Annotated in this window: 49 protein-coding genes, 1 tRNA gene and 1 pseudogene (2 of these 51 running past the window's edge); 26 read left to right on the top strand and 25 right to left on the bottom strand. The window is 61.4% G+C overall.

Annotated features, from left to right (window positions below; translation table 11 throughout):
- Together mksE and mksB are read right to left on the bottom strand one after the other, a co-directional pair.
- A protein-coding gene (gene mksE, locus M2400_RS20945) for an Mks condensin complex protein MksE (protein WP_177047884.1) crosses the window boundary here: on the bottom strand, nt 1-178 show its beginning. Its footprint begins 530 nt before the window's first position; only the first 178 of its 708 coding nucleotides appear in the window; it begins with the start codon at nt 176-178; the stop codon falls past the left edge of the window.
- A complete protein-coding gene (gene mksB, locus M2400_RS20940) occupies nt 168-1,445 on the bottom strand; it encodes an Mks condensin complex protein MksB (protein WP_259197545.1) in 1,278 nt (425 codons plus the stop codon). Before mksB ends, mksE begins: the two co-directional genes overlap by 11 nt.
- 206 nt (nt 1,446-1,651) lie before the next feature.
- Between mksB and M2400_RS20935 the strand changes: the two genes are divergently transcribed.
- Together M2400_RS20935 and rimI are read left to right on the top strand one after the other, a co-directional pair.
- A complete protein-coding gene (locus M2400_RS20935; protein WP_177047894.1) occupies nt 1,652-2,389 on the top strand; it encodes an energy transducer TonB in 738 nt (245 codons plus the stop codon).
- Nucleotides 2,382-2,834: a ribosomal protein S18-alanine N-acetyltransferase gene (gene rimI / locus M2400_RS20930; RefSeq protein ID WP_003214382.1), complete on the top strand. Its 453-nt coding sequence runs from the start codon at nt 2,382-2,384 to the stop codon at nt 2,832-2,834. Before M2400_RS20935 ends, rimI begins: the two co-directional genes overlap by 8 nt.
- Before the next feature lie 170 nt (nt 2,835-3,004).
- Here rimI and M2400_RS20925 read toward each other — a convergent pair whose 3' ends face one another.
- On the bottom strand, nt 3,005-3,409 hold the full coding sequence (locus M2400_RS20925) for a serine kinase/phosphatase (RefSeq protein WP_177047880.1): 405 nt from the start codon (nt 3,407-3,409) through the stop codon (nt 3,005-3,007).
- A gap of 151 nt (nt 3,410-3,560) precedes the next feature.
- On the opposite strand from M2400_RS20925, the gene can reads away from it, so the two are divergent.
- Complete coding sequence (gene can / locus M2400_RS20920) at nt 3,561-4,205, top strand: carbonate dehydratase (RefSeq protein WP_003214385.1); 645 nt, start codon at nt 3,561-3,563, stop codon at nt 4,203-4,205.
- Here can and M2400_RS20915 read toward each other — a convergent pair.
- From M2400_RS20915 to M2400_RS20895, 5 genes are all read right to left on the bottom strand, one after another.
- Nucleotides 4,202-4,726 (bottom strand): SET domain-containing protein-lysine N-methyltransferase, encoded by a 525-nt coding sequence (locus M2400_RS20915; protein ID WP_177047878.1) that lies wholly within the window; start codon nt 4,724-4,726, stop codon nt 4,202-4,204. The two genes, can and M2400_RS20915, sit on opposite strands and share 4 nt — an antisense overlap.
- 172 nt (nt 4,727-4,898) lie before the next feature.
- Nucleotides 4,899-6,068, bottom strand: coding sequence for a hypothetical protein (locus tag M2400_RS20910; protein WP_177077077.1), 1,170 nt, complete (start codon nt 6,066-6,068; stop codon nt 4,899-4,901).
- A 122-nt stretch (nt 6,069-6,190) separates the two neighbouring features.
- On the bottom strand, nt 6,191-7,891 hold the full coding sequence (acpA, locus tag M2400_RS20905) for an acid phosphatase (protein ID WP_259197544.1): 1,701 nt from the start codon (nt 7,889-7,891) through the stop codon (nt 6,191-6,193).
- Between the two features lie 101 nt (nt 7,892-7,992).
- Nucleotides 7,993-8,313 (bottom strand): hypothetical protein, encoded by a 321-nt coding sequence (locus M2400_RS20900; protein ID WP_177120347.1) that lies wholly within the window; start codon nt 8,311-8,313, stop codon nt 7,993-7,995.
- 135 nt (nt 8,314-8,448) lie between these two features.
- Entirely contained in the window at nt 8,449-9,867 is a 1,419-nt protein-coding gene (locus M2400_RS20895; protein ID WP_177077081.1) for a short-chain fatty acid transporter, read from the bottom strand.
- 189 nt (nt 9,868-10,056) lie between these two features.
- Here M2400_RS20895 and M2400_RS20890 point away from each other — a divergent pair, with 189 nt between their 5' ends.
- From M2400_RS20890 to M2400_RS20880, 3 genes are all read left to right on the top strand, one after another.
- Entirely contained in the window at nt 10,057-11,361 is a 1,305-nt protein-coding gene (locus M2400_RS20890; protein ID WP_177047866.1) for an MFS transporter, read from the top strand.
- A gap of 70 nt (nt 11,362-11,431) precedes the next feature.
- On the top strand, nt 11,432-12,568 hold the full coding sequence (locus M2400_RS20885) for an XRE family transcriptional regulator (RefSeq protein WP_259197543.1): 1,137 nt from the start codon (nt 11,432-11,434) through the stop codon (nt 12,566-12,568).
- Nucleotides 12,565-13,062: a DUF4411 family protein gene (locus M2400_RS20880; RefSeq protein ID WP_259197542.1), complete on the top strand. Its 498-nt coding sequence runs from the start codon at nt 12,565-12,567 to the stop codon at nt 13,060-13,062. The genes M2400_RS20885 and M2400_RS20880 overlap by 4 nt, the downstream gene beginning before the upstream one ends.
- A gap of 41 nt (nt 13,063-13,103) precedes the next feature.
- Here the strand turns inward: M2400_RS20880 and M2400_RS20875 are convergent, their stop codons facing one another.
- Complete coding sequence (locus M2400_RS20875) at nt 13,104-14,474, bottom strand: gluconate:H+ symporter (RefSeq protein WP_023659163.1); 1,371 nt, start codon at nt 14,472-14,474, stop codon at nt 13,104-13,106.
- Nucleotides 14,475-14,691: 217 nt separating this feature from the next.
- Between M2400_RS20875 and M2400_RS20870 the strand changes: the two genes are divergently transcribed.
- Nucleotides 14,692-15,597: a cation diffusion facilitator family transporter gene (locus M2400_RS20870; protein WP_259197541.1), complete on the top strand. Its 906-nt coding sequence runs from the start codon at nt 14,692-14,694 to the stop codon at nt 15,595-15,597.
- 3 nt (nt 15,598-15,600) lie between these two features.
- Here the strand turns inward: M2400_RS20870 and M2400_RS20865 are convergent, their stop codons facing one another.
- Nucleotides 15,601-16,275, bottom strand: coding sequence for a heavy metal response regulator transcription factor (locus tag M2400_RS20865; protein WP_177047856.1), 675 nt, complete (start codon nt 16,273-16,275; stop codon nt 15,601-15,603).
- 161 nt (nt 16,276-16,436) lie between these two features.
- Between M2400_RS20865 and M2400_RS20860 the strand changes: the two genes are divergently transcribed.
- The 3 genes from M2400_RS20860 to M2400_RS20850 are packed head-to-tail and all read left to right on the top strand — an operon-like array spanning nt 16,437 to nt 21,992.
- Nucleotides 16,437-17,681, top strand: coding sequence for a TolC family protein (locus M2400_RS20860; RefSeq protein ID WP_259197540.1), 1,245 nt, complete (start codon nt 16,437-16,439; stop codon nt 17,679-17,681).
- An 18-nt stretch (nt 17,682-17,699) separates the two neighbouring features.
- A complete protein-coding gene (locus M2400_RS20855) occupies nt 17,700-18,812 on the top strand; it encodes an efflux RND transporter periplasmic adaptor subunit (protein WP_177120344.1) in 1,113 nt (370 codons plus the stop codon).
- A gap of 18 nt (nt 18,813-18,830) precedes the next feature.
- On the top strand, nt 18,831-21,992 hold the full coding sequence (locus M2400_RS20850) for a CusA/CzcA family heavy metal efflux RND transporter (RefSeq protein ID WP_259197539.1): 3,162 nt from the start codon (nt 18,831-18,833) through the stop codon (nt 21,990-21,992).
- A 37-nt stretch (nt 21,993-22,029) separates the two neighbouring features.
- On the opposite strand, the gene M2400_RS20845 is transcribed toward M2400_RS20850, so the two are convergent.
- From M2400_RS20845 to M2400_RS20830, 4 genes are all read right to left on the bottom strand, one after another.
- Nucleotides 22,030-23,433 (bottom strand): heavy metal sensor histidine kinase, encoded by a 1,404-nt coding sequence (locus tag M2400_RS20845; protein WP_259197538.1) that lies wholly within the window; start codon nt 23,431-23,433, stop codon nt 22,030-22,032.
- Nucleotides 23,430-24,104: a heavy metal response regulator transcription factor gene (locus M2400_RS20840; RefSeq protein ID WP_259197537.1), complete on the bottom strand. Its 675-nt coding sequence runs from the start codon at nt 24,102-24,104 to the stop codon at nt 23,430-23,432. Before M2400_RS20840 ends, M2400_RS20845 begins: the two co-directional genes overlap by 4 nt.
- A 216-nt stretch (nt 24,105-24,320) precedes the next feature.
- Nucleotides 24,321-24,506 carry a hypothetical protein gene (locus M2400_RS20835; RefSeq protein ID WP_259197536.1) on the bottom strand — a complete coding sequence of 62 codons (186 nt, stop codon included), beginning with the start codon at nt 24,504-24,506 and terminating at the stop codon, nt 24,321-24,323.
- Nucleotides 24,507-24,742: 236 nt separating this feature from the next.
- Nucleotides 24,743-26,071, bottom strand: coding sequence for an OprD family porin (locus M2400_RS20830; RefSeq protein ID WP_259197535.1), 1,329 nt, complete (start codon nt 26,069-26,071; stop codon nt 24,743-24,745).
- Nucleotides 26,072-26,308: 237 nt separating this feature from the next.
- Between M2400_RS20830 and M2400_RS20825 the strand changes: the two genes are divergently transcribed.
- The 4 genes and pseudogenes from M2400_RS20825 to M2400_RS20815 all read left to right on the top strand — a co-directional run bounded on the left by M2400_RS20825 (nt 26,309) and on the right by M2400_RS20815 (nt 28,695).
- Nucleotides 26,309-26,641 carry a DUF2790 domain-containing protein gene (locus M2400_RS20825; protein ID WP_177047842.1) on the top strand — a complete coding sequence of 111 codons (333 nt, stop codon included), beginning with the start codon at nt 26,309-26,311 and terminating at the stop codon, nt 26,639-26,641.
- Nucleotides 26,642-26,748: 107 nt separating this feature from the next.
- Nucleotides 26,749-27,525, top strand: a pseudogene (locus M2400_RS33625) (PAS domain-containing protein); the annotation flags it as partial.
- A 108-nt stretch (nt 27,526-27,633) separates the two neighbouring features.
- On the top strand, nt 27,634-28,065 hold the full coding sequence (locus M2400_RS33620) for a methyl-accepting chemotaxis protein (RefSeq protein WP_371317243.1): 432 nt from the start codon (nt 27,634-27,636) through the stop codon (nt 28,063-28,065).
- A 54-nt stretch (nt 28,066-28,119) separates the two neighbouring features.
- Nucleotides 28,120-28,695 (top strand): flavin reductase family protein, encoded by a 576-nt coding sequence (locus M2400_RS20815; RefSeq protein ID WP_177047840.1) that lies wholly within the window; start codon nt 28,120-28,122, stop codon nt 28,693-28,695.
- Between the two features lie 230 nt (nt 28,696-28,925).
- On the opposite strand, the gene M2400_RS20810 is transcribed toward M2400_RS20815, so the two are convergent.
- Complete coding sequence (locus tag M2400_RS20810; RefSeq protein WP_177042074.1) at nt 28,926-29,810, bottom strand: LysR family transcriptional regulator; 885 nt, start codon at nt 29,808-29,810, stop codon at nt 28,926-28,928.
- A 121-nt stretch (nt 29,811-29,931) separates the two neighbouring features.
- On the opposite strand from M2400_RS20810, the gene M2400_RS20805 reads away from it, so the two are divergent.
- A complete protein-coding gene (locus tag M2400_RS20805) occupies nt 29,932-31,290 on the top strand; it encodes an MFS transporter (protein ID WP_259197551.1) in 1,359 nt (452 codons plus the stop codon).
- 122 nt (nt 31,291-31,412) lie between these two features.
- Here the strand turns inward: M2400_RS20805 and M2400_RS20800 are convergent, their stop codons facing one another.
- Nucleotides 31,413-32,213 (bottom strand): AraC family transcriptional regulator, encoded by an 801-nt coding sequence (locus M2400_RS20800; protein WP_177042075.1) that lies wholly within the window; start codon nt 32,211-32,213, stop codon nt 31,413-31,415.
- A 137-nt stretch (nt 32,214-32,350) separates the two neighbouring features.
- Between M2400_RS20800 and M2400_RS20795 the strand changes: the two genes are divergently transcribed.
- Nucleotides 32,351-32,989, top strand: a complete 639-nt coding sequence (locus M2400_RS20795) for a LysE family translocator (RefSeq protein WP_177042076.1) — start codon at nt 32,351-32,353, stop codon at nt 32,987-32,989.
- 43 nt (nt 32,990-33,032) lie between these two features.
- The gene (ddlA, locus tag M2400_RS20790; protein WP_177120342.1) at nt 33,033-34,127 is read left to right on the top strand and encodes a D-alanine--D-alanine ligase; all 1,095 of its coding nucleotides are present in this window, start codon (nt 33,033-33,035) and stop codon (nt 34,125-34,127) included.
- 228 nt (nt 34,128-34,355) lie between these two features.
- Here ddlA and M2400_RS20785 read toward each other — a convergent pair whose 3' ends face one another.
- Both M2400_RS20785 and ggt read right to left on the bottom strand, forming a co-directional pair.
- On the bottom strand, nt 34,356-35,084 hold the full coding sequence (locus M2400_RS20785; RefSeq protein ID WP_259197534.1) for a polyphenol oxidase family protein: 729 nt from the start codon (nt 35,082-35,084) through the stop codon (nt 34,356-34,358).
- A 23-nt stretch (nt 35,085-35,107) separates the two neighbouring features.
- On the bottom strand, nt 35,108-36,934 hold the full coding sequence (gene ggt / locus M2400_RS20780; protein WP_259197533.1) for a gamma-glutamyltransferase: 1,827 nt from the start codon (nt 36,932-36,934) through the stop codon (nt 35,108-35,110).
- Between the two features lie 192 nt (nt 36,935-37,126).
- Between ggt and M2400_RS20775 the strand changes: the two genes are divergently transcribed.
- Complete coding sequence (locus tag M2400_RS20775; protein ID WP_259197532.1) at nt 37,127-41,497, top strand: AvrE-family type 3 secretion system effector; 4,371 nt, start codon at nt 37,127-37,129, stop codon at nt 41,495-41,497.
- A 132-nt stretch (nt 41,498-41,629) separates the two neighbouring features.
- Nucleotides 41,630-42,562 (top strand): bifunctional helix-turn-helix transcriptional regulator/GNAT family N-acetyltransferase, encoded by a 933-nt coding sequence (locus tag M2400_RS20770; protein ID WP_259197531.1) that lies wholly within the window; start codon nt 41,630-41,632, stop codon nt 42,560-42,562.
- A 42-nt stretch (nt 42,563-42,604) separates the two neighbouring features.
- Here M2400_RS20770 and M2400_RS20765 read toward each other — a convergent pair whose 3' ends face one another.
- From M2400_RS20765 to M2400_RS20755, 3 genes are all read right to left on the bottom strand, one after another.
- Nucleotides 42,605-45,013 (bottom strand): TonB-dependent siderophore receptor, encoded by a 2,409-nt coding sequence (locus M2400_RS20765; RefSeq protein ID WP_259197530.1) that lies wholly within the window; start codon nt 45,011-45,013, stop codon nt 42,605-42,607.
- 76 nt (nt 45,014-45,089) lie between these two features.
- Complete coding sequence (locus M2400_RS20760; RefSeq protein WP_259197529.1) at nt 45,090-46,034, bottom strand: FecR domain-containing protein; 945 nt, start codon at nt 46,032-46,034, stop codon at nt 45,090-45,092.
- Nucleotides 46,031-46,546 carry a sigma-70 family RNA polymerase sigma factor gene (locus M2400_RS20755; RefSeq protein WP_259197528.1) on the bottom strand — a complete coding sequence of 172 codons (516 nt, stop codon included), beginning with the start codon at nt 46,544-46,546 and terminating at the stop codon, nt 46,031-46,033. The genes M2400_RS20760 and M2400_RS20755 overlap by 4 nt, the downstream gene beginning before the upstream one ends.
- A 308-nt stretch (nt 46,547-46,854) precedes the next feature.
- On the opposite strand from M2400_RS20755, the gene M2400_RS20750 reads away from it, so the two are divergent.
- Both M2400_RS20750 and M2400_RS20745 read left to right on the top strand, forming a co-directional pair.
- Nucleotides 46,855-47,259, top strand: coding sequence for a hypothetical protein (locus tag M2400_RS20750; protein WP_259197527.1), 405 nt, complete (start codon nt 46,855-46,857; stop codon nt 47,257-47,259).
- A gap of 38 nt (nt 47,260-47,297) precedes the next feature.
- Nucleotides 47,298-47,909 carry a hypothetical protein gene (locus M2400_RS20745; protein WP_259197526.1) on the top strand — a complete coding sequence of 204 codons (612 nt, stop codon included), beginning with the start codon at nt 47,298-47,300 and terminating at the stop codon, nt 47,907-47,909.
- A 5-nt stretch (nt 47,910-47,914) separates the two neighbouring features.
- Here M2400_RS20745 and M2400_RS20740 read toward each other — a convergent pair whose 3' ends face one another.
- From M2400_RS20740 to M2400_RS20730, 3 genes are all read right to left on the bottom strand, one after another.
- Nucleotides 47,915-48,469 (bottom strand): GNAT family N-acetyltransferase, encoded by a 555-nt coding sequence (locus tag M2400_RS20740; RefSeq protein WP_259197525.1) that lies wholly within the window; start codon nt 48,467-48,469, stop codon nt 47,915-47,917.
- 84 nt (nt 48,470-48,553) lie between these two features.
- Nucleotides 48,554-48,630, bottom strand: a tRNA-Met gene (locus M2400_RS20735).
- Between the two features lie 255 nt (nt 48,631-48,885).
- Entirely contained in the window at nt 48,886-49,206 is a 321-nt protein-coding gene (locus M2400_RS20730; RefSeq protein ID WP_010177056.1) for a DUF6124 family protein, read from the bottom strand.
- A gap of 423 nt (nt 49,207-49,629) precedes the next feature.
- On the opposite strand from M2400_RS20730, the gene M2400_RS20725 reads away from it, so the two are divergent.
- Entirely contained in the window at nt 49,630-50,847 is a 1,218-nt protein-coding gene (locus M2400_RS20725; protein ID WP_169387095.1) for an MFS transporter, read from the top strand.
- Nucleotides 50,848-50,955: 108 nt separating this feature from the next.
- On the opposite strand, the gene M2400_RS20720 is transcribed toward M2400_RS20725, so the two are convergent.
- A complete protein-coding gene (locus M2400_RS20720; protein WP_177048223.1) occupies nt 50,956-51,507 on the bottom strand; it encodes an RNA polymerase sigma factor in 552 nt (183 codons plus the stop codon).
- Between the two features lie 263 nt (nt 51,508-51,770).
- On the opposite strand from M2400_RS20720, the gene sctW reads away from it, so the two are divergent.
- The 4 genes from sctW to M2400_RS20700 form a co-directional block, all read left to right on the top strand.
- Nucleotides 51,771-52,865 carry a type III secretion system gatekeeper subunit SctW gene (gene sctW / locus M2400_RS20715; RefSeq protein WP_259197524.1) on the top strand — a complete coding sequence of 365 codons (1,095 nt, stop codon included), beginning with the start codon at nt 51,771-51,773 and terminating at the stop codon, nt 52,863-52,865.
- A complete protein-coding gene (gene sctV / locus M2400_RS20710) occupies nt 52,862-54,958 on the top strand; it encodes a type III secretion system export apparatus subunit SctV (protein ID WP_259197523.1) in 2,097 nt (698 codons plus the stop codon). The genes sctW and sctV overlap by 4 nt, the downstream gene beginning before the upstream one ends.
- A gap of 84 nt (nt 54,959-55,042) precedes the next feature.
- Nucleotides 55,043-55,936: an FHA domain-containing protein gene (locus M2400_RS20705; RefSeq protein ID WP_259197550.1), complete on the top strand. Its 894-nt coding sequence runs from the start codon at nt 55,043-55,045 to the stop codon at nt 55,934-55,936.
- A protein-coding gene (locus M2400_RS20700) for a FliI/YscN family ATPase (RefSeq protein ID WP_177048219.1) crosses the window boundary here: on the top strand, nt 55,933-57,242 show its 5' portion. Its footprint extends 49 nt past the window's final position; 1,310 of the gene's 1,359 nt are visible here — the first part of the coding sequence; its start codon is at nt 55,933-55,935; the stop codon falls past the right edge of the window. The genes M2400_RS20705 and M2400_RS20700 overlap by 4 nt, the downstream gene beginning before the upstream one ends.

Below are 57,242 nucleotides of genomic sequence, written 5' to 3'. Positions count from 1 at the left end.
AACCCCGGGTGTCGCACACCAGCTCAAAACCCAGGGCCTTGAACAGCGTGCGGTACTGGTCCTGGAAGTTCGACAGTTGGGCGTACAGCTCCGGGTCGCGGCGGCTGACGTGGTAACCCTTGAACAGCTCGCGAAAGATCGGCGCCAGCTGGGACAGTTCGGATAGATCAAGATGCATGAGGGGTGCTCGCAGAATTCCCGGCCGTATCAATACTGGCTGGAAGCAGGGCGAATGAGCGCAGGCTGACCTGGTGCTCGTGAGTGTGGTAATCCCGTCGTTCCAGACGTTCGCGCTTGAAGCGTTTTTCCCGCGAGAGGCGCGAGAACCAGTACAGCAACTCGTCGGTTGCGCCGTCCGGTTCCTGCTCCAGCAGCCAGGTCATCAGGTCGGGCATCGGCAGCGCGTCTTCGCAGCGCTCGAGCATTTCCTTGACCGTGCGCGGTGCGCGAGGGGCTTCGCCCTTGTGGGATTTGTGCGCCTTGGGGAAGCGCGCCGGCTTCGGTTCGAAGTTGGCCAGGGCGTACACGTAGGCTTCGACCTGGCTGGCACTGCCGAGGAAGGTGCTTTGCGGCCGGGTAAACATCGGCATTGCGGCCTGCGGCACCGCGTCCAGGCCCTTGCGTCGGATGGCCGACAAGGCCAGCGCCGCGCCACGGGTCACGGCGTTGTGCCGGCGCGCTTCTTCACGCAGCGGCAACAGCAGCTCCCGGGCGTGACGCAAGGTCAGCTGGGCGCTGGTCTGCATTTCGAGGATGCGCGCGTGGGTGCGCAGCAGCATGTCGTCGTCCACCAGGTGGCCGAGGCGCTGCTGTTCGGTGAGCATGCGCAGCAGTACGTTTTCGACCTTGCGCACGCCTTGTTCAAAGGCGCCGTCGGCGTTCACCAGTTGAATCATCGGCTCGACGTATTCGTCCCAGGTCGCCAGTACTTCGGCGTAACGCTGGCGCAACGGAATCTGCCGGTCGCTGGTCTTGGCGCGGTCCGCCACGGCGGCGAGGGCCTGTTCGTCGTTGGCGAGTTTTTTCAGCACGTCCCGCACGCGCATGTCCAGCAGGCGCAGTTGGCGCGCCAGGTCATGGCCGTCGCGGATGTCGAAGGCGTCCTGGATATAACCCGCCAGGCGCTCAAGGTGGCGCAGGTAGGCTTCGATTTCCAGGCACAGGCCTAGCCGGTGCTCCTTGCGAAGATAAGCCAGGAAGTCGTGGATCTGTGCGTTGAGCTCGAAACGGTTCGGGCTCTTGGCGACAGGCACCAAAATATCCAGGCGAATCCACACGTCCAGCAGGCTGGTGATGTCCTGTGGCGTGCTGTCCATTTGTTGGGCAGCCAGTTGGGCGCGCAGTTCGCTGAGGCTCAGGGTGCCTTGGTCGAAGTGTTCGCACAGTGGCTCAAGCAGGGCCCAGTGTTCGGCGAGGGCGCGCAAGACGCGCTTGGGTTCGATCATCGGAATGGCCGGCTGGTTAGCGATTAAAAGCAGCGATTGTACTGCATCGGTGGTGGGATTTATCCACAGCCGGTCGTGAGGCGCTCACCGGAACGATCAACAGCGGGCGATCTTCGTCGAAGGGCGGTAGAATCCCTGTTCTTTAGTTATCCACAAGTGGCCGACCTTTGCTTATCGAGTCCCGACGTCGCGCTTACTTGACCGCCATGCAGGTGGTCAACTGGCTGCCGCGCACTGAATTACCCTTCGCCGCCCCTTCGCGGCCCGAGCTGCTGGAAGCCCTGGAACCGTTCGAGGCTTTTGAGGCTACGGGTGAGGAGGCGGCTGCGCCGGTGCCGCTGGTCAAGCCCGTGGCTGAAACTCCAGTGGTTCGGCCAAAGGTGGAAGTGCCACGGCCATCGCCGGTTGCCAAGCCGGTCGCTGCCGAGGAAGCGCCTGCCGTGGCCAAGGCCCCGGTGGTACCGCCGCCACGCTTTGCCCTGCAACTGCTGCGGGCCGGGCGTTGCCTGCTCTTGGTGGAGTTACCCACAGGCGAGCGCTTCCAGACCCGCGACCCGGCTTATCTGCTGCTCAAAGACATGCTGCGCGCCGCCGGCCTGCCCGACAGCCCGCAAATCGTCGGCGAGCCGGTGCGCTGGCCGCTGCTGGCCCGGGGCACCATGGACCAGGGCCCGGAGGCCGCGCGGGATTTTGTGCAAGGTTTTGTCTCGGCGCGCCTGGAAGACGAACCCTGCGTGTGCCTGTGGCTGGTCGGCCTGCCCGCCGTGCGGTTTGCCGGTGAAGCCAACGCCGAGGCCTGGTACCGCGAACTGCAGGTCGAAGGCCTGGGCTCCGTCTGGGCCCTGCCGGGCCTGGAACTATTAATGGAAGAGCCACAGCGTAAGGCTGATGTCTGGCAAGCCATGCGCCGGCTGATGGCGCGCTGGAAAAGTACCGATGAGTGAAGCTTTATCCTTCCGCCCAATGACCGAGGCGGACCTCGACGCTGTACTGAAGATCGAATACGCAGCGTTCAGCCACCCCTGGACCCGCGGGATTTTTCTCGATGGGCTGGGCAAGTACCAGATCTGGCTGATGTTCGAAGGTGAGCAGCAGGTGGGCCACGGGGTGGTGCAGATCATCCTCGATGAAGCGCATTTGCTGAACATCACCGTCAAACCGGAAAACCAGGGCCGTGGCCTGGGCTTGAGCTTGCTGGAGCACCTGATGTCCCGGGCCTACGAGGCCAAGGCACGGGAATGTTTCCTGGAAGTGCGCGACAGCAACACCGGCGCGTTCCGGCTCTATGAGCGCTATGGATTCAACGAGATAGGCCGCCGGCGGGATTACTACCCCGCCGTCGGTGGTCGCGAAGATGCGGTCGTGATGGCCTGCACCCTGGTGGATTGATCCCAAAAGCTTCGCGGGCAACCTCGCCCCACATTGGAATGCGACCCACTGTGGGAGCTGGCTTGCCTGCGATGGCATCCCCTCGGTCTCGCTGAGACACCGAGGCGCCTGCATCGCGGGCAAGCCCGGCTCCCACAAGGGGCATTTTTCATCGCTGGGTCTGTGTTGTGTCAGCGGTTTCCGTCCACTGGATCCCGCTCTGCCATCTCGGCTTCATCCAGGCCATTGCCGCCGCCAATCTCATCTTCATCGACGATGCTCAGGTCCCAATCGGCCTGTTCACCTTCACCTTCTTCCCGGGCATCCCTTGCGCCATCCTCGCGGATCAACGTTTCCGGGCTCATGTCATCGTCGGTCGATTCATGGTCAGCGGTGGAAGCCCCGGTCATCCCGGCCTCGCGTACCCGTTCGTCGGGCATCAAGTGCTCGCGTTCGCGGGACGGAATCTCGTCGCCGATCTCCGCCGTCGGCTCTTCCTCGTCAAAATCCAGTTCCCGCATCGAACCCATGCGGTCTTCGTTGTCATCAATCGGTTCCGGTTGGGTGGCGCCGAAAGGACGTCGTGAATCAGTCATGGCGATTCCTCATACTGTGGGGCTTATAGTGTGTGGACAGGCATGGCTCCCCAAGATTCAAGTAATCGCCCGCCGGCTATCTTTATTCCTGGCGTGACCCGGATGGGCGGTCGTCTGTCAAAGCTGCGCATCATTCCTGAGGCTTTCCCTGATGAACGAACTACAAGACCTGCTTGATAACAACGAACGCTGGGCGGATGCGATCAAACAGGAAGATCCCGAATTCTTCGCCAAGCTCGCCCGCCAGCAAACCCCGGAATACCTGTGGATCGGCTGTTCCGACGCCCGCGTACCGGCCAACGAGATCGTCGGCATGCTGCCCGGCGACCTGTTTGTACACCGCAACGTGGCCAACGTGGTGCTGCACACCGACCTCAATTGCCTGTCGGTGATCCAGTACGCCGTCGACGTGCTCAAGGTCAAACACATCCTGGTCACCGGCCACTATGGCTGTGGCGGCGTGCGCGCCTCGATGCAGGACAACCAGTTGGGCCTGATCGACGGCTGGCTGCGCACCATCCGTGACCTGTACTACGAAAACCGCGACGTGCTGGCCCAACTGCCCACGGAAGAGGAACGTGTCGACCGTTTGTGCGAGCTGAATGTGATTCAGCAAGTGGCGAATGTCGGCCATACCAGCATTGTGCAAAATGCCTGGCATCGCGGGCAGAGCCTGTCGGTTCACGGCTGCATCTACGGGATCAAGGACGGTCGCTGGAAAAGCCTGAACACCACCATCAGTGGTTTCGAGCAATTGCCGCCGCAATACCGCCTGCGCCCGTTGGGTGCGGTCTAAGGGCTTTTGCGCTTGCGCCACTGCTCCATGAACTGTTGACCCTCGGCGTTCAGCGCCTCCTTCATGCCGGTGATCCAGCCCCGGCAGTTGAGCTCGCCACATTGGCAGCGAAACTGCCGGAACAGCACATCCTCGGTGCTGGCGTAGTCCATGGTCAGCAGGGCGCCAGCGGGAACGGCCTGGACGGACCACAGTTCCAGATACGTCATGTCGAGAAACACGTTCGGGTTGCACGAGTGCGACAGCAGACCGCTGAACCATGGGTCGTACAAATGGATGCGCGACGACATCTGCACCGTGTGCAGGCGCCGCTCACTCAGGGCGTAGCCGGACACCTTGGCGATGCACATGCGGCTGTCGAAGGCGATGCGGGTCTTGATCCCCTCGCCTGAGCCGTCCCGGGTGCTTACCACTTCATAGTCACTTGTGCGGGGGTAAGCGTGCTCGGCGAGCACGCTCGCAAAAGGGTAAAGGCAGTCATTCACAACGGTTTTAGCCTTGTCCATGGCGTGAGTTTTCATGACTCTCCAGGAGTGGGCTGCATCGACTTGCCGTTGGTGTCTTGACTGCCAGTCTTGCAGCGAATGGGCGCGGCTCAAGACTCGCTGAAGTGGGATCCAATTTCTACTGTCATATCTGACAGTAGAAATTGGCTATTTTCTATGTAGGAAAATGCCTGCCTGGCGGGCGGTATCAAAGGGCGGGTTCATCAACCGACGGTGCCGGGGCTGCGCTTTTCAGTTGTCTCAGCTGAGTTTTTATCGCCGGTTGGGCGCACTTGGCGTTCGCCTGCTCGGGCGTCAGTTCGCGGATCGAGGTATAGAACAGTTCGCAGGTCTGCTCCTTGCGTGTCACCTGCCAGGTGTTCATGCAGCCCTTGAGCTGCACATTCGGATCGCTGGCCGGTTTCTGGCCCATCGAGGCTTGCCAGCAGGCGGCGCTCAAATCCTGTCCCATCACCTTCAGACCGGCCTCGTCGGCCTTTTGCTGGTCACCGTCGTACGTGTCTGGGTTGGCGGCATACCAGATGTAGCTCGGGTGATTGGCCCCCAGCACGGCGACCGGGTTACCGCCTGCCGGGCTGATCTGCGCCAGGCCCAGTACCGGCACGGTTTGCCCGTATTGCTGCTTGATCCAGGCTCGCACCGGCGCCCCGAAGGCCACCATCGGCAAGGCGCCGCCGGCGTGCTGGCTCAGCTCCTTGACCATGCGCGTCTGATAGTCGGTGAAGTAACCGTACACGCCTTCCAGGTCCTTGCCCGCGGTGGCAGGGGCGGCGATCGGGGCGATGTCGATGATGGTCTGGTATTCCGGGGTCTGGGTCGCCGGGATGCCGTTGGCGGTGAGCAAGGTCGCCCAGCGGTCGGTGGTGGCCGACTCCAGGTAATCCTGGAAATGGGTGAGCGAGTAATCCGGCGGAAAGTGCAGCAGCTCGATGCTCTTGCGATTTTCCAGGGCCATGCCCAGCGGCAGGAACAGGTACCAGTTGAACTGCCACTTGCCATCGCCATTGAGTTTGCTGGCGCCCTGGTAAGCCAGGTCGGCGGTGTCGAGCAGGGTAGTCAACGGCTGGCCATAACCGTCCGGCACGCCGCTGAAGGTGGCAAGCACCTGGTCATGGTCGGTCTTGACGCTGACTTTGCCCCGGCTGTAACCGTCACGTTGCAGGCTTTGGTTCAGGTAGTGCTCGACGGTCTGTTCCAGCGTCCAGGGACGAAAACAGATGACGTTGCAATTGTTCGGGTACGCGAATAACTGGGTGACCCGTTGCGGGGTACCCAGCGGTACGGTGACGTCAGCCTGTACAACCGCACTCAAGGTCAGTGCGGCCAGGATGAAGGACAACCTGGAGAGTTTGAACATGGATGGTTCCCTGTCAGCGAAAGCCCGTCTGCGCGGGGTGAATGCCCACCTTCACACAGTAGCGGTTGACCGGGAAAAGCGCGTTAAAAAACTACGCGCTTGTCGCTTTTGAGCAAATGCGTCTACACCGGGAAATGCAAGGCGTTGCTCAAGTCGCCCATGGGCTTCTGGCCGCGTGCGGTCATGGCATCGTCGCGCTGCTTGAGCCCGTCGAGGGTTTCCAGTTGGAACACCCGGGTGATCAGGCGCAGGATCGACGCGGTGTCGTAGACGGTATGGTCCACCGTGCCCTTGCGCGCGAACGGCGAAACCACCAGCGCCGGAATCCGCGTGCCCGGGCCCCAGCGATCGCCTTTTGGCGGTGCAACGTGGTCCCACCAGCCGCCGTTTTCATCGACGGTTACGATCACCACCATGTTCTTCCACTGCGGGCTTTCCTGCAGCACCTTCAAGGCGCGGGTGATATGCCGGTCGCCCGAAGCGACGTCAGCGTAACCGGCGTGCATGTTCAGGTTGCCCTGGGGCTTGTAGAAGGTCACCGCAGGCAGCTTGCCGGCCTGGGCATCGGCGAAAAACTTGTTGGTGCTGGCGTCATCCCCCAGGCCGCCATCGCGCAGGCGTTTATTGCGCTCAGCCGAGTTTTCCGGGCCTTGCTGCTTGAAGTAGTTGAACGGCTGGTGGTGGTACTGGAAGTTCGGAATCTTCGGGATGCCGCCCGAGTCCTTGAACTGATCCAGCGTTGCTTGCCACGCACCGGCGTACCAGGCCCAGTCGACGTTCTTTTTCGACAGTTTGTCGCCGATATGCTCGTGGGTTTGTGGCACCAGCACGTTAGGCAAGTCGGGCTTGGAGTAATCCGGGCGCTCGGGGTCGCGAATCCAGGTCGGCCAGTAAGGCGGGGCCAGGGTGTTCACGCCGAAACCGTCCGGGGTCAGTGCGCTGGGGCCAAATTGCGGTGGGCCGGTCATGGCGCTGGCCGGGGATTTGTCCAGGGGCTTGAGGCGCGGGTCGGTCGGATCGTCGCTTTGCAGCGTGGCAATCTGTGCCTTGGCCACCGATTGAGCCGCGTTCGGGTAAACCGGCGGGGTGGCGCTGATCAGGTATTGGTGGTTGAGGAACGATCCGCCAAATGCGCCCTGGAAGAAGTTATCGCAGAGTACAAACTCCTTCGCCACATCCCACAAGCGCAGGGCGTAACGGCTCTGGGCGTAATGGCCCATCAGCAGGCCGCCGGAGTCGCCCCAGGCCACGAACCCATCGTTTTTACCGCCATTGATCTGCATCTGGTTCTGATAGAACACGTGCCACAAATCCCGCGTCACCAGGCTCAGCGGCTGGTCTTCACCGTTGGGGCCTTTCAGGGCATAGGGGGCGTTGGGCAGGTTTTCCTGGTATTGCACTTCGCTGGGGTAGGTCACGCCGTCCACGGTCTGTGGGCCGATTTGCAACACGCCGCCCCAGGTTGGGGGCAGGGCGCTCAGCAGGCTGCCATCGCGGTCGCGTTGCTGGTAGTCCGCGGCGGTGAGGGCCGACAGGGGGTTCTCGATCCCGGGGAAATCGGCAAACAGGTTGTTGAAACTGCGGTTTTCGGCGTAGATCACCACCACGGTCTTAACCTGTTCGTGCAGGGCCTTGTCCAGCTCTTGCGGCGTCAGCGGGCGCTCCACCGGCTTGCCGGGTGCCTCGCTGGTATTGCCGCAGGCACTCAGGGTCGCACCCACGCCCAGCACGGCTGCGCCTCCCAGGAAGCGCCGCCGGCTGGTGTCGACTGGCGGTTTGGCTTCAATGTCCTGGGAAGGGCGGTCTTCGTGCTCGTCGCTCATTGCTGGGAGTCCCTGCTGGTTGAATGTTGCAAGATATTTCGCAGGACGGTAGCAATGCAATGTGACGGAACGAAGACAGTGCCTTGAACGCTACAGGCCGCTCATAACAAGCGCAGTGCCAATTGGCTGCCGGCGCGCAAGTACTCCACCTGGGCCGCCAGCGCATCCTTGACGATGGCCTCGCCCGTATCGGTCAGCTTGGCTTTCTTGGCATCGATGACGCAGGACTGCAGCAGTTGCATGGCCACGTCCATGGCTTTCTGGAACGCCGTCACGTTGTTGTGCAGGCCAAACTCCTTGATAACGGTGGCCATGCGGCAATCGGCATTGTCGCGCAGGCCCTGGTACTCAACGAACGACACGTTGCCGTCCTTGTAAATAGCATTGATCAACTCTTCCAGAGATTTGGATAGGGGCGTCATCGGATTTTCCTTGGGGGGTGAGGAGTCATCCGAATCAGGTTAATCAAAGGCGTTGGCGGCAGAAATCAGGGGTTGCCACCGTATTGAGTGGGACAACCCCGACGCGTCTGATCAGAAAGGTTACTGGCAGCTGCCCTATGGCATCACCGGCGGCAAATATTTAAGCGTCGTGCCCAACGCCCACAGCAAAAACAGCACCAGCGGCGTATGCACCAGCAACTGCACAAACGAGAAACCAATCAAATCCCGCGCCTTCAACCCCAGGACCCCCAGCAGTGGCAACATATAGAACGGGTTGATCAGGTTCGGCAGCGCCTCGGCGGCGTTGTAGATCTGCACCGCCCAGCCCAGGTGATATTCCAGGTCATTGGCGACCTGCATCACATACGGCGCCTCGATAATCCACTTGCCGCCACCCGACGGGATAAAGAAGCCCAGCACCGCCGAGTACACGCCCATCAACAGCGCGTAGGTGTCGTGGGACGCGATCGAGGTGAAGAAGGTCGAGATATGGTGGGCCAGGGTCGCGCCGTCACCGCCTTTGACCACCGTCATCAACGCCGCAATCGAGCCATACAACGGGAACTGGATCAGCACCCCGGTGGTGGTCGGCACCGCACGGGCCACCGCATCGAGGAAGCTGCGCGGGCGCCAGTGCAGCAACGCACCCACCATCAGGAACAGGAAGTTGTAGGTATTGAGCCCCGAGATCGCGCTGATCGCCGGCTTGGTCGAGAACTCATGGAACAGCCAGCCGGCGGCCAGCAACGCCAACAGGATGGTCAGCAACGGGCTGTGTTCCAGCCACTCGCCCGGGCGGGTCGGTGGTTGCGGTTTGGGCATGTTGAAGGCCGGGTCGATACCGCAGGCCTTGGCGTCACGGGCGGAGTTCGGCCCGGGCGCGGTGGCATAGGCGATGATCAGCGAGACCACGATCAGCGCCAGCAACAGCACGCCGGATTGCCACAGGAAGATGGTGTCGGTGAACGGGATCATCCCGGTGATCGACAGGATCGACGGCGGCAAACTCGCCGGGTTGGCTTGCAACTGCGCCGCTGACGACGACAGCCCCAGCGCCCATACCGCGCCCAGGCCCAAATAGGCCGCAGCACCGGCTGCGCGATAGTCCATGCGCAAATCCGTGCGACGGGCCAATGCGCGCACCAGCAAACCGCCGAACACCAGCGACAGGCCCCAGTTGAGTAACGAGGCGACCATCGAAATCAGCGCCACCCACGCCACGGCAGAACGGCCGTTCTTGGGGATGCGCGCCAGGCGATCGATCAATTTCACGGCAGGCGGGGAGCTGGCGACCACATAACCACCAATCACCACGAAGGCCATTTGCATGGTGAACGGGATCAGACTCCAGAAGCCATCACCAAAGGCTTTGGCGGCTTCGGTCGGCGCGGCGCCCATGCCCAGGGTCGCCACGGCGACAATGATCACCGCTAGGGCGGCAAACACCCAGGAGTCAGGGAACCAGCGCTCGGCGAAGTTGGAACAACGCAGGGCAAATCGGGCGTAGCGGCTTTCTTCGATAGCATCGGCCACGTTCAGTACCTCTATTTGTATTTATTATGGGGGGCGGCAGTTTTGCTGCATGTTCCTCTACGGCTATTCATTTGGGAATGTAGTTATCTTCATTGATCAATGAGTAAAGCAAATATATCCAGCGTGATTGCCATCACCCGGCCCAGCTCATAACCTGCAGGCCATTTTGTTTGTCTGCCGAGCTTGCACATGACTGCCACCTCTTATCCACAGGCGCAGCGTTTCTCCCGCTCCGACTACAAAACCCTGGGCCTGGCCGCCCTGGGCGGGGCCCTGGAAATCTACGACTTCATCATCTTCGTATTTTTCGCGCTGACCCTCAGCCAGCTGTTCTTCCCGCCGGAAATGCCCGAATGGCTGCGCCTGCTGCAAAGCTTCGGCATCTTCGTCACCGGCTACCTTGCGCGACCGCTGGGCGGGATCCTGATGGCGCATTTCGCCGATCACCTGGGACGCAAGCGGGTGTTCAGCCTGAGCATCCTGATGATGGCCTTGCCCTGCCTGCTGATCGGGATCATGCCCACCTACGCCCAAATCGGCTATTTCGCGCCGTTGATCCTGCTGGCGCTGCGCATCCTCCAGGGCGCGGCGGTGGGCGGGGAAGTGCCCAGCGCCTGGGTATTTGTCGCCGAGCACGCCCCGGACAACCATCGCGGTTATGCCCTGGGCTTCCTGCAGGCCGGGCTGACCTTCGGCTACCTGCTCGGCGCGCTCACCGCCACGCTGCTGGCGCAAGTCTTCACCCCGGCAGAAATCCTCGACTACGCCTGGCGTTTCCCGTTCCTGCTCGGCGGCGTATTTGGCGTGATCGGCGTCTGGCTGCGGCGCTGGCTCAGCGAAACCCCGGTGTTCCTGCAAATGCAGGCCCGCCGCCAGGCCGGCGCCGAATTGCCATTGCGCACCGTCCTGCGGGAACACCGCAGCGCGCTGCTGCCGGCGATGATCCTCACCTGCGTGCTCACCTCGGCCGTGGTGGTGCTGGTGGTGATCACCCCGACCATGATGCAGAAAACCTTCGGCATGAGCCCCAGCCACACCTTCGCCTTGAGCGCGCTGGGCATCGTGTTCCTGAACATTGGTTGCGTGCTGGCCGGCCTGCTGGTGGACCGCATTGGCGCGTGGCGCGCAGTGTTGGTCTACAGCCTGTTGCTGCCGGTGGGGATTGCCGTGCTGTATGCCAGCCTGATCGCGGGCGGCGTGTGGCTGGGCGCGGCGTATGCGATTGCCGGCTTGAGTTGCGGGGTGGTGGGCGCGGTGCCGTCGGTGATGGTCAGCCTGTTCCCGGCGCAGGTGCGGGTGTCGGGGATTTCCTTCACCTACAACATTGCGTATGCGCTGTGGGCGAGTACCACGCCGTTGATGTTGATCGCGTTGATGCCCACCAGCCCGTGGATCTGCGTGGGGTATTGCGTGGTGATGGGCGCGGTGGGCGCAGTGAGTGCGGCGCATTTTGGCAAGCAGCACTGGGTATCAGGCAGTAACAAAGCAGCCTAAGCGCCATCAATTGACGGGCATGGCAGCCACTCCTATAGTCCGTTCACCTCTAATCGGCGCGTATCTTTCGATGACTCAGACAGCCTTTATCAACCCAGCCATTTTGTCCTGGTCTCGAGAGCGGGCGGGTTTGTCTGAAGCGCAAGTTGCGAAAGGCCTTCCAGTCAAACTGGAAAGAGTCAAAGAGTGGGAAGGTGGCAAGAGTATCCCTACGTTTAACCAAGCTCAAAAGTGGGCTGCTATTGCCCATGTTCCTTTCGGCTTTCTTTTTCTTAAAGCACCGCCGGAAGAGCATCTCCCGCTTCCTGACTTACGTACCGTCGGGGGGATTTTTCCGGACAAGCCTAGCCTTAACTTGATGGACACCGTCAGAGACGTACTTCGCAAGCAGGATTGGTATTTGGAGTACCTGCAGGATCACGAGCGAGCAGCTTTGCCCTTTGTTGGTAGCTTCACAAGCGGCTCCCGGGTTAAAGACGTGGTGGCTGATATTCGTAGAGTTCTGGGTGTGACTGATGCATTCGCCCGTTTGAGTTATGACGACTATATGCGAGCGCTGGTAAGTGGTGCTGAAGAGGCGGGCATTCTGGTGATGCGCAGTGGTGTCGCTCTTGGCAATACTCACAGGAAACTCGATGTTAGTGAGTTCCGCGGATTCGCTATAAGTAATACCTTGGCCCCGGTCGTATTTATCAATAGTGCGGACGCGCCCACCGCACGGCTTTTTACCCTCATGCATGAACTTGCACACATTTGGATTGGTAGCACTGGTGTGTCGGACGGCGGTAACCAAAGTGCCCGTCAGGAGGAGGCGTTCTGTAATGCTGTGGCGGGGGAGTTTCTCGCGCCAGAAAAAGTTTTTAGGGCTTTCTGGATGCTGGAAGTTTCTTGGGAGGATAACCTTGGGCCTCTGGCCACACGCTTTCGAGTAAGCGCATTGGTGATTGCTCGTCGTGCCCGAGATCTGGGCTACATAACCAGTACTCAGTACGGGGCTTACTACAGGCGGATCCTTCAAGAATATCGCGACAAGGATGGGAGTGGCGGTGATTACTACCGGACAGCAGCCATCAGAAACAGCACTCGATTAAGCAAGGCTGTGCTGGCCGAAGCTCAGAGCGGTCGTATATTGCTGCGTGATGCCGGAAAAATTTTAGGTGTGCAACCCGCCAAGCTGAAGGCTTACGCGATGAAGTTGTCCGCATGAAACATCTATTGGATTCGAACACCCTGATTGAGGCTAAAAACCGTTACTACGGTATGGCGATTTGCCCAGGGTATTGGACGTGGATACTCCATCAGCATCAGGCATTGGAGATTGCAAGTATCTTGCCGGTTCGAGACGAACTGGCTAGAGGTAATGACGAACTGACTCAATGGGTAAAGGACAACGCTGGTATTTTTGAAGACTCCAGCGATGAGCAGACCCAAGCTGCGTTTGGGACAATTGTTGGCAAAATTGCCGAACAGGCGTCTGTCATGAAGCCAGGTGCGCTTGAAGAGTTTCTTGACGGTGCGGATCCTTGGCTGATTGCTAAAGCGATGGCGACGGACGCGATTGTGGTCACTCACGAAGTGTTCAATCCGGATATCAAGCGCAAGTACACCATCCCTAATGTATGTTCATTGTTCGGTGTCCCCTACATGAATACCTTCGAGTTGCTCGGCAAGCTTGATGCGCGGTTTGTGCTGCATCTTTGAAAACTGGAGGCCTGAGAAAATCCTCCAGTTTTTCTGATGCTTTACGTCAGGAAGTGCCACATCAGCAGCGTGCCCACCAGGCCCACCACCGAGACGATGGTCTGCAACACCGACCACACCCAGATCGTCTGCTTCAACTGCAAGCCGAAGTACTCACGCACCATCCAGAAGCCGGCGTCGTTGACATGGCAGAAGAACACCGAGCCGGCGCCAATTGCCAGGGCCACCAGTGAGCTTTGCGTCGCTGCCAACCCCGCCATCATCGGCGCCAGAATGCCCGCCGTGGTGGTAGTGGCAACAGTCGCCGAACCGGTGGCCTGACGCAGCGCCACGGCAATCAGCCAGGCCAGCAGCAGGTACGGCATGTGCGCGCCTTCGGCCACCTTGCTGATGGTCTGGCTTACACCGGCATCCAGCAACGTTTGCTTCAACCCGCCGCCCGCACCGATGGTCAGCAACAGCACCGCGATCGGCGCCAGCGCTTTACGCAAGGTATTGCCCACATCGGCCCGCGGCATGCCGCTGGCCCAGCCCAGGCAAATCACCGCGGCGATCACCGCCAGGCCGAGCGCGATCAACGGCTCACCGAGGAACTTCAAGGTCAGCGCCACCGGGCTTTCCGGTGACATGGCGACCTTGGCCAGGGTGCTACCGAGCATCAGGATCACCGGCAACAGAATGATCAGCAGCGACACACCAAAACTCGGCTGGCGCGGGGCCTTGGGCGGCGCACTGAACAGTGCGCCAATGTCGGCCGGCTCATCCACGTGCATGCGTTTGGACAGCCAGTTGCCGTACAGCGGGCCGGCCAGGATCACGGCGGGCACCGCGAGGCAGAAGCCCAGCAACATGGTCAGGCCCAGGTCAGCATGCAACGCGCCCACCGCAATCAGCGGCCCCGGATGCGGTGGCATCAGGGCGTGCAGGGTGGTCATGCCCGCCAGCGCCGGGATCGCGATTTTCAGCAGCGGCTGGTTCGAACGCTTGGCCATCACAAAGATGATCGGCACCATCATCACCAGGCCCACTTCGAAGAACAGCGGCAAGCCAATCACCATCGCCACCAGCGCCATCACCCACGGCAACGACTTGCCCTTGCCCAGGCCGAGCAGGGTGGTGGCGATACGGTCGGCGGCCCCGGATTCGGCCATTAATGCGCCGAGCATCGAGCCCAGGGCGATGATGATCCCGGCTTCACCAAGGATCGCCCCGGCGCCTTTGCTGAAGGCCTTGGCCACTTCTTCCGGCGGCAAGCCCGCGCCCACACCGGCGATAAAGGTGCCGATCAGGATCGACAAAAATGGCGGCAGCTTGGTCGCGCTGATCAACACAATGATGCTGGCAATCGCCAGCAGTACGCAGAACATGAGGCGGGTGTCGTGAACCATCCACGCGGCAGTCGATAACTCCAAAACGGGACTCCTTATCGAACAGGTTGGCTAATATGTTTCTTTTTGTTTCCTGCTCGAAAAGCATACCTGATAGAACGGTTCCAGAGCGTTCATGTTCAATTTTGGTGCGCACGGCGTAACGTCTGGCTGACGGCCTAATGACAATTTCGTAACCCATGCCGGAGGTTTTGGCCTATAGCTCTATGATCAAGCGGACTACTACCCACGAGGACATTTCATGAGCGCAGGACACAGCCACGCCCAAGTACGCGCCGGCCACGAACGCAAGTTATGGATGGCCCTGGGGCTGACCTCAAGTTTCATGATTGCCGAGGTGATCGGCGCCTTTATCACCGGTAGCCTGGCGCTGTTGTCCGACGCCGCGCACATGATGACCGACGCCCTGGCCCTGGCAATTTCCCTGGTGGCGATCCAGGTGGCCAAGCGCGCCGCCGACCGCAAGCGCACCTTCGGCTATGCGCGTTTCGAGATACTGGCAGCGGCGTTTAATGCGCTGCTGCTGTTCGCCGTGGCGTTCTACATCCTTTATGAGGCCTATCAACGCCTGCAGGCGCCCGCCGAAATCCAGTCCACGGGCATGCTGGTGATCGCTGTGCTGGGGCTGATCGTCAACCTGATTTCCATGCGCCTGTTAAGCGCGGCCAGCGGCGAAAGCCTCAACGTGAAGGGCGCTTACCTGGAAGTCTGGAGCGACATGCTCGGGTCCATCGGCGTGATCATCGCCGCGCTGGTGATCATGTACACCGGTTGGGGCTGGGTGGATTCGGTGGTCGCGGCGGCGATTGGCTTCTGGGTGTTGCCACGTACCTGGACCCTGCTCAAGGAAAGCATGAACGTGCTGCTGCAAGGCGTGCCCGACGGCATCGATATCGACAAGGTGGAGCAGGCGATTCGCGGCGTTCCCGGGGTGACGGAGGTGCACGACCTGCATATCTGGGCGCTCACCAGCGGCAAGAACGTGCTGAGTACGCATCTGGTGGCGGATTCGGCCCAAGGCAGCGAGCAACAGATCCTCAGCCAGGTGACGGAATTACTGCATGAACAATTCGATATTTCCCACGCCACGATCCAGGTGGAGGGCGCCGGCTTTCATCACGACGAGCATGACGAGGTGCACGCCTGACCCTTACTCGCGGTCTTCCAGCACATAACCCACGCCGCGCAAGGTATGGATCAACTTGCGCTCGAACGGGTCATCGATCTTCGCCCGCAGGCGGCGGATCGACACTTCCACCACATTGGTGTCGCAATCAAAGTTCATGTCCCACACGAACGAGATGATTTGCGTACGGGACAGCACCACGCCGCTCTGGCGCATCAGCAAATGCAGCAACGCGAACTCCTTGGTGGTCAGGTCGATGCGCTGTAAACCGCGAAATGCCCGGTGGCGGCCCTGATCCAATTCCAGATCGGCCACCCGCAACACATCCGGCACTGGTGACTGCGTGCTGCGGCGCATCAAGGTGCGCACCCGCGCCAGCAATTCCGGGAATTCAAACGGCTTGACCAGGTAATCATCGGCGCCCAGGTCCAGGCCCTTGATCCGGTCGGCGAGGCGGCCCTGGGCGGTCAGCATCATGATCCGCGTGCTGCTGTTCTCACGGATGCGCTGCAGCACATCCCAGCCATCCATCAGCGGCAGATTTACATCCAGCATCACCAGGTCGTAAGCGTGCTGGCGGGACAAATGCAGACCGTCGGCACCGGTGGCGGCACAGTCGACGATATAGCCACTTTCACTCAATCCCTGATGTAAGTAATCGGCGGTTTTAGGTTCGTCTTCGATAACCAGAATACGCATGTCGAGGATCCCGCTGGGCAGTGGAAAAGTTGGCCGCAGCTTAAAGCAAAAGCCCGGCGCAGAGCCGTTGCTAACGGATTTGTAATGTTCTGGCCACTCCTCTGATAAGTACCGAAAGTTACATTGCCCACCTGTTAATTCATGGGCATGGAACTCTTGTTATGCCAACTTTCATACGCAAATTACTGTGGGTGGCAGGCGCCTTGTCGACTGTCTTTTTATTGGCCACCGCGACGGTTCAAGAGGCGTCGGCGCAAACCCTGACCCTCGAATCGGCCCTGCAAACCGCCTTCGCCAACAACCCCGACATGGCCGCTGCGCAATGGGAAATCGACATCGCCCAAGGCGGTCGCCAGCAGGCCGGATTGATCCCCAATCCGGTGGCCTCCTGGGATGCCGAAGACACCCGCCGCAACTCACGCACCACCACCGTCAAACTGACTCAGACTCTGGAACTGGGCGGCAAGCGCGGCGCACGAATTGATGTCGCCACCCGCGCTCAAGAGGCGGCCGCGCTGACCCTGGAGCAACGCCGCAACGTCCTGCGGGCGGAGGTCATCGACGGCTACTACGGCGCACTTCGGGCCCAGGAACGCCTCGACCTGGCCCAACGCTCGCTGGCGCTGGCCGATCGAGGGCTGGTGGTGGCCAACGGTCGCGTCACCGCTGGCAAATCGTCCCCGGTGGAAGCCACCCGGGCCCAGGTGCAGCTCTCGGAAATCCGCCTGGAATTCAACCGCGCGCAGATGGGCCTGACCGACGCCTATCGCCGCCTCGCCGCCAGCACCGGCGCCGCCAGCACCGACTTCCAGGCGGTAGCCACCCAGGCTCAGGCGGCACCGACATTACCGTCGCCCGCGCGGTTGCTGGCCCGCCTGGAACAAACCGCCGAACTGCGCCTGGCCGAACTGCAAATCGTCCAGGGCGAGGCGGCCCTGGGCCTGGAAAAAGCCCAGCGCATTCCCGACCTCGACGTGTCCATCGGCAGCCAATACGACGCCAGCGTGCGCGAGCGGGTCAACGTGGTGGGGGTGTCGATGCCGATCCCGCTGTTCAACCGCAACCAGGGCAATGTGCTCGCCGCCAGTCGCCGCGCCGACCAGGCCCGCGACCTGCGCAACGCCGCCGAACTGCGCCTGCGCACCGAAACCCGCCAGGCCCTGGACCTCTGGCAAACCGCCAATACCGAAGTGCGTTCGTTCAACCAACAGATCCTGCCCGCCGCCCAAAGCGCGGTGGACAGCGCCACCCGTGGCTTCGAGATGGGCAAGTTCAACTTCCTCGACGTGCTCGACGCCCAGCGCACCTTGATTGCGGCCCGTACCCAATACCTCGCGGCCACCGCCCAGGCCACTGAAGCCTGGGTGCGCATCGAACGGATTTACGGCGACCTCGCCCGGTTTTGATTTATTCAGGAGCGTTCCATGAACAACAAACACAGGATGGCGCTGGCCGTTGCGCTGATGCTGGCGTGGCCGACCCTCAGCGGTGCGGCCGAGGCGGAAGAAGAAGGCAAACTCGAACTGACCGACCAGCAAATCCAGGCCGCCGGCATTCAGCTCGCCCCGGCCCAATCCCGGCAGATCAGCACCGTGCTGTCGCTGCCGGGCGAGGTGCGTTTTGACGAAGACCGCACTTCTCACATCGTGCCGCGTGCCGCCGGTGTGGTGGAGTCGGTGAAGGTCAACCTCGGGCAATCGGTGAAGAAAGGCGAGCTGCTGGCGGTGATCGCCAGCCAGCAGATTTCCGATCAGCGCAGCGAGCTGGCGGCCAGCCAGCGCCGGGTCGAACTGGCCCGCACCACCTTCCAGCGCGAGCGCCAGTTGTGGCAGGACAAGATCTCCGCCGAACAGGATTACCTGCTGGCGCGCCAGGCACTGCAAGAGTCCGAAATCGCCCTGAACAATGCCCGGCAAAAGATGAATGCCCTGAGCGGCAGCGCCGTGCTGGTCGGCGGCAATCGCTACGAACTGCGTGCGCCGTTCGACGGCGTGGTGGTGGAAAAACACCTGGGTGTCGGCGAGGTGGTGAGCGAGACCAGCAACGCCTTCACCCTGTCGGACCTGTCCCAGGTGTGGGTCACCTTTGGCGTGTTTCCCAAGGACTTGAACAAGGTCCAGGTCGGCAAGCCGGTGAAGGTCACCTCCTCGGAAATGGGCACCGAAGTGCTGGGCACCGTGGCCTATGTCGGCAACTTGCTGGGGGAGCAGACCCGTACCGCCACCGTGCGCGTCACGGTGCAGAACCCTGACGACTCGTGGCGCCCAGGCTTGTTCGTCGCCGTGCAGGTCGCTACCGATACGTATCAGGCCAAGGTCACGGTCCCGCAGGAAGCGATCCAGACCGTCGAGGACAAACCCTCGGTGTTTGTGCGCACCCCCGACGGCTTCATGACTCGCCATCTTGAATTGGGCGTCAGCGAAAACGGTTTTGTCGAAGTGCGCCAGGGCCTCGACGCCGGGGCGCAGGTGGCCACGGTCGGCAGCTTCATCCTCAAGTCCGAATTGGGCAAGGCCTCGGCCGAGCACGCCCATTGATCCTGCGAGTGATTTCCCATGTTTGAGCGCCTTATCCAATTTGCCATCGAGCAGCGCATCATCGTGCTGCTGGCGGTGCTGTTGATGGCCGGTGTCGGCATCGCCAGCTATCAGAAATTGCCCATCGACGCCGTGCCCGACATCACCAACGTCCAGGTGCAGATCAACTCGGCGGCGGCGGGGTTCTCGCCGCTGGAAACCGAGCAACGCATCACCTTTCCCATCGAAACCGCCATGGCCGGGCTGCCGGGGTTGCAGCAGACCCGCTCGCTGTCGCGCTCGGGCTTGTCCCAGGTCACGGTGATTTTCAAGGACGGCACCGACCTGTTCTTCGCCCGCCAACTGGTCAACGAGCGCTTGCAGGTGGCCCGCGAGCAATTGCCCGACGGAATTGAAAGCATGATGGGGCCGATTTCCACCGGGCTCGGGGAAATTTTCCTGTGGACCGTGGAGGCGAAAGACGGCGCGCGCAAGGAAGACGGCTCAGCGTATACGCCGACCGATCTGCGGGTGATCCAGGACTGGATCATCAAGCCGCAACTGCGCAACGTGCCCGGCGTGGCCGAGATCAATACCATCGGCGGCTTTGCCAAGGAATACCAGATCGCCCCGGACCCCAAGCGCCTGGCGGCCTATAACCTGACCTTGAGCGACCTGGTCACTGCGCTGGAGCGCAACAACGCCAACGTCGGCGCAGGCTACATCGAACGCAGCGGCGAGCAATTGCTGATCCGTGCGCCGGGGCAAGTCGGGTCCATCGACGATATCGCCAACATCGTGATCACCACCTCCGACGGCACGCCGATTCGGGTGAGCAACGTCGCCCAGGTCGATATCGGCCGTGAGTTGCGTACCGGCGCCGCCACCGAAAATGGCCGTGAAGTGGTGCTGGGCACGGTGTTCATGCTGATCGGTGAAAACAGCCGCACCGTGTCCCAGGCTGTGGCGAAAAAACTCGAAGAGATCAACCGTTCACTGCCTGAAGGCGTGGTGGCGGTCACCGTCTACGACCGCACCAACCTGGTGGAAAAAGCCATCAGCACCGTGAAGAAAAACCTCTTCGAAGGGGCGCTGCTGGTGGTGGCGGTGTTGTTCCTGTTCCTGGGCAATATCCGCGCCGCGCTGATCACCGCGATGGTGATTCCCCTGGCCATGTTATTCACCTTTACCGGGATGTTTACCAACAAGGTCAGCGCCAACCTGATGAGCCTCGGCGCCCTGGATTTCGGGATTATCGTCGATGGCGCGGTGGTGATTGTCGAGAACGCCATTCGCCGCCTGGCCCACGCCCAGCAGCGCCACGGGCGATTGCTGACCCGCAGCGAGCGCCTGCATGAAGTGTTCGCGGCAGCCAAGGAAGCTCGGCGTGCGCTGATCTTCGGGCAGTTGATCATCATGGTGGTGTACCTGCCGATTTTTGCGCTCACGGGCGTGGCCGGGAAAATGTTCCATCCGATGGCGTTCACCGTGGTGATCGCGCTGCTGGGGGCGATGATTCTGTCTGTCACCTTTGTGCCGGCGGCGATTGCGCTGTTCGTGACCGGCAAGGTCAAGGAAGAAGAAAACCTGGTGATGCGCACCGCACGGCGTGTCTACGCGCCGGTGCTGGATGGGGTGATGGCGCGCCGGCCGCTGGTGTTCGGCCTGGCGGTGCTGGCCATCGTCGCATCGGGCCTGGTGGCCAGCCGCATGGGCAGCGAATTTATCCCCAGCCTCAGCGAAGGCGACTTCGCCCAACAAGCGTTGCGCGTGCCGGGCACCAGCCTGACGCAATCGGTGCACATGCAGCAGCAACTGGAAAAAACCTTGATGGCCGAGGTGCCGGAAATCGAACGGGTATTTGCCCGCACCGGCACCGCGGAAATCGCCTCCGACCCGATGCCGCCGAACATCTCCGACAGCTACGTGATGCTCAAGCCCAAGGACCAGTGGCCCGACCCGAAGAAGTCCCGCGAGGCAATCATCGCCGACATCCAGCGCGCCAGTGCGATTGTGCCGGGCAGCGTGTATGAACTGTCGCAACCGATCCAGTTGCGCTTCAACGAACTGATTTCCGGGGTGCGCAGCGACGTCGCGGTGAAGGTGTTTGGTGACGACATGGCGGTGCTCAACAAGACCGCCGGGGAAATCGCCGAGACCTTGCAAGCCCTCAAGGGCGCCTCGGAAGTGAAAGTGGAACAGACCTCCGGCTTGCCGGTGCTGACCATCAATATCGACCGCGACAAGGCCGCGCGATTTGGCCTGAACGTGGGCGATGTGCAAGACACGATTGCCGTCGCCGTGGGTGGGCGCCAGGCCGGGACGATGTACGAAGGCGACCGGCGTTTTGACATGGTCGTGCGTTTGTCCGACGCGCTGCGCACCGATATCGAAGGCCTGTCGAGGCTGCTGATTCCGATTCCGGCGCTGGCGAATAACGCGGCGGGGCAGTTGGGGTTTATCGCGCTGTCGGAAGTCGCCAGCCTGGACCTGGTGCTTGGCCCCAACCAGATCAGTCGCGAAAACGGCAAGCGTTTGGTGATCGTCAGCGCCAACGTGCGCGGGCGGGATATCGGCTCGTTTGTCGAAGAGGCCGGCGTGGCCATCGATACCCAGGTGAAAATCCCCGCGGGTTACTGGACCACCTGGGGCGGCCAGTTCGAACAGTTGAAGGAAGCGTCCGAGCGTTTGCGCATCGTGGTGCCGGTGGCGTTGCTGCTGGTGTTCGGGCTGCTGTTCATGATGTTCAACAACCTCAAGGACGGGCTGCTGGTGTTCACCGGGATTCCCTTCGCGTTGACCGGCGGGATCATGGCGCTGTGGCTGCGGGATATTCCGCTGTCGATCTCGGCGGGCGTGGGCTTTATTGCGCTGTCCGGGGTGGCGGTGCTGAACGGGCTGGTGATGATTGCCTTCATTCGCAACCTGCGGGAAGAAGGGCGCTCATTGTCGGTGGCGATCAACGAAGGCGCCCTGACGCGCTTGCGCCCGGTGTTGATGACGGCGCTGGTGGCGTCCCTGGGGTTTATCCCCATGGCCCTGGCCACCGGCACCGGTGCCGAAGTGCAGCGCCCGCTGGCGACGGTGGTGATTGGCGGGATTATTTCGTCGACGCTGCTGACCCTGCTGGTATTGCCGGCGCTGTATCACTGGGCACATCGACGTGAGGAACAGGAAGACCGCCTGATGCCTGACCAATAACCTGTGGAGAGGGAGCAAGCTCCCTCGCCACACTGGTTTATTGGCAGATAGCGTTGGTGTGAAGAGGAAACACCAGTCGAAACTCAGTGAAATTCTCGGGCTCGCTGCTGACTTCAGCCCGCCCCTGATGCAGGGTCATGATCGACCGCACAATCGCCAGCCCCAGCCCGGTGCCACCTTCGGAGCGGGCGCGGCTGCTGTCGACGCGGTAGAAACGTTCAAACAGGTTCGGCAGGTGCTGCGCTTCAATCCCCGGGCCCGGGTTGCCCACCGACAGCAGCACCTGCTGCCCGTGGGTCTCCACCTGCAACGACACCGTGGAAGCGTGCGGGGTATGCCGGATGGCATTGGACAGCAAATTGGAAATCGCCCGCTGGATCATCAGGCGGTCGCCATGCACCGAGGCATCGCCGCTGAGGCTCAGGGTCAGTTGCTTGTCTTCGGCACTCAAGGCGAACAGCTCCATCACCCGGCGCGCTTCATCGGCCAGGGACACCGGCGCAAACGACACCCGCGCCGCCGGGTGGCTGACCTGCGCCAGAAACAGCATGTCGGAGACGATCCGCGCCAGGCGTTCCATCTCTTCGGTGCTGGATTCCAGCACCGCCTTGTACTCCTGCGGCGGTCGCTCCCGGGATAGCGTTACCTGCGCCTTGCCCATCAAATTGGTCAGTGGCGCGCGCAGTTCATGGGCCAGGTCATCGGAAAACTGCGACAGCTGCTGCACCCCGCCGTCCAGGCGCTGCAGCATGAAGTTGATGCCTTGGGCCAACTCGCTCAGTTCCTTGGGCAAGTTATCCACAGCCAGCCGGTGAGTCAGGTCCTGGGTGGTGACCTTGGCGGCGACGCGGCTGAACTGCTGCAGTGGCGCGAGCCCGCGTTGCACCACCCACCACGCACCGATGCCGATCAGCAGCAACAGCAGCGGCAGGGCGATCACCGTGGAGCGCAGGTAAGCACTGAGCAGCGCCTGATCGTCCATGCGGTCCAGCGACAGCAACACCCGCACACGTTCGCCGCTGGCCAGGCGCATCAGGCTGGAGGCGCTGAGCACTTGATTGCCGTTGCTGTCGTTCCAGTTCAGGTAACCGAGGTTCTGGCGTGGGGCAAAGTCGGTCAGCAGCGGTTCCTGGGGCTTGGCGCCGATGCTGAGCAGCACTGCTTCATCGGGCGCGGTGCCGACGATGGTCAGGTAGAAATTGTCATGCCCCATCACCAGGTCCATCAACGAATGGGGGCGGGCGCGGATGTCGCCGGTGCTCAGGCCCTGGGCCAGGCTGTGCTGGATCTGCTCCATCTTGCTTTCCAGGCCCTTGCGCGCCAGTTTCTCAAGCTCGTGGGTCAGCGCCAGGTACGCCAGAGTCGCGAGCAACACCACCAGGCCGGCGCCCATCAGGCTCACCGTCAGCCCGAGGCGCATCGACAGGCTGCTGGATCTCATTGGCGGGCCTCCAGCACATAACCCACGCCGCGAATGGTATGGATCAGCTTGACGTCACTCTGGTCATCCACCTTGGCCCGCAAGCGGCTGATGGAAACTTCCACCACGTTGGTGTCGCAGTCGAAATTCATGTCCCACACCAGGGAAATAATCTGCGTGCGGGTCAGCACCTCGCCGCACTGGCGCATCAACACATGCAGCAGGGCGAATTCCTTGGTGGTCAGGTCGATGCGCCGGGTGCCGCGATAGGCGCGGTGGCGGCGCGGGTCCAGTTCCAGGTCCGACACACGGAATACTTCCGGCACCGGTATGTGTTCGCTGCGCCGCAACAGGGTGCGCACCCGGGCCAGCAGTTCGGGAAACTCGAAGGGCTTGACCAGGTAATCATCGGCGCCCATGTCCAGGCCCTTGATCCTGTCGGCCAGCCGGCCACGGGCAGTGAGCATCATGACCCGCTGGTTGCTGTCGCGGCGCAGTTGCTCCAGCACGTCCCAGCCGTCCCTGGCCGGCAGGTTGACGTCGAGAATCACCAGTTCATAAGCGTGTTGCCCGGCCAGGTGCAGGCCGTCCACGCCACTGGCGGCGCAGTCGACCACGTAACCGCTTTCGGTCAGGCCCTGCTGCAGGTAGGCGGCGGTTTTTTGCTCGTCCTCAACTACAAGGATACGCATGGGGGTTTACCTTTTAATGAGAAGAGAGAGGGGGTATTTGAATGCTCGGCAGCCTGAAGGCTGAAGTAGCTTCAGGGTCAATCAACCAGTTTGTGACTGGTTGTTGCGGTAAACCGGCGGACAAAAAAAACGCCCCATCCGGGGCGTTAAAAATTCATCTCTTTCCAAAGGAGCTACACAAAAGCTTCAGAGATGAATGTGCTCGGTGTGCGCCGTTCAGATGGGTTGCTTCTCTGCGTCGGCGAGGGGTGTCTGGGCCACGGCTTGTTCGCCATGGACCTGCTGCTGTTGCTGGCGAAACTCGGCCAGGAACTGCCGGGAACGGTCGGCGCCGTCATCAGCGAGGGCGAAAGTGGAAGTAGCGCCGAGGAAACTGATCAATAACAGGTGACGTGGTTTCATGACTGTTCTCCAAGTAAGGCGGGTGCCGTTAGTTGGGTCCAGTATATGAAGTTCAACTTAACGAGAAGGTGAGGCACATATTACAGTTCTGACAGGCTTCAAATTGTGAACAGATGTTATTCAATTGTAGGAGCGAGCTTGCTCGCGAAGAACCAGAGGGCGCCGCGTCAAGCCAGATGCCCCGCGTTATCGTTAGCGACCTTCGCGAGCAAGCTCGCTCCTACAAAGAGCATCGTTTAGAGAATCGCCAGCGGGTATTCGACAATCAGCCGGACTTCTTCCAGGTCCGACTCAAACGCACTGGAGCGAACCGTCGCCTGGCGCAACCGCAGCGACAGGTCTTTCAGGTTGCCGCCCTGCACCACGTACTTGGCTTCGATATCCCGCTCCCAGCGGCGTTGATCGGTCAGCGGGTTGCCGGCCGCGTCCCGGCGCATGTACACCGCATTGGCGTTGCTGTAGTCGGCGCCGGAGCCCTTGCCGTAACGGGTCATGAACGAGAGGCCGGGGATGCCGAACGCCTGCATGTCGAGGTTGTAGGTGAGCATCCACGAGCGTTCCTTGGGCGAGTTGAAGTCGCTGTACTGGATCGAGTTGTTGAGGAAGATCGAGTCCGACATGCGCAGGTAGTCAAAGTCGTCATCCCCGTTGTTGCGCTGGTGCGACAGGGCCAGGCTGTGGCCGCCCATCTTGACCCCGAGCCTGGCGCTCCAGATGTTGTTATCGAACTCGCCCAGGCGTTTCTTGCCTTCGTCCACGGCCTTGTAATAGTTGAAGTCGCCAAACAGCGACACGTCATCGTTCAGCGGGTAACTGGCGGCGCTGCCGAAGTAGTACTGGTCCCAGGCGTCCTTCAGGCGGCTGGTGTACAGGCTGACGCTGAGGTGTTTGTTCACTTGGTAGTCGCCGCCGGCGTAGCCGATCCAGGGCGAATCCACCTTGCCCGCGTAAAAGGTCGCAAAGCCTTTGTCCATGCCGCTTTGGGTGGGCTGGCTCATGCCGTTCAGGTGCCCGGCCTGCAGGCTCAGGCCCTCGATACTGGTGTTTTGCGCAGTGACGCCGCGAAAGCTTTCCGGCAATACCCGCGCGTCGCCGTAGGCCACCACCGGGGTCAGCGGGAACACGTCACCGGCCTTGATCACGGTATCCAGCAGGCGCATTTTTACCGCGCCACCGAGCTTGCTGTAGCCGTCCTCGGGTTGGTTGTTGCTGTCTACCGGCAGCACGCCGAACGAACCCTTGCCGCCGCTGCGGCCGGTGCCGGAGTCGAGTTTCAGGCCATACATCGCAAAGGCATCCAGGCCGAAACCCACCGAGCCCTGGGTGAACCCGGATTCGAACTTGCCGATAAACCCCTGGGCCCAGGCTTCGGAGTAGCCATTGCCGGTGGGGCTTGACTGGCCCTTGCGATCGTCACGGTTGAAGTAGAAGTTACGCGCCAGCACGTTCAAGGTGCTGCCTTCGATAAACCCCTCGGGTTTATCGTCCTCGGCCATGCTCGCCAGCGGCGCAAGGCCGGCCAGGGCGGCGATGATTGAAAGGGGAAATGTGCGATGTGTACTCATGTAACGCTCCTCGGTATTGGCAGCTATTAGCTTCTTTTGATATGGGCGTTATTGTGGGTGTGGCCCAGGTTGATAGTTGCAAATAGCAGATAACGGCGAGGTGGTGGGCAAGTTACAATTTTGAAAGTTTTGTGGGATATAACAAATAAGTAATCCTTCGGTGAACCTTCCGACAGACTTGGTTAGTTACCCTTGGCCTGAACTTTCTACTTAATGAAGTCAGACGAGGATATCCTCATGAACAGCCTGAAAATTGCTTTAGCCACCGTTGCCCTTACCTTGTCGGTGGGCGTTATGGCCGAGAGCGGTGGCGACCGCACCTTCGCCCAGATGATGGAACGCAACGAGCAAGCCATGGCCGCCTATGCCGCTAAAAAAGGCAAGCCGGCGCCCGAGGTGCTGGTGTATCGCTATGGCATGCAGCTGGACATTGCCAAGGTGGTCAACGTCACGCCGCCGATCCGTTCGTGCAACGCCGTGCCGTCGCGCATGACCTACGAAGACTCCACCGGCAAGCTCAATACCCTTCAGTATCAGGTCATGGGTATCTGCCGTAACAACGGCAGTTGAGGCGCTGCAAAAATATAGTTGGGCGGCGCGCTAAAGCGCGCTTAAGAAAACACGGGCAGCGCCGATGCAGGTCAGATCCCTGTCCTTATTTGCCCTCGGTGCCGTCCATGTTCAACACCCGCCTCAAGCAGGAGCTGTCCGCTCTTCGCGAAGAATTGTCCAGCCTGCAACAGGTCAAGGAGAGCCTGGAAAGCGAAATGATGGCCCTGACCCTGGACCCGGATGGGCGCATCGAGTCCGTCAACGCCATCTTTCTGCAGGAGATGGCCTACCAGGCCAGCCAGTTGCAAGGCCGCTTGATCGAAGAACTGGTACCGGCGCACGTCAGGCAGGACGCCTTTCAACTGCGCTTCAAAAACGCCCTGGTGCGTGGCGAGCACTTCGCCGGTACCGTGCGCCTGAACCGTGGCAACGGCGATGAAGCGTGGCTGCGCTCCATCGTGCAGCCGGTGCGCAGTTCGGACGGACGCATCAAGCATTTTTCGGTGTACTCCAGCGACCTGACACGCACCATCGAGGCGTCTCGTGAACACGAAAACCTGATCACTGCGCTGGTGCGCTCCACCGCCGTGATCGAGTTTGACCTCAACGGGAATGTGCTGACGGCCAACGACCGTTTCCTCAATGGCATGGGCTACAGCCTGGCGCAGATCCAGGGCAAACATCACCGGATATTCTGTGAGTCGCAGGACGCCAACAGCGTCGAGTACCAACAGTTCTGGAAGCGCCTGAACGCCGGCGAATTCGTCGCCGGCCGCTTCAAGCGTATCGACAGTCATGGCCGCACAGTGTGGCTGGAGGCTTCCTACAACCCGGTACTCGACGCCAATGAGCGGCTGTACAAAGTGGTCAAGTTCGCCACGGTGATCACCGACCAGGTCAACCAGGAGCAGGCCGTGGCCGACGCGGCCAACATCGCCTACAGCACCTCCCTGCAAACCGACAGCAGCGCCCAGCGCGGCACCACCGTGGTCACCCAGGCGGTGGACGTGATGCGCGACCTGGCCAAGCACATGCAACAGGCAGGCGAGGGCATCGAAGCGCTGAACGCCCAGTCCCAGGTGATTGGCAGCATCGTCAAGACCATCAGCGGCATCGCCGAACAGACCAACCTGCTGGCCCTCAACGCCGCCATCGAAGCTGCCCGCGCCGGCGAGCAAGGCCGTGGTTTTGCGGTGGTGGCCGATGAGGTCCGGCAACTGGCGTCGCGTACCAGCAAGGCCACCGAGGAGATCGTCGGCGTGGTGCGCCAGAACCAGGACATGGCCCGCGACGCCGTGGCGCTGATGACCGATGGCCGCCTGCAAGCCGAACAAGGCCTGGCCCTGGCGGCCGAGGCGGGCACGGTGATCGTGGAGATCCAGGACGGTGCCCAGAAGGTGGTCAGTGCGGTGGGGCAATTCGCCAATCAACTGAGCAGCTAGTCACCGGGGCTCAGGGTTGAGGTATCGTAGGTTTTTTTTCCGAGCCTTTCGTCCATGAGCCCTAACCATCGCCGTGCCGTCCCGCTGTCCAAGGCCTACCGCTTGCTCAACCACGGCCCCACCGTGCTGGTCAGCGCCGCCCATAACGGCCAGCGCAATATCATGGCCGCAGCCTGGGCCATGCCACTGGATTTCGAACCGCCCAAAGTCGCCGTGGTGCTGGACAAGGCCACCTGGACCCGGCAACTGCTGGAAGGTGCCGGCACCTTCGTGCTCAACGTGCCGTGTGCGGCCCAGGCCGATATCGTACAGACCGTGGGCAACACCACCGGCAGCGAGACCGACAAGTTCGCGGCGTATGGCTTGCACACGTTCAGCGGCGAACACACCGAAGCGCCGATGCTTGAAGGATGCGTGGCGTGGTTGGAGTGCCGGTTGCTGCCGGAGCCGCATAACCAGCAGACCTATGATCTGTTCCTCGCCGAAGTAGTGGCGGCCCAGGCGGATGAGCGGGTGTTCAGCGACGGCCGCTGGCATTTCGAAGGGCACGATGGGTTGCGTACGTTGCACCATGTGGCGGGTGGGCATTTCCTGACGATTGGTGAGCCTGTTGATGGGCGACAGCTTTAAGCTGACTCCAGGCTGCTTTTGTGGCGAGGGGGCTTGTTGTGGAGAGGGGCTTGCTGTGAAGAGGGAGCTTGCTGTGGCGAGGGAGCTTGCTGTGGCGAGGGAGCTTGCTCCCGCTGGAGTGCGCAGCGCTCCCGCTTTTTTTGGGGCCGCTGCGCAGCCCAGCGGGAGCAAGCTCCCTCGCCACAGCAAGCTCCCTTGCCACAGCATGCTCCAAAGCCACATTGGGTGTATTACCACTGCACCTTGTTGAGGGCCTCGGCAAACGCCATCAACTTCGGCGAGTACTGCCGCGACGGCGGATACACCAGCGATATCGCCCGGCTGCGCCCGGCAAACTCCTCCAGCAAGGGCACCAGGCGCCCGGCCGCCAGATCCTCGCGCACCGCAAAATCCATCACCTGGGCAATGCCAAATCCGCCCACCGCGCCATCCACCAGCGCGTCACCGATATCAAAGATCAGCCTTCCTTCGACACTCACGTCCTGCACCTTGCCATCAAGTACGAATTGCCAGTCCACCAGCCGGCTGGTGCGCAGGTTGCGTACGGTCAGGCAGTTGTGGTCCTTGAGTTCATCGACGGTTTGCGGCGTACCAAAACGCGCGAGATAAGCCGGGGCGGCCACGGTGACCCAGCGCAACGGCGGCAGTGCCCGGGCGATCAGGCGCTGGTCCTGAATCTCGCCGGTGCGCAGAAGGGCGTCAAAGCCTTCGTCGACGATGTCCACCAGGCGGTCGGTCATCACCGCTTCAATGCGCAGGTCGGGGTATTGCAGGGTCAATTCGCCGATCACCGGCATCACCACCTTGCGGCCAAACAGCGACGGCGTGCTGATCTTCAGCAGACCGGACGGCGAGCTGCGGCGGTCGAGCATCTGACGCTCGGCTTCGGCCAGTTCCGCCAGCAGCGGCGCGCTGCGCTCATAGAGCATCTGCCCGTCCGGCGTGAGGCTGACGCTGCGGGTGTTGCGTTGCAGCAGGCGTACGCCCAATTGGTTTTCCAGCCGGGAAATGGCCCGGGACAAGCCCGATTGGGTCAGCCCCAGGTCCCCGGCAGCACGGGTGAAACTGCGGGTTTCGGCGACGCGAACCAGCAGGCGAACGGCGTTCAAATCCATGATTAAAGTCATTACTGAAAGAGTGATAAGGCTATTTATCATCTGTTGAGCATGAAAGACACTGGCGCCTCTCATTTTCTGGCAGGACGCTGTGATGTCTTTATCTCGACCCTCAGGCTGGATGTTGTCGTTGCTGGCAACCGCGCAACTGATCATCGCCCTGGACGCGACCATCGTGTTTGTCGCGCTGCCGCAGATCGGCAGCCACCTGGGTTTTTCCGCCCAGCAATTGCAGTGGGTGGTCAGCGCCTACACCGTGGCGTTCGGCGGTTTCCTGCTGTTGGGTGGCCGCGCCGCAGACCTGCTGGGCAAGCGGCGCTTGTACATCCTCGGTCAGTCGCTGTACGCGCTGTCATCCCTGGCGGCGGTGCTCGGCGCCAGCGCCTTGTTGCTGGTGCTGGCCCGGGCGGTGCAGGGCGTGGGCGGGGCGCTGTTGTTCCCGGCCACCTTGGCGCTGATCAACACCCACTACGCCGAAGGGCCGGCGCGCAACCGTGCGTTTGCGGTATGGAGCGCGGCGTCTGCGGCGGGCCTGGCCTTGGGTGCGTTGCTCGGCGGCGTGCTGACCCAGGCCTGGGGCTGGGAAGCGGTCTTCCTGGTGAATGTGCCGTTGGCCGGCGCCTGCGCCCTGGCGGCGCGCTACTGGATTCCCGTCGATGGCGAGCGGGCCCGTGGGCGCAATTTTGATATCAGCGGCGCGTTGACCGTGACGCTGGGCGGAACCTTGCTGGTGTTCGCCCTGGTGCAAGGGCCGGAGTGGGGCTGGGCGTCGCCGTCGACCCTGGGTTGCATGGCCCTGGCAGTGGCGCTGCTGGGGTTGTTCGCCTGGATCGAACACCGCGGCCGTGATCCCTTGATGCCGCTGCGGCTGTTGGGCTACCGCGAGTTGCGCATGGCCATGGTGTTGACCGCAGTGTTCATGAGCAGCTTTGGCGTGCAGTACTATTTTCTGGCGGTGTATTACCAGCAGGTCTACGGCTACAGCGTGTTGCAGGCGGGGCTGGCGTTTTTGCCGGCGACCCTGGTGTGCACCGCCGGCATCTGGCTGGCGGAACGTTCGCTGGCGCGGCTGGGTTTGCGCACCACCTTGGTCAGCGGCCAGTTGGCGGGCGCGGTGGGCATCGCCCTGGTGTGTGTGGCGTTGCCGACGGGGGCGGGGTTCTGGTCGTTGCTGCCGGGGATTTTCATCCTGAGTATCGGCCAGGGCATGACCTGGACGGCGATGTGGGTGGCGGCCGGGTTGGGCATCCGCCCGGGCGAGCAAGGTGTGGCGGCGGGCATGGCCTCCACCAGCCAGCAGATTGGCGGCGCGTTGGGGCTGGCGTTGCTGGTGTCGTTGGCGAATTCTGGCGCGACACAGGCGGGCGGGATTGAACTGGCGTTATGGTGGAGCGCGGCGATTGCATTGGCGGGGGCAGTTTTGGCGCTGGCGCTCAAAGAGCGGGTACCAGAGTCGAACGCCATTTCTGCAGCGACATAAATCAACTGTAGGAGCTGGCTTGCCTGCGATAGCGGAGTGTCAGCCAACAATTTATTAACTGATCCACCGCTATCGCAGGCAAGCCAGCTCCCACAGGTTGATCGCGTTTCAAGGCGGGATTTTCAGCGTCCGAGCATCTTCACCCAGCGCGACGGCGGCATGCCGAAGGTGCTGCGAAACTGGCGGGTCATGTGGCTCTGGTCGGTGAAGCCTGCGGTCAGTGCCGCATCCACCAGTGACTGGCCATGGCCGAGCAGGCTGCGCACCAGGTCCAGGCGGCGCATGGTCAGGTAGCGATAAGGGCTGGTGCCGAACAACAAACGAAAATCCCGCGACAACGCCCAGCGGTCACGATTGGCGTATTCCGCCATCTCGTCTAGGGTGATCGGGCGGCCCAGGGCGCTGTGGATAAATTCCCGGGCGCGCTCGGCGGCGCGGTAGTCGAAGGTCTTGCGACTGACGGTGATGCCCGACGCATTGTTCAGCGCCTGGGCCAGGTCGAACATCGCGTCCTGTTCCTGCAACGGATCGATCGGGCAATCCAGGCTTTGCAGCAACGCTTCGCTGGCGCGGTACAGCCACGGGTCGCTGGACAGCCCGCCGGGAATAAACGGCAACGGCTTGCCACCGAGCACCTGCTGGATCAGCGCCGGCTCCACATAAATCATCCGGTATTTGAAGCCTTCCTCGCTGCCGGCCCAACCGTCATGCACTTCGTCGGGATGGATCACCATGGTCCGCCCCGGCAGGCTGTGGGTCATGCCACCGCGATAGTGAAAACTCTGCACGCCGAACAGGGTGCGGCCGATGGCGTAGGTGTCGTGGCGATGGGGGTCGAAGCCAAATCCGGCAAAGTACGCCTCTATACGCTCCAGGCCACTGGCGTGGGGCGCGCGGTGCAGCCAGTCGATATTGGTCGCCATGATGAGTTGTCGCGCAAAGAGATGGAAATACGTTAACCCAGTCTGAATCCGCTGTCTGCCGGGGTCTTGTACGATTGTGCGCGGCGGATGCCGGGCCTATGATCCTGATTCCTGCACTGTCCTCGGCGGAATCCCACATGGAATTGTTCAATCCGGCCTACGCGGCTCCTCTGGTCTCGCTGGCCCTGCTCTGGACCGTCGCGGTCGTCACGCCCGGCCCGAACTTCTTCAACACCGCGCAACTGGCCGCCAGTTGCTCGCGTCGCCACGGCGTGGTGGCGTCCTCGGGCGTGGCCACCGGCACGGTGATCTGGGGGCTGGCAGGCGGCCTGGGGATCAAGTCGCTGTTCACCGCAGCGCCGATGCTGTACCTGGCGTTCAAGATCATCGGCGGCTGCTACCTGATTTACCTGGGGTTGAAACTGTTCCGGCGCTCGGCACCGTCCATGGCCCAGAACCTGTTGCCGGATGAGCCTCGGCGCTCACTGTTTTCCGCCTGGCGCCTGGGCTTGCTGGGCAACCTGTCCAACCCCAAGGCGGCGCTGTTCGTCGCGACGATCTTTGCGTCCACCATGCCGCAGTCACCGTCGCCGATGCTGCTGACCCTGGCGGTGATCACCATGGCGACGCTGTCGTTCAGTTGGTACTCCTGCGTGGCGCTGGTGTTTTCCAGCGAGCGGATGGCCAACGTCTACAGCCGTTCTCGCAAATGGCTGGACCGGTTTGCCGGCGGTTGTTATGTGCTGTTCGGGGCCACGCTGGTAGCGAATCGCTGACGGCTCATGGTAAGAAGCCTTACTTTCAAACGTGAGGCCGATCATGAGCAAGCTGCGGGTAGGGATTATTTTTGGTGGCCGTTCGGCCGAGCACGAAGTGTCGCTGCAATCGGCGCGCAACATCGTCGACGCACTGGACCGTTCGCGCTTCGAGCCGATCCTGATCGGCATCGACAAGGCCGGCCACTGGCACCTCAACGACACCTCGGGGTTTTTGCTCAACGAGGAAAACCCGGCGCTGATCGCCCTCAACCAATCCAACCGCGAACTGGCCGTGGTGCCGGGCAAGGCCAGCCAGCAACTGGTGGAAACCGCCAGCCAGGCCTCGCTGGAGCATGTCGATGTGATCTTCCCGATCGTCCACGGCACCCTCGGTGAAGACGGCTGCCTGCAAGGGCTGCTGCGCATGGCCGACTTGCCGTTTGTTGGCTCTGACGTGCTGGGTTCGGCGGTGTGCATGGACAAGGACATCAGCAAACGCCTGCTGCGGGATGCCGGGATTGCCGTGACGCCGTTCATCACCCTCAACCGTCGCACAGCGGCGCGTACCACCTTCGAACAGGCCCAACAGACACTTGGATTGCCGATGTTCGTGAAGCCGGCGAACCAGGGTTCATCCGTGGGCGTGAGCAAGGTAGGCAGCGAGGCTGAATACCACGCGGCCGTTGAGCTGGCCCTGGGGTTTGATGAAAAAGTGCTGGTGGAATCGGCAGTAAAAGGCCGGGAAATCGAATGCGCCGTGTTGGGCAACGAGAACCCCATCGCCAGCGGCTGCGGCGAGATCGTGGTGCGCGACGGGTTCTATTCCTACGACAGCAAATACATCGATGACCAGGCGGCCCAGGTGGTGGTGCCGGCGGACATCAGTGTTGAACACAGCGAGCGCATTCGTGCGTTGGCCATCGAAGCGTTTGAAACCCTGGGCTGCGCCGGGCTGGCGCGGGTGGACGTGTTTCTGACGGATGAGGGTGAGGTGCTGATCAACGAGATCAACTCGTTGCCGGGTTTTACCCGCATCAGCATGTACCCCAAGTTGTGGCAGGCGGCGGGCATGAGCTACAGCGAGCTGGTAAGCCGGTTGATCGAGCTGGCGCTGGAGCGGCATGCGGGGCGTAAGGGGCTGAAGATCAGCCGGTGATTTTTACGGTTTTAGACTTGGGAGCGCCGATTACTTTTTCATGAGCGCGACTCCATTGTGGCGAGGGAGCTTGCTCCCGTTGGGCTGCGCAGCAGCCCTGAAACTGGGTACGGTGCTCTTCCTGAAAAAACGCATCAGCTCATTCTGGGGGCGCTTCGCACCCCAGCGGGAGCAAGCTCCCTCGCCACAAATTGAGTGTTGCCGGAGACGGTGTTGTTATAGGTCGCTTTATCGTTGTGCTTTTCGCGAAATCCACGAATACAACAACGTCTTGCGCTCCGTACTGTCATGGGTCCTTCGGCGATAACTCGCAAACGCCGGTGAGGTGCAATACGTACACACCTCGCTCACCTCAACCTGCTCACGCTTGATCCCCGCCGCCTCCAGCAAGATCAGCGCATAACGGCTCAAATCAAACCACGCACTCAAGGCCTGCCTGGGTTCTGGCGGCTGAATCTCTGGTGCCAACAACGGCCCCGGCTGCTCGAGCGTCCACGGCGCATTCCCGTCCAGCCATAAGTGCCCCTGACTCGCCTGCAACTGCGCCACAAACTCGCCGCTCACCTCATAACAACAAGGCTTGATCGACGGCCCGATCGCAATCCGCAACTGGTTCAGCGCCACGCCCTCGGCGCTGAACCGTTGCATGGCATTCGCGATGATCCCGCCTTGCAGCCCCTTCCAGCCGCCATGAATTGCCGCAACAAGATCCCCATTTTCCGAGGCGATCAGCAGCGGCAAACAGTCGGCAGTGATCACCGCAATCGGCTGCGCATCCCGGCTGAAAACCCCGTCGGCTTCCACCGTATTGGTCATCAGCTCCGGGCGCCATTCAATGGTCGTGGCGCTGTGCACCTGCTTGCAGATGAACACCGCGTCCGGCCGCAATGGATCGTCAATCGTACAAAACCCATGGTCGACGCCAACCAGGGCGCCGAGGTTATTTGCCTTGTGCACGCGCAGCTCTCCAGTGAGTCACATCAGTCCCCGAGGGCCTCGCCTTCACGACGCGGATCAGCCCCGCCGATCAACGATACCTTGCCCTGTGCATCACGCACCCGAACGATCGCCTGGGCGCCGCTGGTCATGTCGATTTCGCTCAGGGCGTGGCCCTTGTCCTTCAGCGCCTGCTTCAACGGCGCACTGAATAACCCGGCTTCCAGCTCGGTAGGCCCGTTGCGGCTGCCGAAGTTGGGCAGGCCGACGGCGGCTTGCGGGTCGAGGTTCCAGTCGAGCATGGCCACCAGGGATTTGCTCACATATTCGATGATCTGCGAACCGCCCGGCGAACCCACCGTGGCCACCAGCTCGCCGCTCTGGCGATCAAACACCAGCGTCGGCGCCATGGACGAACGCGGGCGTTTGCCCGGCTCGATGCGGTTGGCCACCGGCTGGCCGTTCTCTTCGGGGATGAACGAGAAGTCGGTCATCTGGTTGTTCAGCAAAAAGCCTTGGACCATCACATGGGAGCCGAATGCCGACTCCACGGTAGTGGTCATCGACACCGCGCCACCCACGTCATCCACTGCCACCACTTGCGAGGTGGAAATACGCAGCGGCGAGCGATCCGGCGCGTAGGCCACCTGAATGCCCGCAGGCTTGCCCGGCTTGGCGACGCCCATGCTGCGCTCACCAATCAATGCGGCACGGCCGGCCAGATAATCCGGCGCGACCAGCCCGGCCACCGGCACTGGCACGTAGTCGGAATCCGCCACGTACTGCGCGCGGTCGGCATAGGCCAGGCGGTCGGCCTCGGCGATCAGGTGCACCGCTTCGGGCATCGGCTCCAGGCCAGCCGGGGAGTCGTTCTTCACCGGTTTCAACAGCGCAAGCGTCATACGCGGGTCGCGGGCTTCCAGGGCCTGCAACGTGCCGAGGATCTGCGCGATGGCGATCCCGCCCGACGACGGTGGCGGCATGCCGCAGACTTTCCAGCGCTTGTAGTCGGTGCACAGCGGCGCCCGCTCAACCGCGCTGTAGCCCTTGAGGTCGGTCAACGTCAGGCTGCCGGCGTTGCTGTTGCCCTGCACCTTGCGGGTGATTTCCTCGGCGATCGGGCCGTAGTACAGCGCGTCCGGCCCTTCCTTGGCGATGCGCTTGAACACGTTGGCCAACGCAGGATTCTTCAACAGCGTACCGGTGGCCTTGGGGCTGCCGTCGGCATTCAGGAAGTAGGCGGTCATTTCCGGTGAGCGGCTCATGTAACGGTCGGCGGCGATCAGGCTGTGCAGGCGCGCCGAGATCGGGAAGCCCTGTTCGGCCAGGCGAATGGCCGGCTCGAACAGCGTCGCCCATTGCAGGTGGCCGGTCTTTTTGTGGGCCATTTCCAGGGCGCGCAACACGCCCGGCGTTGCCACCGAGCGCCCGCCAATCTGGGCCTGCGGGAACGACATCGGCGTGCCGTCGGCGTTGAGGAACAACCGCTCGGTAGCACCAGCCGGCGCGGTTTCGCGACCGTCATAGGCCTGCACCTTTTTGCCGTCCCATAGCATGATAAACGCGCCGCCGCCGATCCCGGACGACTGCGGTTCCACCAGGGTCAGCACGGCTTGCATGGCAATCGCCGCGTCGATGGCCGAGCCGCCCTTGCGCAGGATCTCGCGCCCGGCTTCGGCGGCCAGCGGGTTGGCGGCGGCGGCCATATGGCGCTCCGCGTGGCGGGTGCTCATGTCGGTGCGATAGCCCGAGCCGAGTTCCGGGGCGGGCGGCAGTTCCGGCGCGGTGGCGCTGTGGCAGGCGGCGAGGGTGAGGGCAGTGGTAATCAGTGAGAGGGCGGTAAGGCGTTGACGGTGGAAAATCGAAAACACGCGATGACTCCGTTCATTTGAGAATGATCTGTTGTCCGTGGGGTAAATGTACCTCAGTGCGCAAAAACGATCTTGGGCAAATCAGCCTGTGCGGGACAATGCTACCCGCTATCAAGACGGCTGCAGGTACAGGGAACCAATGCCTACAAATGGTCACTAGGGAGTTTTGAGCAGAAACTTCGAGAGGTTGCAATGAATTCAGTACCAGAAGGCCTGGCCGGATCGTATCGTCAGGGTGTGGAGTCGCCGATAACGTCAGTCACCGAAGGCGCTTCTCAGGAAACGCCTGTAAAACAAACGCACAAAGGGCTTTCAGGCTGGTTCTCGAAAGCTCCGTCTCCCGAGCAACTGAGCCGCTACCAATCGTTGCAACCCACTTCGATGTTGTTCACGCCGACCCTCAAAGAGGGGAAAGTACAGGCGGATGGAACCCGTGAGGGCCAGGAGATTGCGCGCCATTTGAACCAGGCGAACAAGCAGTATGTCGCCGAGGATCATGGCGGTGCGGGCAAGCATGCATTGGGCTTCAAGGATGAGCGGCACTACCGGTTTCAGATCCAGTCCACACCTGCTGCGGCGGCGGTGTTCAAAAGCAGCCGCCCCGAGGACCGGGCATCAACCCCCGCGGGCAACAACCCGGGCCGGGCCCTCATGGGGATTATCAGCCAGGTACACACCACCGTTGATGACCAGCAGTATCGTCTGGAGGGCGGGCGCCTGTACCGTTTCGATCCAGCCATCACCACCTGGTTGCCTGACCCCGACACTCGCGCCTTGAGCCGTATCAGCCTGACCCGTGAGGGCCAGTTGCTCAAGGTGCCCCTGGGCATGGCAGACAGCAGCGTCGAGGGCAAGACCACGGTCTCCCTGAGCGATGCCCCGGGTGGCTCCATTCTGCACGCGGCAGGGACGAGGTTGCGTGCGCTGGACGAGGCCGGTAACCCGCTGCAACTTACGCGTATAGGGTTGTCCGGCAATACCCTCCATGCAACCAATGCCCATGGCGAATTGTTGCAGGCCGATCTGCAACAGGCGCAGGGCGGCGTGCTGACGATGACCGTGCAACCGGTTGAGTCGTTGGAGCGGGCATTGAAGGGGGCGGTCAACGTCGAGGGATTTTTCCATGACGATGCGGGGCAGCTCAACACGCTGGTTCGGGATTCGCGCCAGCAACTGCACAGCGCACCCTTGGCCGGCAAGGACTCACTGAGCCCGCAATGGAACCTGAGTGATGTGCTGGTCAAGGGCATCGAAAAAGGGTTGCCGCAGCCGAGCTTGCAGGCATTGGCCGGGGCGGTCGATCTCGGGCAGCGCGGAAAGGTTGCACTGGATGAGGGCAATCTGCTGGTCTGGGACAGGGCGACGCAACGCTGGGAGCGCGATCCGCAGGTGGGCCTCCAGGGGCTGGAGCGAGGGCTGGATGGCCGTGGTTATGTGCTGCAGGATGGGCAGTTGAAGGCGGTGGCGACCCAGCAAGCCCGGGAACCGATCCATGAAGGCGCGAGCCACGACTTGTCAGCGCTACCCAAACCTCGTACGCAAGTCACCCTTGACGAGGTCTTGGCAGGAAACAACCAGCAGAAAGTCACGGCGTTTGCCGTGGCTGACGCCAGGACGTATGTGACGGCCAATCAAGACCATCAGCTTCAGGTCAACCTGGGCGGTGTTGCCCGCCAGTTGACCCTGACCCCGCCCATCGCCGTGCAGGTGTTGGCACTGGATCAAGACGCAAACCTCTACGCCCGAAGCAAAGACGGCGAGCTGTTCACCTTGAAGCGCGAGGATTGGCAGGAGCGCCCCGAGGCTGCGTTGAGCTGGAGCAAGGTCGAGCTGCCGAAGGGGCAGCGGCTGGACTCTCTGCGCATGGGCGCCGACAAGCACCTGGTGGGGGAGTGGGATAAGCGCTTCTTTCGCCTGGAGACATCCGCCGAGGGCACGATGACGTGGGGGCCGGTGCCATCGGCATCGTCCGCCCCTGGTCAGTCATTAACCGAGACCCTGGCAGGCGCCCAAATGCGCGCCCAGTTTCCGGGTGGCGCACTGTCCGCCACCAGTAACGTGCTGGGTCAGACCACTGAAGGTGTTCCGCTCAAGCGCGGTTTTTTCGCAGGGGTGAACGCGCACTTTCATCCGTTGGACAGCCTCAAGGAAATGGGCAAGGGCATTCAGCATCACTTCACCGGTCGCCAGGGCCTGGAAAGCGTCTACACCGAAAACAAACACCTGCACGAGCAACTCAAGGCGCTTTCCCAGGCCAGGCCGGTTCCCGGCGATATTCAGTCGCGCCTGGAAACCCTGAGCCAGTCGGGGCCGCGCGAGGCGTTGGCCAAGGCCATCAGTGAAGCACTGGCCAAGGTGGAAAAAGACAGCAAGTCTGCGGCGCAACGCCTGGGGGATGCGCATGGGATAACGTTTGATCCGAAGCCCGGCTTGAGTCGGGCGAACATTCAATCTGAGTCGACGCTGCATCAACTGTACGAGGCGTTCAAACGGCTGTCGCCCTCCACACAGAAAGAGACCGCGGCGTTGCTGGCCAATTTCGAGGGGCAGGCCCTGTCGCTTGCGGCATGGGACCCAGGCCGCAAGCGCGACCTCAGTCATCCCTCGGCGATGATCGAAGGCGACCTGATTCACCAGGCCAGCACCCTTAAGCAACTGACGGATTTGACGGTTGAGCTGGAGCGAGCCTCCGGTATGAGCTCGAGTGCCCTGGAAAGAATCAAGCAGTCCCTCGAATCCGTGATGAAGGACTATGAGCAAAGCCTGGTGCACAAGCTGTCCGGTCAGAACGTCGCCAGCTATGACCAGGCCGAGACGCTCTACAAAAACTTCAAGCTGCTGGCGAAGGACCTCGGAACCCCCGGATCGGCCCTGCATTGGCACCTCTCGCGGTTGTTGGGGCTGCCTGCCGATGGGAGCCTCAAGGAGGCGATGACGCAAGAGATCCAGCAGATGGGGAGCGGCCAGACGTTGTCCCCAAGCCGCACCAAGGGCAAAAACCTGGGGGCCATGGTGACCGGAATAAAACCGGTGGCGCCGCTGGAGTTTTTTGTCGGCGTGTCCAAGTCCCATTCCAACGGTGTCAGCATCAGTCGTACCGACAAAGGCGCCAAGTTAGAAATCAGCATGGATGACACCCGTCGGTTGGCCGCCTCGGTGGCCTCCGGGTTGACCCTTGGCAAAGGCCCAGAAGTCGTGGGCCACGGCCTGCGGGTAGCGGCGGAAATGACCGCGGCGCTGGCCAATACCAAAGGGTCGAGTATCGGTTTCGACGTGAAAGAAGCTGACTTTCCCAAGATGATGTCGATCCTGATGGGAGAGCAGGGCAACGTCTTTGACCTGCTGCAGTTGGGTGAGGCTCACGCCGTGGGTGAGAGCTCGAAAACCAACGTTGACCTCAGCCTGGATGCGCTTGCGCAATTGCGTTTGCTCTACCACCCGCAGGAAGATGTTCCCGAGGTGGCCTCGGTGCTTCGAGCCGGCGTGGGGCTGGTGGGTAACGTCAATCTGGCCCACTTTGACCAAAGCCAGTCAACCAGTCGTAGCGCCGCGGGTACAAGCCAGGGTGGCGCAACCAATGCACAACTCCTGCGCCAGGGCGGTGTGGGTGTCAACCTCGGCCCGCTGAATGCGGTGGGGCTGGGCATGCCGGGAGGCCCTGGCCATGGCGCAGCAGTGTTCGCACTGCCGGAGGTGTCGGTCATGGTGAAGTTTGATCGCGGGCAATCCCGGGGTTTCAGCTTTTCCTTCAAGCGGCCAGAGCCTGTGGCTCAGTCAGCGATCGACAGCCTTGTCAGTGACCTTTCTCGCTACGCTCCCGGATTCAAAGGCGACCTTGGCGCCCTGAAGCTGGAGGGCAAACCGGTGGCAGAACAACTGGCCACGCTGCAACGGTTTCTGGAAACGCATCCCGCGACCGCAACGAAACTCGAGGCTTACCACACACTCAACGACTCACTGGATAAGCTCGTTCACCAGCAGAATCTGGTAGAGAAGGGGCTTCGCCAATTGGTGTCGGTGACGGCGTCTGCCACTTACGTCGGTTTGCGTGATGATGGACAGCATGCCTGGTTGAACGATGTTGCACCGGCCAACAAAGCTGACATTGTGCAGTGGCTCAAGGATGACCCACAGTTTGCCCAGGTGCTGGACCAGTTGCAGAACGGCGAAGGGACCTCGGTGGGCATCGGCCTGGAACTCAAGCCGGATGTGGTGCGCGCCGTCGAGCGCAAAATCCTCGACGGTGAAAGCCCGGAGTCGCTGATCAAAGAGGCCTTAGGCAAGCGTGAAAACCTGCGCATCAAAACCATGAGCCTCAGCTATACCGCGAGCCAGTCCCATGCGATGTCGATACCCTCAATGACCAATATCGGCTTTTCGAGCAACGCCGCACTGAGCCATACCCATAAACGCGTCAATGCCGAACTGGAGTACGGTGCCAACGCGGACAAACCCCTGAGAATGAAGTTGAACGATACGCTGAGCAGCCCGCTGCCCGCTGAGTTGACCCTTGATTTGGCGGATCAGCGAGTCCGGACACCTCGCGCCCCGAAGGTCGCGTAAAAAAAAGCCCGCGTGATGCGGGCTTTTTTTGATCGCTCCCACGCGGGCGCGAACCCGTTGCATTGAATTTGGTTGTGCGATACAACTACTTGCCTCTTCATTCGGGAAAAGGGTGTCCCCGTGAACCGTTCAATGCCAGACCTTATCGATCAGATCCGCTGTGCCTCTCGCCTGATGGTGCGAGAGCTGGGCTTCATGCAGCCGAAGTTGGCGGCCAGCAGCTACCCGCCTTCCTCCGTTCACACCCTGGTTGAAATCGGCGAGCGCGGCGCGCTGACGGCGGCGGAACTGGTCACGTTGCTGGGGCTGGAAAAGTCGTCCGTGAGCCGCATGGTGCGCAAGCTGATCGAGGCGGGCGAACTGGAAGAGTTTGCCCACGAGGACGATGCCCGCTCGAAAAAACTGCGGCTCACTGCGCGAGGCCAAAAGACGCTGGGCGACATCGAGACGTTTGCCCGGCGGCAGGTGGGCGAGGCGATTGCCGACCTGTCCAGCGAACAGCAACAGGCTGTCAGCCGTGGCCTGGACCAATACGCCGGCGCCTTGCAAACCCAGCGCACCGGCACCCGGCAACCCCGGCACTACCGCATTGCCCGTGGCTACAGGCCTGGCGTGATCGGACGTATCGCGCAGATGCACGCCGAGTACTACGCCCAGCACGCAAACTTTGGCCAGCCGTTTGAAAGCCTGGTGGCGGCGGACATGGCCGAGTTGATGGGGCGCTTATCCAACCCGCGTAACGAAGTGTGGACGGTGCTGGACGGGGCACAGATCGTCGGCTCGATCGCCATCGATGGCGAGGGCGAAAACGGCGAGGCGATCCTGCGCTGCTTCATCCTCGACCCGTCGGCCCACGGCCAGGGCTTGGGCAAGCAGTTGTTGAAGGAGGCAGTGGATTTCTGTGATGAACACCGTTTTCCGGCGGTGCGGTTGTGGACGTTCAAGGGCCTGGATGTGGCGCGCAAGCTCTATGAAAACGCAGGCTTTGTGCTGGAGTCGGAACAGGAAGGGCAGCAGTGGGGCAAGGCGGTGGTGGAGCAGTGTTTTGTGCGGCGTGGTATTTGACGCAACAGCGCCCCGCGTGACGGTGCGCTGCGGCTTGGCCGCTTAGAAGTCCCAGCGCGTGGTGAGCATCACATTGCGCGGGGTGCCGTAATAGGCCGTGTTATAGAAGCCGATGTTGGTGTAGTACTGCTTGTCGAACAGGTTGTTGACGTTCAGCGTCGCGGAAAGATGTTCGCTGACCTGATACTTGGCCATCGCGTCCACCACCCAATAGGCTTCCTGCGAGAACTCTTCGTTTTGCGCCTTGGGCCGGTTGTACACCACTTGCCAGCTTCTGCTCTGCCAGCGTGCGCCGCCGCCGACGGTCAGGCGGTCCAGCGGGCCCTTGAGTTTGTACGAGGTGAAGAAACTGAGCTGGTCCTCCGGCTCCCAGGTCGACGCCTTGTCGCCATTTTCATCCCGCAGGATCTTGTGGGTGTAGCCGGCCTGGGCCTGCCAACCCGGCGCCAGCTCGCCGGACATCTCGGCCTCGAAGCCCTTGGTCTTGGCCTTGATGCCTTTCTCGGCGTACCCGAGGGACGGGTTGGTCGGCGCAGCGTTGTATTCGGCGTCGGGCTCCGCGCGGTTGGTTTCATGCACTTCGAAGTAGGCCATGCTGGTGTTGAGCCGGCCCTCGAAGAACTCGCCCTTGAGGCCGGTTTCGTAGTTCTTGCCTTCATCCGGTTCCAGCAATTTGTTGTTGCGGTCGCGGCTGTAGCTCGACGGCATGAAGATGTCGGTGTAGCTGGCGTACGCGGTGAAGTTGTCGTTCAGGTCGTAGGTGACCCCGGCGTAGGGCACCAGCTTGCCGGTTTCGGTGGAGTCGTCATCGCCGCGCAATTTGTAGTTGGCCACGCGGCTGCCGAGGAACAGGTTCAAGTCATCCGTGAGGTTGAAACGTGCCGCCATATAGCCTGCGGATTGCCGGGTGGTGGCATCGATGGTCCGCGTCGGCGCACCCCAGTCCGGCTCTGGAACGTTGCCGTCGAAGTTCCAGAAATCGATCTGGTTGTTGCCCACAAAAGTGGGGTCGCCGTAGTCTTTTCCGGTCCAGTGGGAGTTGGAGGCCGACGCGCCAATCACCAGTTCATGGGTACGGCCCAGCAGGCTGAACGGGCCGCTGGCGTAGATATCACCCGAGTCGGCGCGGGTGTTGCCGGTGAATTTGTTGGCGTACAGGGACGACAAGCCGGTGGCGGCGTACGGGCCACTCATGATCGAGCCCAGGGGCGCGTCGTAGCCCATGAGTTGGTGGGTGTATTGGCCCTTGATCACCCAGCCATTGTCGAAGTTGTGTTCCAGGGTGGAGAACGCGCTGCGGGAATACTGCTCCCAACGGCTCCACTTGGCGCCGTTGTTGTAGGAGCGTTTCACGTCGATGCGGTTGCCGCTGCGGTCGAACAGCGCCCGGCTGCCGGACCAGCCCGAGCCCTGCGGGTCGCTGTCCAGGTAATCGAAGCCAACGGTGAGCAGGGTGTCGTCGGTCAGGTCGGCTTCCAGCGTGCCGAAGTACACATTGGTGTTGCGCTGGTAGTGGTCCATGAACGAGTGCTTGTCCTGGTACGCCGCCACCGCCCGTCCGCGCACGTTGCCGCTGTCGGTCAGCGGGCCACTCACGTCGATCTGGGAGCGATAGTTGTCCCAACTGCCGGCGCCCAGTTCGACACTGGCCTTGAAGTCTCGCGTGGGCTTTTTGCGGATCAGGTTGATCGTCGCGCCAGGGGCGCCGGCGCCGGTCAGCAAGCCGGTGGCGCCCTTGAGGATTTCCACCCGGTCATAGATCGCCATGTCGCTGAGGGTCTGGCTGGACGAGTAGGCGGAGTTGCGCAGGGTCGGGATGCCGTCGTACTGGAAGTTCTCCACCGAGAAGCCGCGGGCGTAGTAATTGTTGCGCTCGCTGTCGAAGGTCGACACGGTGATACCTGGCGTATGGCGCATCACGTCGTCGATCGAGGTGAGCGCGAAGTCATCCATATGCTGGCGCGTGATCACGGTGATCGACTGCGGGGTTTCCCGTGGCGTCAGCACCATGCGCGTGGCGGTGGCGATGGTGCCCGGGGTGTAGGAGCCGGTGCCTTCAGTGATAGTGCCCAACTGGTTGGCGCTGATCTCGGTTGCGCCCAGTGCCAGCGTGCCGCTGGCCACCGGCAGGCTTTCCAGCTGGTAGCCATCGGCGTTGCCGGTTGCAGCGAAGCCGGTGCCGGCCAGCACCTGGGCGAACCCGTCTGTCACGCTGTAGCTGCCGCGTACACCGGGGCTGTTCAACCCGGCCACCTGTTGCGACAGGAACGAAATCGGCACGCCGGCGGCCTGGGCATAACGGGTCAGCACGTCACCGAGTGGGCCTGGGGCGACGTCGAACGTCTGTACCTGCTGTTGCGCATACGCCAGGCCCGGCACCGCCAGCGGCAGGCAGCCAAGCAACAGTCGACTGGCCAGCAACAGGCCGCCGCGAGTGGGGGTTGAAGACATGTGATCGGTGCTCCTTTGGATGTTGGCCAAGGGAAGGACGCGGCAAAACCGAAAACACGCAGCGCTGCGCAAAAAATTATTCGGCAGGTACTTTCAAGCGCACGCGAGTGAGCCACGGGGTGTAGGTGCTGACTTCAATCGGCAGGGAGCGCGAGAGCAGGCGCAGCGCACGGTCGCTGTCGTCAGTCGGCAGCATCACCGTCACGCGCATGCCTTGCAGCGCCTTGCGATCAAACATCAAAACGCCCGGGCGATGCCGCGCCAGGCGCTCAAGCACATCCGCCAGAGGCTCGTCGTTGGCCAGCAATTGATGGGCCGCCCAGGCTTGCTGCTGGGCCTGCACATCGACACTTTTCGGCGTGCCCGGGCCGCTTGCATCCAGGCGCACCTGCTCGCCCGGGCCGAGGGTGATCGTGTGCCCGGCGCTGTCGATGCGGGTCGAGGATTCGAGCATCTTGACCACGGTGGCGGTGTCGCTGAGCTCGACGATAAAGCGCGTGCCCAGGGCGCGAATGCTGCCTTGGGGGGTGTCGACATAAAACGGGCGCTGGGCGTCCTTGGCCACCGTCACCAGCATCTCACCGTGCAGCAGTTGCACGCGGCGCTGGCTGGCGTCCAGGTGCAGGTTCACGGCGGAGTTGCCTTCCAGTTGCAGGTCACTGCCGTCGGCCAGCAGCGTCTGGTGCCATTCGCTTCGGCCGGTGCTCAGGTCGGCGAACAGGTAGCCGCGCTGCTCGTACTGATACGCGGGCACGCCCGCCAGCAGCAGCGCCAGGGCCAGGCACTTGACCAGCGTTGCCCCATGGCGAGGCTGCCGGGCGCGACGTAACGCAGCGCGGGCCGGCGCTTGTTTGAGCGGCTGCAAGTGGCCCTGAAGGCGGGCAATGGCTTGCGGGTGCTGTGGGTCGGCGGCCAGCCAGGCATGAAACGCCTGTTCGTTGGCGGCATTGCCTTCGTGATCCAGCCGCACCAGCCATTCGGCGGCCTGGCGCAACACTGAGTGGGGCAGAGGCTGACTCATGGCTGTGCGCACGCATCGCACGCCAGCAAGGCTTCCACCAGATCGTTCTGCACCGTGCGCACCGAAACGCCCAGGCGCTGGGCAATCTGCGCCTGGTCCAGGCCTTCGAGGTAACGCAGGATGAAGGTGTCGCGGATCCGCTTGTTCATACGTGCCAAGGCCCGGTCAATCGCCTCAAGCATTTGCGCGGCTTGCAGGATCTGCTCCGGTGAAGGCGCCTGTTCCAGGTACGCGGCGCAGCGTTCCAGCTCTTCGCGGTAGGCCTGTTCCAGGCGTCGACGGCGGCCATTGTCCATCAGCAAGCGGCGCGCGATGGTGGCCAGATAAGCCCGTGGTTCACCCGGCGCCACGTAAGTGCCCGATGCCAGCAAGCGTACGAAAGTGTCCTGCGCCACGTCGGCCGCCTGATGGGAGCAATGCACACGGCGCCGCAACCAGGTCAACAACCAGCCGTGGTAGCCGCGGTACAGCGCATCGAGCGTAGGCGCATCGGTGGGCGAAGCCAGCTTCATGAGATAATTTCGTAAGTGAGAATTAATCCCATTCTAGTGGTTTAAAACTTCGGGCTGCAATAGACGGCACACCAACGGTTGAGAGAGACTTTCCCAGGGTAGTGGCATTAAGCTATCTGCCGCATAACCTTTCTGACATTTAATCGGGTTTGAATTTATCTATGGGTCGTTCCTTTGCTTGGGTCATTCCGTTGTGCCTGGTGGCTGCTGTTGGAGCGGGGTGTTCTTCTCATAAAGGCCCGCCGCCGGCCAAACCCAAGCCGGTCGTACTGACGGCGGACGACCACCATGCGAAGGTGATTTTCAGAATGCTCAGCACTGAATCACAGGTGCATTTCAGCGTTGGCCCGGCGGGAAACCTGAGCAGCGTGGGGAGTGTTTACAACGATGCCCAAGAGCAACAAATGCCGGCGTTTGCCCGCGGGTTGTACAAGGGGCTGGCCCGCGGGCTCTATCAGGTGCGGCCGTTCCGGGATACGCTGGTGCCGGCGGATCAGGTGACCGTGGTAGAGGGCGTTGCGAACTGGCGCAACGATCGCGGCACGTCCTATACCCTGGAAAAGTGCGGGCCGTTGTCCCGCAGTTTCCTGCCGAAGGCTAACAAAACCTATCTGGTGGAGTTTGATTTGCAAGGACTCTCGGTGTGCAGCGAGAAGATTTATGACGTGACAGTGGAAGGGCAAAAGGACCTGGTTTTACCGGTAGCGATTTAATGGATTGACACCTTCCCATCCCGTTTTCTGGAGTTTTGATGCGCACTTCACCGCTGGTTTTCGTCCTTGCTGCACTGCTGCTCAGTGGCTGCAGCATCCCGTACCAAACCCCTGAAGCTCGCGCCCAGATAGAGCAAGACCTGGGCGTTTCCGGCAGTGACATCATCGACATCTCCTACACCAACTTCTGCAAACTGAAGTACGGCGATGAAGCGATCTGCCATGCCGAGCAAGGCTTGGCGGTGCTGACCCGCAAAGGGCTGATCCTGAGCAAGTACCAAAGCAGCCGGTACGTGCCGGCCTACACCCTGAAAACCGCCGAAGTGCTGTGCGGCCATACCGCCACTTCCCGGGAAGCGGCGGAAGCGTTGAACATGTTTACCGCGGACTCCAACTTCGTGTTGCTGCCGCTCAATGCCGACAAGCAATGGAATGGCGCGATGCACCGGGAGATGGTGGATTACTTGCTGGCGGATGGTCAGCCATTGTTGATTGGTGCGGGCGCGAAGGCGGTAAGGCCGAGCGGCAAGAAGAAGTACGGCGGAGGGATGATTCCTGGGACAAAGATTCCGTACTTCACCGAGTTTGAGTATTCGGAGTTGGTGAATCCTTGTCCGGGTGCACCAAGTGATGCAGCCCACAGCGACTGAGTTGTTTAAATATCGTAGGGGTTGATCAGGGCGGTCAGTACATGGTCCGCCCAAACCCCGTTGATCTTCAGATACGCCCGCGCTTCACCTTCTCGTTCAAACCCCAGCCGCGCCAGCAGGCGCGCACTGCGCTCATTCTCCGGACGGTAGTTGGCCATGATTCGGTGCAGCTGCATTGCGTTGAACACATGAGCAATGCCCGCCGTCAGCGCTTCCTGCATCAGGCCCAGGCCTTGGGCGGATTCAGCCAGCGCGTAACCCAGGTGACAGGCCTGGAACGCACCACGCACGATATTGCTGAAGTTGCAGGCGCCGATGATTGTGCCGTGGCTGAATATCAGCAGGTGCAATGCTTCACCGTTGGCGGTTTTGTCGGCCATGGTTTCGAGGCGTTCGGTGATGGCTGTCAGTTCGAAAAAGGCTTCATCGCGCGACGGTTCCCAAGGCTTGAGGAAGTCGCGATTCTCCAGCAGGTACGCTTGCAGGGCACGTGCGTGGGAAGGGTGGGCGGGGAGCAGTAAAAGCCGGTCGGTGTGGATGCCGGTGGCGGGGAATGTCATGCGTCACCTCCATGTGGTGGGGCAGTGTACTTTTCTTCAGGCATAAAAAAACGGCCTACCTTTCGGTAAGCCGTTTTTAGTACTTGGTGGCTACACAGGGACTTGAACCCCGGACCCCAGCATTATGAATGCTATGCTCTAACCAACTGAGCTATGTAGCCAAGTGGCGCGCATTATTCGCGGAGAACGGGAATGCGTCAAGCGCTTTTTTTGAAAATTTATCTACGCTATCAACTGTTTAACGGGAAACACCTGGCAAGGCGACGAGTGGCCTGGGGTTTTCACCTTTCTTAAGATCAACATAAATCTTCTGTGGGAGCTGGCTTGCCTGCGATACAGGCGCCTCGGTCTATCAGTGGCACCGGGGTGATGCCATCGCAGGCAAGCCAGCTCCCACATTTGTTCGGTGTTAGTCGTCAGGTTTTGCGCGGGTGCAGGCACTCTATCGAGCGGTCGACCATGGCCTTGGCGATCTCCAGCAGGTGCCACACGGCGAGGACTTTGGCGCGTTCGGGGCTTTGCAGCTGTTCGCCGCAGTCGAGCGCGGTGGCCGAGGCGCTGTGCAGCAGGTCGGCGGTGTAGAGCAGGGAGTCTTCGAAGCTGATGTCGTCGCTGATGGCGTAGAAGTTCGTCGACGGTTGCGGCGGATCGGTCGGCAGGTAGTGGTCGAGCGCTCGGTTGAAGGCGGCGCGGTCTTTGGCTTGGTCACGGGGTGGATCGGGGACGATCTTGAACATGGTGTAGCTCCTATTACCTATGGAGCCGGTCCTTCGCGACTAAACGAAGGGTGGCGGCTGTACGCAGGTTAGTCGACCGGCAAATAGGCAAAGTCCGGCGCACCCGAGGGCGCCCTGCGCACAGCCACCATGAAACCTCATGAAAGCATGCGCCTATTAATACCGAGCGACTAAACCCGATCGCTGATGAGCAGCGACGGACCGAAGACTAGCCAGCGGTTTCAACAGGCACAAGGCCGAAAGATTCTCTAGGAAACGTCCCGCAAATTAAAGGGATTCATCTTGCTGGCCCTTTACAAACCATGACCGCTGCATCGATTCATCTAGTCGTTAGCCTGCTAACGGGATAGCCTTCCTGCCCCCAAAAGTGGCACATTGTCGCACCTGCACCTGTGCATCCATCTGCTGTACGGAAAACCTCCCATGGCTCTGAGCAATTCCCAACCCTCCGTGGCTACGACGCCTGCTGCCGGGCAAACCAGCCCGTTGGTGATGCGTGTGATCGGCGCGGTGGCGCTGGCGCATTTGATCAATGACTTGATCCAGTCGGTACTGCCTTCGATCTACCCGATGCTCAAGGCCAATTACGGCCTGACGTTCACCCAGGTCGGCCTGATCACCCTCACGTTCCAGCTCACCGCGTCCCTGTTGCAGCCGTGGGTGGGTTATTACACCGACCGCCACCCCAAGCCGTACCTGTTGCCCTGCGGAATGATCTGCACGCTGGTGGGCATCTTGATGATGTCCCAGGTGGGCAGCTTCCCGTTGATCCTGCTGGCAGCCGGGCTGATTGGCATCGGATCGTCGACCTTCCACCCGGAAGCGTCCCGCGTGGCGCGCCTGGCGTCGGGCGGGCGTTATGGTCTGGCGCAGTCGACCTTCCAGGTGGGCGGTAACGCCGGCTCGGCCTTTGGCCCGTTGCTGGCGGCGGCGATCATCATTCCGTTCGGCCAGGGCAATGTGGCCTGGTTCGGCCTGTTCGCGGTGTTTGCGTTGTTTGTGCTGTATGCGATCAGCCGTTGGTACGCCAACCACTTGAACCTGTTCAAGCTCAAGCAAGGCCAGGCAGCCACTCATGGCCTGTCCAAGGGGCGGGTGCTGAGCGCGCTGGTGGTGCTGGGGCTGCTGGTGTTTTCCAAGTATTTCTACATGGCCAGCTTCACCAGTTACTTCACGTTCTACCTGATCGAAAAGTTCGACCTGTCGGTGGCCAGTTCCCAGCTGCATCTGTTCCTGTTCCTGGGCGCGGTGGCGGCGGGCACGTTCTTTGGCGGGCCGATTGGCGACAAGATCGGCCGTAAGGCGGTGATCTGGTTCTCGATTCTCGGCGTTGCACCGTTCACCCTGATCTTGCCCCATGTGGACCTGTTCTGGACCAGTATCCTGAGTGTGGTGATCGGCTTTATCCTGGCCTCGGCGTTCTCGGCGATTGTGGTGTACGCGCAGGAGTTGGTGCCGGGCAATGTGGGAATGATCGCCGGGGTGTTCTTCGGTCTGATGTTCGGTTTTGGCGGGATTGGTGCGGCGCTGCTGGGGCACCTGGCAGACATCCACGGCATCGAGTACGTGTACACGTTGTGCTCCTTCCTGCCGCTGTTCGGGGTGTTGGCGATTCTGTTGCCGCGTACCAAAAAGGCCTGACTTCAAGCCAATCGAGTCGGGCAGGTATCCTTGCTGCCCAACGCTTGCATCAAACGGGTAAATCAGTTGCTCCTGCAAAGGGTATCGGCATTGCGTCGGTGCCCCGATTTACGGCTGCAGTGGGTTGTAGGTGGCTCGCTTCAACTGTTCGCGCGCACGGGATAACCGTGAGCGCACGGTGCCAATGGGGATGTCCATGGCGTCGGCGGTGTCCTGGTAACTGCCGTCGGTTTCCAGTGAGGCGTAAAGGGTTTTACGCATTTCCAGTGGCAAATTCGTGATTGCCCGCAGGGTTCTTTCGAGCTTGCGGTTGACCTCGAATTGCCAGTCCAGGTTGTTGTTGTCTTCCTGCCCATGCCACAGCGCTTCATCGAACTCGCAATGCACCGGTTTGGCGTACATGCGCCGAAAGTGGTTGCGGATCAGGTTCTGGGCAATCCCGCACATCCATGTGCTGAGGGTGGCCTGGCCGCTGAAGCGGTCCCTGTTGCGCCAGGCTTCCAGGTACGTCAGCTGCAGAATATCGTCTGCATCTTCTGGATTGAGCACGCGTTTATGAATGAACCGTCGGAGTTTCTTGTGGTGTTCTTCCGATAGGTTCTGGATGGAGCGGTGCGGGTCAGGTGTAAGGTGAACTAAAACATCGATAGGGATATCCATGATTTTTCCTCAGGGTAGACACGGTCGAAATAATTTCGACGGGAACCCTGTTAGCACTGCCTGTGCCAAACGATTAATTCTTGTAACTATTTGATATTTATAGATAAATATTTTGTTTCAGTGGTTTTTTGTGCCAGGGCTTGCACAAGCCGGCACGGGTTTGTGCCGACTTTTTCGCAAGCCCCGGTATCGCCGATAAAGATGGAACCGTAACGGGTTTGCCTGCCACACAAGGAAACGAAACTTCCTGTGCAGGCATCTTCATGAAACTCGATCCCAACTTTGATGTGCAGAAAAGCCAGCGCTCGGATCAGCCTGTTCCAGCGAGCATTGATAGCCACACAGTTCGCCAGTCGCCTGCGGCACCGGCCGTTGATGATCTCGCGGCGCTGTTCAGTCAGGAGGTCGAACTCAACAGCAGGGGCTTGAGTCGGCGTCAACTGGGGACGCGCGTGACGCCCGTGCAGCAGTTGGCCCAACTCTATGAGCAACTGGGCCATCCGGCTCAAGCAACACTGGCGACCATCGCGCGTAACGTCAGGGTTCAACTGTTGCTCAGGCCCAGCATCGACAAGTTGCTGGACCTGACAGGAAACGACCCGGCCCGTACGTTTGTCGTGCTCAAGCAGGTGGCTGCGCAGGCGCAGGCCGAAGCGCGCACTAACGAGGCCGCCCTGGCCAGCGACGCCCTGGCCCGGCTGGAAATCCGTTTTAAGCCGCAGATCCAGGCGGGCTTGAACATCGCGCTGGCCTTGCAGGCAAACAGTGATGACCCGAACTTGCGCCAGGCCGTGCGCAATGTGTATTACGCCAGCGTGGTCGCCCGGCAATCGTTGGCCAGCATGATGCAGGCGTTGTTGGGGTTGTTCGGTGGCGATGAGTTTGGCCACGGGTTGAAGTTGATGCGCCGGGCCCTGGCGGACGACATTGCGGCCTATAGTCCCTCGCTGCCCACCGCTCAATTGCGCACCTTGCTGTTGGGTTTGCGCAGTTGCGGTCAACTGGGCAGTGTCTTGGCGAGTTGCCAGGGGTTGATTGATCGACTGGTCGCCTTGCATCCCGGTATTGATCGGGACGCCGTCGCGCTGCTGCAGCGTTTATTGGGGTACGTGAGCACAGGCATCGCGCCTGCCGAGATTCAGCGCCTGGCCAGTGAGTTGGGTGGCGCGGCGCTATCCGACCAGGTGGTGTCGCTCAATACCCTCTATCCCGTGTTCGGGAGCTTGCCCCTGGCCTTGTGGCGCGACAGCAAGGGGCGCCAGGAAGCCCTGCTGGGTTTTATGGTGGTGATGGATGAGTACGCGCTCAGTGAGCGAGGTTTCCGGCACGTCGGTGCGTGGCCGAGCAACCATCCATGAGTGCATTGCGGGCAATCAACACGATGCTGCTCAAGGTTGCACAACGCGCCGAGGTGCTGGGTGCGGTCGTGATCATGGGCATTGTGTTCATCTTTATCGTGCCGTTGCCGACCTGGCTGGTGGATATCCTGATTGCCGTGAACATTTGCATTTCGTGCCTGCTGATCGTGCTGGCGCTGTACCTGCCAGGGCCGCTGGCGTTTTCCTCGTTTCCGTCGATCCTGCTGCTGACCACCATGTTTCGCCTGGCGTTGTCGATTGCGACCACACGCCTGATCCTGCTGGAGCAGGACGCCGGCGACATTGTGGAAGCCTTCGGCAACTTCGTGGTGGGGGGTAACCTGGCGGTGGGGTTGGTGATCTTCATGATCCTGACCATCGTCAACTTCCTGGTGATTACCAAGGGCTCGGAACGCGTCGCGGAAGTGGCGGCGCGCTTCAGCCTGGATGCGATGCCCGGCAAGCAAATGTCCATCGACAGTGACTTGCGTGCCGGCCTGATCGATGGCGAGCAGGCGCGTGACAAGCGCGAGCAGTTGTCCCGCGAGAGCCAGTTGTTCGGCGCGATGGACGGGGCCATGAAATTCGTCAAGGGCGATGCCGTGGCCGGGCTGATCATCGTGGTGATCAACTTGCTGGGCGGGTTCAGCACCGGCATGTTCCAGCACGGCATGAGCGCCGGCGACTCCATGGCGTTGTATTCGGTACTGACGATTGGTGACGGCCTGATTGCGCAGATTCCTGCGCTGCTGATCTCCCTGACGGCCGGCATGATCATTACTCGTGTAGCGCCGTCCGGGCGCAATAAAGGAGCCAACAACATGGGCGCCGAGATCGCCCGGCAAATGACCAGTGAGCCCAAGAGCTGGATGATTGCTTCGATCGGCATGCTGGCTTTCGCGGCGCTTCCGGGGATGCCGACGGTGGTCTTTATCCTCATTTCCCTGATGACAGGTTCCCTCGGTTACTACCTCATGCGCCAGCGCCAACGGCAGGAAGCGCCTCCCGACAAGGCGGCTGACGTCTTGCCTGCGGACAAAAACGGTGATGAGGACCTGTGCGGTTTTGACCCGTCGCGACCTTACCTGTTGCAGTTTTCGTCGCACTTGCAGGGGACTGGCAAGGCAGAAGAAATCATCCACGGGATTCGCCAGATCCGTAATCGCCTGGTTGCCCAGGTTGGCTTGACGCTGCCGCCGTTCGAGGTTGAATTCGCGCCGTCGCTGCCTGACGATGAGTTGCGCTTTTGCGTGCATGAAGTGCCGATGGTCAGGGCTACGCTTGGTGATCGGATAGCGGTTGAGCTGGCAGCACTGGGCGCCGAACCACAAGAAGGTGCCCAGGGGCTGTCGGAGCGTGACGAACAGGGCTGGGTATGGTTGGCCGCCGATGATCCGTTGCTCGACGATGCACAGCTTGAACGCCATACCGCCCATGAATTGATCCTTGAGCGCATGGAGCGAGCGATGATGCTCAGTGGGCCGCAGTTTCTCGGGATTCAGGAGAGCAAGTCGATTCTCAGCTGGCTCGAGTTCAACCAGCCGGAACTGGTCCAGGAACTGCAGCGGATCATGCCGCTGTCGCGCTTTTCGTCCGTGTTGCAGCGCCTGGCCAGCGAGGGCGTTCCGTTGCGGGCTGTGCGGTTGATTGTCGAGTCGTTGATCGAGTACGGCCAGCATGAGCGTGAACCGGACGCCCTGGCCGACTATGCGCGAATCGCCCTCAAGTCGCAGATTCTGCACCAGTACAGTGAAGCCGATGGCCTGCATGCCTGGCTGCTCTCACCCCATACCGAAAATATCCTGCGCGAGGCGCTGCGCCAGACTCAGACCGGGGTGTTCTTTTCCCTCGACAATGACAGCAGCGCGGCACTGGTGAACTTGCTCAAGCAGGCCTTCAACGTGCGTGCCAAGAGCAAACGCGTGCTGTTGGTCGCCCAAGACTTGCGCAGCCCCTTGCGTACGCTGTTGCTGGAAGAGTTCAACCATGTGCCGGTGTTGTCGTTTGCCGAGTTGGGCAGTTCGTCCAAGGTCAAGGTGCTCGGACGGTTTGACCTGGCTCAGGACGATCTGCTGCGTGGAGCCGTGGCATGAGCACGTTTTTGGCGATTGTGTGCGGGCTTGCGTCGGACGGTGCTGCGTGGGGCAGGCTGTCTCGCGCCGCCATGAGGCCTGATGATGTTTGAGCTACGGGTACTCGATGGTTCGCACCAGGGGGCCGCGTTACCGTTGTTCGGCGAGCAGTGGAGCATAGGTGCGCACCCGGACGCGGACCTCGCGCTATACGATCCGGGCATTGCCGAGCGCCATGTGCGGTTGCAATGTATTGAGCAGCGCTGGTCGGTGCAGGCCGAGGAAGGGGTGGTGCAGGATGCCGATGGCCTGATCCTGGCACAGATTGCTGACCTGGCACTCAATGCAACGTTTTCGATTGGCAAGGTTCGGCTCTGCGTCGCCCGCGCCGATCAACCCTGGCCCCAGGCGCCTGTGCGTCAAGCGCCCACACCACCGGTCGAGGCGCCTGCCACGCTGAAGCTTTCTTCTATTTCGGGATCGCAGCAGAAACGGTTGATAAGCCTCGCGGTCGTGGTTGCCGTCATCATCACGGCGCTGGGCATGGCCTCTACGGGTGAGCGTGAGGCACAGGCATCGCTGATGCCACCGATGGTCCGGAAAAACGAGCTGGGCTCGCCTTACGATGTCCGCCAGCAATTGCTGAAGATGCTTAATGAGCGCGAGCTGATCAACCGCATCAGCCTTCAGTTGGTCAACGGCCAGGTGCTGCTCGATGGCCATGTTTCCCAGGACGATGTGGAGTTGGTATCGCGCATGCTCAGCCGGTTTGGCGAACAGTTTGATACGGCGGTGCCGGTGATCAGCCGGGTCAAGCTGCGCGACTCAACGCTGCCGTTCAAGATTCTGCAGATCGTCGGCGGGCCTAACGGTCACGTGGTTCTGGAGCAGGGTAACCGGCTGTTTGTCGGCGATGAAATGGATGGCTTGCGACTGGTGCTGATCGATAACACCAAAGTGGTCTTTGACGGCCAGCAACGCTTTGAGGTGAGCTGGTGACCCAGGACCTGCAAGCCCGTCTTGAGGCCTGGGAGCAACGCCAGTCGAGTACGCTGGCCAACTTTGCGCCGGTGGCGATGCGCGGCCGTGTCCAGCGCGTCAATGGCATGTTGCTGCAATGCCGGCTGCCCCAGGCGTGCATCGGCGATCTGTGCCAGATCGAAAAGTCTGCCGGCGAATATATGCTGGCCGAGATCATCGGGTTCGACCAGCAGGACGCCGTGCTCAGTGCCCTGGGCAATCTTGAGGGCGTGCGCGTGGGGGCCAGTGTGCAACGTTTGGGCGTGCCCCATCGGGTGCGAGTCAGCGATGAATTGCTGGGCCAGGTTCTCGATGGTTTTGGGCGACCGATTGCGGGCGACGGCCCCAGCGCCTTTGTGGAGGACGACACACCCGGTGCGAGCACGGTGTTGTGTGAGGCGCCATTGCCCACCGAACGCCCCAGGATCAACCGGGCGTTGTCCACCGGCGTACGTTCGATCGATGGGCTGATCACGCTGGGAGAAGGGCAGCGCGTCGGCCTGTTCGCCGGTGCCGGTTGTGGCAAGACCACCTTGTTGGCCGAGATCGCGCGCAACGTCGAGTGTGATGTGATCGTGTTCGGGCTGATTGGGGAGCGCGGCCGTGAGTTGCGGGAATTTCTCGACCACGAACTGGATGATCAATTGCGCGCCAAGGCGGTGCTGGTGTGTGCAACCTCCGATCGCTCAAGCATGGAGCGCGCCCGCGCGGCCTTCACCGCAACAGCGCTGGCCGAAGGGTTCCGGCGCAAGGGCAAGCGGGTATTGCTGCTGATTGACTCCTTGACCCGTTTTGCCCGGGCCCAGCGTGAAATCGGCCTGGCTGCTGGCGAGCCCCTGGGCCGTGGCGGCTTGCCACCGTCGGTCTACAGCCTGATGCCGCGCCTGGTGGAGCGGGCCGGCTTGACCCGCGACGGAGTGATCACCGCCATCTACACCGTGCTGATCGAACAGGACTCGATGAATGACCCGGTAGCGGATGAAGTGCGCTCCCTGCTCGACGGCCACATCGTGTTGTCACGCAAGCTGGCCGAGCGTGGCCATTACCCGGCGGTTGACGTACTGGCCAGCCTTTCGCGGATTTTGAGCAACGTTGCGTCCCCCGAGCATATCCAGGCCGGCACCGCCTTGCGGCGTTTGTTGTCGGCCTACCAGCAGATCGAGCTGATGCTCAAGTTGGGTGAGTACCAACCCGGCAGTGATGCCCTGACCGATCTTGCGGTGAACAGCCGCCAGGCAGTCGATGGGTTTCTGCGCCAGGACCTGCGGGAGCCCGCGCCGCTGGC

Origin of the sequence: Pseudomonas sp. BIGb0558 (assembly GCF_024807515.1) — a bacterium.
Lineage (GTDB): Bacteria > Pseudomonadota > Gammaproteobacteria > Pseudomonadales > Pseudomonadaceae > Aquipseudomonas > Aquipseudomonas yamanorum_A.
This window is presented reverse-complemented; position numbering and strand designations above follow the sequence as displayed.

Bases quoted from the DNA above. Each gene is read 5' to 3' on its own strand.
- acpA (WP_259197544.1), bottom strand. From the start codon at position 7,891: ATGAGCGACGAGCACGAAGACCGCCCTTCCCAGGACATTGAAGCCAAA.
- sctV (WP_259197523.1), top strand. From the start codon at position 52,862: ATGAGTGCATTGCGGGCAATCAACACGATGCTGCTCAAGGTTGCACAA.
- M2400_RS20725 (WP_169387095.1), top strand. From the start codon at position 49,630: ATGGCTCTGAGCAATTCCCAACCCTCCGTGGCTACGACGCCTGCTGCC.
- mksB (WP_259197545.1), bottom strand. From the start codon at position 1,445: ATGATCGAACCCAAGCGCGTCTTGCGCGCCCTCGCCGAACACTGGGCC.
- M2400_RS20775 (WP_259197532.1), top strand. From the start codon at position 37,127: ATGAATTCAGTACCAGAAGGCCTGGCCGGATCGTATCGTCAGGGTGTG.
- M2400_RS20865 (WP_177047856.1), bottom strand. From the start codon at position 16,275: ATGCGTATTCTGGTTATCGAAGACGAACCTAAAACCGCCGATTACTTA.
- M2400_RS20760 (WP_259197529.1), bottom strand. From the start codon at position 46,034: ATGAGTCAGCCTCTGCCCCACTCAGTGTTGCGCCAGGCCGCCGAATGG.
- M2400_RS20880 (WP_259197542.1), top strand. From the start codon at position 12,565: ATGAAACATCTATTGGATTCGAACACCCTGATTGAGGCTAAAAACCGT.
- M2400_RS20815 (WP_177047840.1), top strand. From the start codon at position 28,120: ATGAGCCCTAACCATCGCCGTGCCGTCCCGCTGTCCAAGGCCTACCGC.
- M2400_RS20840 (WP_259197537.1), bottom strand. From the start codon at position 24,104: ATGCGTATCCTTGTAGTTGAGGACGAGCAAAAAACCGCCGCCTACCTG.
- M2400_RS20855 (WP_177120344.1), top strand. From the start codon at position 17,700: ATGAACAACAAACACAGGATGGCGCTGGCCGTTGCGCTGATGCTGGCG.
- M2400_RS20835 (WP_259197536.1), bottom strand. From the start codon at position 24,506: ATGAAACCACGTCACCTGTTATTGATCAGTTTCCTCGGCGCTACTTCC.
- M2400_RS20935 (WP_177047894.1), top strand. From the start codon at position 1,652: ATGCAGGTGGTCAACTGGCTGCCGCGCACTGAATTACCCTTCGCCGCC.
- M2400_RS20730 (WP_010177056.1), bottom strand. From the start codon at position 49,206: ATGTTCAAGATCGTCCCCGATCCACCCCGTGACCAAGCCAAAGACCGC.
- M2400_RS20720 (WP_177048223.1), bottom strand. From the start codon at position 51,507: ATGGATATCCCTATCGATGTTTTAGTTCACCTTACACCTGACCCGCAC.
- sctW (WP_259197524.1), top strand. From the start codon at position 51,771: ATGAAACTCGATCCCAACTTTGATGTGCAGAAAAGCCAGCGCTCGGAT.
- M2400_RS20805 (WP_259197551.1), top strand. From the start codon at position 29,932: ATGTTGTCGTTGCTGGCAACCGCGCAACTGATCATCGCCCTGGACGCG.
- M2400_RS20845 (WP_259197538.1), bottom strand. From the start codon at position 23,433: ATGAGATCCAGCAGCCTGTCGATGCGCCTCGGGCTGACGGTGAGCCTG.
- M2400_RS20910 (WP_177077077.1), bottom strand. From the start codon at position 6,068: ATGTTCAAACTCTCCAGGTTGTCCTTCATCCTGGCCGCACTGACCTTG.
- M2400_RS20795 (WP_177042076.1), top strand. From the start codon at position 32,351: ATGGAATTGTTCAATCCGGCCTACGCGGCTCCTCTGGTCTCGCTGGCC.
- ddlA (WP_177120342.1), top strand. From the start codon at position 33,033: ATGAGCAAGCTGCGGGTAGGGATTATTTTTGGTGGCCGTTCGGCCGAG.
- M2400_RS20740 (WP_259197525.1), bottom strand. From the start codon at position 48,469: ATGACATTCCCCGCCACCGGCATCCACACCGACCGGCTTTTACTGCTC.
- M2400_RS20890 (WP_177047866.1), top strand. From the start codon at position 10,057: ATGACTGCCACCTCTTATCCACAGGCGCAGCGTTTCTCCCGCTCCGAC.
- M2400_RS20810 (WP_177042074.1), bottom strand. From the start codon at position 29,810: ATGGATTTGAACGCCGTTCGCCTGCTGGTTCGCGTCGCCGAAACCCGC.
- rimI (WP_003214382.1), top strand. From the start codon at position 2,382: ATGAGTGAAGCTTTATCCTTCCGCCCAATGACCGAGGCGGACCTCGAC.
- M2400_RS33620 (WP_371317243.1), top strand. From the start codon at position 27,634: ATGCGCGACCTGGCCAAGCACATGCAACAGGCAGGCGAGGGCATCGAA.
- M2400_RS20745 (WP_259197526.1), top strand. From the start codon at position 47,298: ATGCGCACTTCACCGCTGGTTTTCGTCCTTGCTGCACTGCTGCTCAGT.
- M2400_RS20885 (WP_259197543.1), top strand. From the start codon at position 11,432: ATGACTCAGACAGCCTTTATCAACCCAGCCATTTTGTCCTGGTCTCGA.
- M2400_RS20900 (WP_177120347.1), bottom strand. From the start codon at position 8,313: ATGACGCCCCTATCCAAATCTCTGGAAGAGTTGATCAATGCTATTTAC.
- M2400_RS20765 (WP_259197530.1), bottom strand. From the start codon at position 45,013: ATGTCTTCAACCCCCACTCGCGGCGGCCTGTTGCTGGCCAGTCGACTG.
- M2400_RS20750 (WP_259197527.1), top strand. From the start codon at position 46,855: ATGCTCAGCACTGAATCACAGGTGCATTTCAGCGTTGGCCCGGCGGGA.
- M2400_RS20825 (WP_177047842.1), top strand. From the start codon at position 26,309: ATGAACAGCCTGAAAATTGCTTTAGCCACCGTTGCCCTTACCTTGTCG.
- M2400_RS20925 (WP_177047880.1), bottom strand. From the start codon at position 3,409: ATGACTGATTCACGACGTCCTTTCGGCGCCACCCAACCGGAACCGATT.
- can (WP_003214385.1), top strand. From the start codon at position 3,561: ATGAACGAACTACAAGACCTGCTTGATAACAACGAACGCTGGGCGGAT.
- M2400_RS20705 (WP_259197550.1), top strand. From the start codon at position 55,043: ATGTTTGAGCTACGGGTACTCGATGGTTCGCACCAGGGGGCCGCGTTA.
- M2400_RS20850 (WP_259197539.1), top strand. From the start codon at position 18,831: ATGTTTGAGCGCCTTATCCAATTTGCCATCGAGCAGCGCATCATCGTG.
- M2400_RS20830 (WP_259197535.1), bottom strand. From the start codon at position 26,071: ATGAGTACACATCGCACATTTCCCCTTTCAATCATCGCCGCCCTGGCC.
- M2400_RS20755 (WP_259197528.1), bottom strand. From the start codon at position 46,546: ATGAAGCTGGCTTCGCCCACCGATGCGCCTACGCTCGATGCGCTGTAC.
- M2400_RS20770 (WP_259197531.1), top strand. From the start codon at position 41,630: ATGCCAGACCTTATCGATCAGATCCGCTGTGCCTCTCGCCTGATGGTG.
- M2400_RS20870 (WP_259197541.1), top strand. From the start codon at position 14,692: ATGAGCGCAGGACACAGCCACGCCCAAGTACGCGCCGGCCACGAACGC.
- M2400_RS20860 (WP_259197540.1), top strand. From the start codon at position 16,437: ATGCCAACTTTCATACGCAAATTACTGTGGGTGGCAGGCGCCTTGTCG.
- M2400_RS20915 (WP_177047878.1), bottom strand. From the start codon at position 4,726: ATGAAAACTCACGCCATGGACAAGGCTAAAACCGTTGTGAATGACTGC.
- M2400_RS20800 (WP_177042075.1), bottom strand. From the start codon at position 32,213: ATGGCGACCAATATCGACTGGCTGCACCGCGCGCCCCACGCCAGTGGC.